Source organism: Chromohalobacter nigrandesensis (genome assembly GCF_023061285.1).
Lineage (GTDB): Bacteria > Pseudomonadota > Gammaproteobacteria > Pseudomonadales > Halomonadaceae > Chromohalobacter > Chromohalobacter nigrandesensis.
In genome coordinates, this window is sequence record NZ_JAKGAM010000014.1 from 1 (window position 1) to 57671 (window position 57671).

Annotated in this window: 52 protein-coding genes and 3 pseudogenes (1 of these 55 running past the window's edge); 27 read left to right on the plus strand and 28 right to left on the minus strand. The window is 59.5% G+C overall.

The window, feature by feature from the left end:
• Positions 1-528: 528 nt before the first annotated feature.
• Complete coding sequence (locus L1073_RS14415) at positions 529-1038, minus strand: zinc ribbon-containing protein (RefSeq protein WP_246900365.1); 510 nt, start codon at positions 1036-1038, stop codon at positions 529-531.
• A 178-nt stretch (positions 1039-1216) separates the two neighbouring features.
• On the opposite strand from L1073_RS14415, the gene leuS reads away from it, so the two are divergent.
• The 14 genes from leuS (at position 1217) to L1073_RS14485 (ending at position 19295) form a co-directional block, all read left to right on the plus strand.
• Positions 1217-3799, plus strand: a complete 2583-nt coding sequence (gene leuS / locus L1073_RS14420) for a leucine--tRNA ligase (protein WP_246900366.1) — start codon at positions 1217-1219, stop codon at positions 3797-3799.
• A 56-nt stretch (positions 3800-3855) separates the two neighbouring features.
• Entirely contained in the window at positions 3856-4350 is a 495-nt protein-coding gene (locus L1073_RS14425; protein ID WP_246900367.1) for an LPS-assembly lipoprotein LptE, read from the plus strand.
• Positions 4347-5405 (plus strand): DNA polymerase III subunit delta, encoded by a 1059-nt coding sequence (gene holA / locus L1073_RS14430; protein ID WP_246900368.1) that lies wholly within the window; start codon positions 4347-4349, stop codon positions 5403-5405. The genes L1073_RS14425 and holA overlap by 4 nt, the downstream gene beginning before the upstream one ends.
• A gap of 54 nt (positions 5406-5459) precedes the next feature.
• Positions 5460-5942, plus strand: a complete 483-nt coding sequence (locus L1073_RS14435) for a DUF488 domain-containing protein (protein WP_246900369.1) — start codon at positions 5460-5462, stop codon at positions 5940-5942.
• Positions 5943-6101: 159 nt separating this feature from the next.
• On the plus strand, positions 6102-7001 hold the full coding sequence (locus tag L1073_RS14440) for a glycine betaine ABC transporter substrate-binding protein (RefSeq protein WP_246900370.1): 900 nt from the start codon (positions 6102-6104) through the stop codon (positions 6999-7001).
• A 77-nt stretch (positions 7002-7078) separates the two neighbouring features.
• The gene (locus tag L1073_RS14445; protein ID WP_246900371.1) at positions 7079-9118 is read left to right on the plus strand and encodes a CocE/NonD family hydrolase; all 2040 of its coding nucleotides are present in this window, start codon (positions 7079-7081) and stop codon (positions 9116-9118) included.
• A 336-nt stretch (positions 9119-9454) separates the two neighbouring features.
• A complete protein-coding gene (gene codB / locus L1073_RS14450; protein ID WP_246900372.1) occupies positions 9455-10711 on the plus strand; it encodes a cytosine permease in 1257 nt (418 codons plus the stop codon).
• Between the two features lies 1 nt (position 10712).
• Entirely contained in the window at positions 10713-11966 is a 1254-nt protein-coding gene (locus L1073_RS14455; protein ID WP_246900373.1) for a PucR family transcriptional regulator, read from the plus strand.
• Between the two features lie 10 nt (positions 11967-11976).
• Positions 11977-13227, plus strand: coding sequence for a cytosine deaminase (codA, locus tag L1073_RS14460; protein WP_246900374.1), 1251 nt, complete (start codon positions 11977-11979; stop codon positions 13225-13227).
• 350 nt (positions 13228-13577) lie between these two features.
• Positions 13578-14618 (plus strand): isopenicillin N synthase family dioxygenase, encoded by a 1041-nt coding sequence (locus L1073_RS14465; protein ID WP_246900375.1) that lies wholly within the window; start codon positions 13578-13580, stop codon positions 14616-14618.
• A gap of 45 nt (positions 14619-14663) precedes the next feature.
• Positions 14664-15764: a BMP family ABC transporter substrate-binding protein gene (locus L1073_RS14470; RefSeq protein WP_246900377.1), complete on the plus strand. Its 1101-nt coding sequence runs from the start codon at positions 14664-14666 to the stop codon at positions 15762-15764.
• The gene (locus L1073_RS14475; protein ID WP_246900378.1) at positions 15761-17281 is read left to right on the plus strand and encodes an ABC transporter ATP-binding protein; all 1521 of its coding nucleotides are present in this window, start codon (positions 15761-15763) and stop codon (positions 17279-17281) included. The genes L1073_RS14470 and L1073_RS14475 overlap by 4 nt, the downstream gene beginning before the upstream one ends.
• A complete protein-coding gene (locus L1073_RS14480; protein WP_246900380.1) occupies positions 17274-18353 on the plus strand; it encodes an ABC transporter permease in 1080 nt (359 codons plus the stop codon). Before L1073_RS14475 ends, L1073_RS14480 begins: the two co-directional genes overlap by 8 nt.
• Positions 18354-18368: 15 nt before the next feature.
• Positions 18369-19295, plus strand: coding sequence for an ABC transporter permease (locus L1073_RS14485; RefSeq protein ID WP_246900381.1), 927 nt, complete (start codon positions 18369-18371; stop codon positions 19293-19295).
• A gap of 104 nt (positions 19296-19399) precedes the next feature.
• On the opposite strand, the gene L1073_RS14490 is transcribed toward L1073_RS14485, so the two are convergent.
• Positions 19400-20260, minus strand: a complete 861-nt coding sequence (locus L1073_RS14490; protein ID WP_246900383.1) for a nitrilase-related carbon-nitrogen hydrolase — start codon at positions 20258-20260, stop codon at positions 19400-19402.
• Between the two features lie 258 nt (positions 20261-20518).
• Between L1073_RS14490 and L1073_RS14495 the strand changes: the two genes are divergently transcribed.
• From L1073_RS14495 to L1073_RS14520, 6 genes are all read left to right on the plus strand, one after another.
• Positions 20519-21184 (plus strand): ABC transporter permease, encoded by a 666-nt coding sequence (locus tag L1073_RS14495; protein ID WP_246900385.1) that lies wholly within the window; start codon positions 20519-20521, stop codon positions 21182-21184.
• Positions 21185-21246: 62 nt separating this feature from the next.
• On the plus strand, positions 21247-22428 hold the full coding sequence (locus tag L1073_RS14500) for an ABC transporter ATP-binding protein (RefSeq protein WP_246900386.1): 1182 nt from the start codon (positions 21247-21249) through the stop codon (positions 22426-22428).
• Positions 22429-22431: 3 nt separating this feature from the next.
• Entirely contained in the window at positions 22432-23163 is a 732-nt protein-coding gene (locus L1073_RS14505) for an ABC transporter permease (RefSeq protein ID WP_246900387.1), read from the plus strand.
• Positions 23164-23223: 60 nt separating this feature from the next.
• Entirely contained in the window at positions 23224-24108 is an 885-nt protein-coding gene (locus L1073_RS14510) for a glycine betaine ABC transporter substrate-binding protein (protein WP_246900389.1), read from the plus strand.
• Positions 24109-24223: 115 nt separating this feature from the next.
• Positions 24224-25543, plus strand: coding sequence for an MmgE/PrpD family protein (locus tag L1073_RS14515; protein WP_246900390.1), 1320 nt, complete (start codon positions 24224-24226; stop codon positions 25541-25543).
• Between the two features lie 12 nt (positions 25544-25555).
• A complete protein-coding gene (locus L1073_RS14520) occupies positions 25556-26398 on the plus strand; it encodes a nitrilase-related carbon-nitrogen hydrolase (RefSeq protein WP_246900391.1) in 843 nt (280 codons plus the stop codon).
• Between the two features lie 84 nt (positions 26399-26482).
• Here the strand turns inward: L1073_RS14520 and L1073_RS14525 are convergent, their stop codons facing one another.
• Positions 26483-26959 carry a YbhB/YbcL family Raf kinase inhibitor-like protein gene (locus tag L1073_RS14525; RefSeq protein ID WP_246900393.1) on the minus strand — a complete coding sequence of 159 codons (477 nt, stop codon included), beginning with the start codon at positions 26957-26959 and terminating at the stop codon, positions 26483-26485.
• A 122-nt stretch (positions 26960-27081) separates the two neighbouring features.
• Positions 27082-27981, minus strand: coding sequence for a LysR family transcriptional regulator (locus L1073_RS14530; protein WP_246900394.1), 900 nt, complete (start codon positions 27979-27981; stop codon positions 27082-27084).
• Positions 27982-28212: 231 nt separating this feature from the next.
• Here L1073_RS14530 and L1073_RS14535 point away from each other — a divergent pair, with 231 nt between their 5' ends.
• Positions 28213-29133 (plus strand): DMT family transporter, encoded by a 921-nt coding sequence (locus L1073_RS14535; RefSeq protein WP_246900395.1) that lies wholly within the window; start codon positions 28213-28215, stop codon positions 29131-29133.
• Between the two features lie 13 nt (positions 29134-29146).
• On the opposite strand, the gene L1073_RS14540 is transcribed toward L1073_RS14535, so the two are convergent.
• The 15 genes and pseudogenes from L1073_RS14540 to L1073_RS14610 all read right to left on the minus strand — a co-directional run bounded on the left by L1073_RS14540 (position 29147) and on the right by L1073_RS14610 (position 41984).
• Positions 29147-29374, minus strand: a complete 228-nt coding sequence (locus tag L1073_RS14540) for a YbhB/YbcL family Raf kinase inhibitor-like protein (RefSeq protein WP_246900397.1) — start codon at positions 29372-29374, stop codon at positions 29147-29149.
• Positions 29375-29655: 281 nt separating this feature from the next.
• Positions 29656-30036: a VOC family protein gene (locus tag L1073_RS14545; RefSeq protein ID WP_246900398.1), complete on the minus strand. Its 381-nt coding sequence runs from the start codon at positions 30034-30036 to the stop codon at positions 29656-29658.
• Positions 30037-30217: 181 nt separating this feature from the next.
• Positions 30218-30337: pseudogene (locus L1073_RS14550) on the minus strand (transposase); the annotation flags it as partial.
• Positions 30338-30476: 139 nt separating this feature from the next.
• Positions 30477-30800, minus strand: coding sequence for a hypothetical protein (locus L1073_RS14555; RefSeq protein WP_246900401.1), 324 nt, complete (start codon positions 30798-30800; stop codon positions 30477-30479).
• 488 nt (positions 30801-31288) lie between these two features.
• The gene (locus L1073_RS14560; protein ID WP_246900402.1) at positions 31289-32314 is read right to left on the minus strand and encodes a hypothetical protein; all 1026 of its coding nucleotides are present in this window, start codon (positions 32312-32314) and stop codon (positions 31289-31291) included.
• An 86-nt stretch (positions 32315-32400) separates the two neighbouring features.
• On the minus strand, positions 32401-33258 hold the full coding sequence (locus tag L1073_RS14565; protein ID WP_246900404.1) for a hypothetical protein: 858 nt from the start codon (positions 33256-33258) through the stop codon (positions 32401-32403).
• Between the two features lie 294 nt (positions 33259-33552).
• A pseudogene (locus L1073_RS14570) lies at positions 33553-34406 on the minus strand (IS5 family transposase).
• A gap of 276 nt (positions 34407-34682) precedes the next feature.
• On the minus strand, positions 34683-35555 hold the full coding sequence (locus tag L1073_RS14575) for a Shedu anti-phage system protein SduA domain-containing protein (RefSeq protein ID WP_246900405.1): 873 nt from the start codon (positions 35553-35555) through the stop codon (positions 34683-34685).
• A 446-nt stretch (positions 35556-36001) separates the two neighbouring features.
• A pseudogene (locus L1073_RS14580) lies at positions 36002-36247 on the minus strand (aldehyde dehydrogenase family protein); the annotation flags it as partial.
• 201 nt (positions 36248-36448) lie between these two features.
• The gene (locus tag L1073_RS14585) at positions 36449-36778 is read right to left on the minus strand and encodes a hypothetical protein (RefSeq protein WP_246900406.1); all 330 of its coding nucleotides are present in this window, start codon (positions 36776-36778) and stop codon (positions 36449-36451) included.
• A gap of 84 nt (positions 36779-36862) precedes the next feature.
• Positions 36863-37114: a WYL domain-containing protein gene (locus L1073_RS14590; RefSeq protein ID WP_246900408.1), complete on the minus strand. Its 252-nt coding sequence runs from the start codon at positions 37112-37114 to the stop codon at positions 36863-36865.
• A gap of 76 nt (positions 37115-37190) precedes the next feature.
• On the minus strand, positions 37191-37730 hold the full coding sequence (locus L1073_RS14595; protein ID WP_246900409.1) for a hypothetical protein: 540 nt from the start codon (positions 37728-37730) through the stop codon (positions 37191-37193).
• 454 nt (positions 37731-38184) lie between these two features.
• Positions 38185-39672: a CoA-acylating methylmalonate-semialdehyde dehydrogenase gene (locus tag L1073_RS14600; protein WP_246900410.1), complete on the minus strand. Its 1488-nt coding sequence runs from the start codon at positions 39670-39672 to the stop codon at positions 38185-38187.
• Positions 39673-39727: 55 nt separating this feature from the next.
• Positions 39728-41011, minus strand: coding sequence for a M24 family metallopeptidase (locus tag L1073_RS14605; protein WP_246900412.1), 1284 nt, complete (start codon positions 41009-41011; stop codon positions 39728-39730).
• Positions 41012-41102: 91 nt separating this feature from the next.
• On the minus strand, positions 41103-41984 hold the full coding sequence (locus L1073_RS14610) for a HalD/BesD family halogenase (RefSeq protein WP_246900414.1): 882 nt from the start codon (positions 41982-41984) through the stop codon (positions 41103-41105).
• A gap of 108 nt (positions 41985-42092) precedes the next feature.
• Here L1073_RS14610 and L1073_RS14615 point away from each other — a divergent pair, with 108 nt between their 5' ends.
• Positions 42093-42977: a LysR family transcriptional regulator gene (locus L1073_RS14615; protein ID WP_246900415.1), complete on the plus strand. Its 885-nt coding sequence runs from the start codon at positions 42093-42095 to the stop codon at positions 42975-42977.
• Positions 42978-43015: 38 nt separating this feature from the next.
• On the opposite strand, the gene madM is transcribed toward L1073_RS14615, so the two are convergent.
• The 4 genes from madM to L1073_RS14635 form a co-directional block, all read right to left on the minus strand.
• A complete protein-coding gene (gene madM, locus L1073_RS14620) occupies positions 43016-43777 on the minus strand; it encodes a malonate transporter subunit MadM (RefSeq protein WP_246900417.1) in 762 nt (253 codons plus the stop codon).
• Between the two features lie 12 nt (positions 43778-43789).
• Complete coding sequence (madL, locus tag L1073_RS14625) at positions 43790-44212, minus strand: malonate transporter subunit MadL (RefSeq protein ID WP_246900418.1); 423 nt, start codon at positions 44210-44212, stop codon at positions 43790-43792.
• 117 nt (positions 44213-44329) lie between these two features.
• The gene (locus L1073_RS14630; RefSeq protein ID WP_246900419.1) at positions 44330-45877 is read right to left on the minus strand and encodes a malonate--CoA ligase; all 1548 of its coding nucleotides are present in this window, start codon (positions 45875-45877) and stop codon (positions 44330-44332) included.
• 28 nt (positions 45878-45905) lie between these two features.
• Complete coding sequence (locus tag L1073_RS14635) at positions 45906-47273, minus strand: malonyl-CoA decarboxylase (RefSeq protein WP_246900455.1); 1368 nt, start codon at positions 47271-47273, stop codon at positions 45906-45908.
• 135 nt (positions 47274-47408) lie between these two features.
• On the opposite strand from L1073_RS14635, the gene L1073_RS14640 reads away from it, so the two are divergent.
• Positions 47409-48080, plus strand: a complete 672-nt coding sequence (locus tag L1073_RS14640; protein WP_246900421.1) for a GntR family transcriptional regulator — start codon at positions 47409-47411, stop codon at positions 48078-48080.
• A gap of 64 nt (positions 48081-48144) precedes the next feature.
• Here the strand turns inward: L1073_RS14640 and L1073_RS14645 are convergent, their stop codons facing one another.
• The 3 genes from L1073_RS14645 to fadB form a co-directional block, all read right to left on the minus strand.
• On the minus strand, positions 48145-48747 hold the full coding sequence (locus L1073_RS14645; protein WP_246900422.1) for a Yip1 family protein: 603 nt from the start codon (positions 48745-48747) through the stop codon (positions 48145-48147).
• Between the two features lie 209 nt (positions 48748-48956).
• On the minus strand, positions 48957-50135 hold the full coding sequence (gene fadA / locus L1073_RS14650; RefSeq protein WP_246900424.1) for an acetyl-CoA C-acyltransferase FadA: 1179 nt from the start codon (positions 50133-50135) through the stop codon (positions 48957-48959).
• A gap of 26 nt (positions 50136-50161) precedes the next feature.
• Positions 50162-52345: a fatty acid oxidation complex subunit alpha FadB gene (fadB, locus tag L1073_RS14655; RefSeq protein ID WP_246900426.1), complete on the minus strand. Its 2184-nt coding sequence runs from the start codon at positions 52343-52345 to the stop codon at positions 50162-50164.
• A gap of 338 nt (positions 52346-52683) precedes the next feature.
• Between fadB and L1073_RS14660 the strand changes: the two genes are divergently transcribed.
• Positions 52684-53814, plus strand: coding sequence for a DUF5924 family protein (locus L1073_RS14660; RefSeq protein ID WP_246900428.1), 1131 nt, complete (start codon positions 52684-52686; stop codon positions 53812-53814).
• 80 nt (positions 53815-53894) lie between these two features.
• Entirely contained in the window at positions 53895-54341 is a 447-nt protein-coding gene (gene slyA / locus L1073_RS14665; RefSeq protein ID WP_246900430.1) for a transcriptional regulator SlyA, read from the plus strand.
• An 81-nt stretch (positions 54342-54422) separates the two neighbouring features.
• Here slyA and L1073_RS14670 read toward each other — a convergent pair whose 3' ends face one another.
• Positions 54423-54959 (minus strand): preprotein translocase subunit YajC, encoded by a 537-nt coding sequence (locus L1073_RS14670; protein WP_246900431.1) that lies wholly within the window; start codon positions 54957-54959, stop codon positions 54423-54425.
• A gap of 61 nt (positions 54960-55020) precedes the next feature.
• Between L1073_RS14670 and L1073_RS14675 the strand changes: the two genes are divergently transcribed.
• Complete coding sequence (locus tag L1073_RS14675; protein ID WP_246900433.1) at positions 55021-55476, plus strand: universal stress protein; 456 nt, start codon at positions 55021-55023, stop codon at positions 55474-55476.
• A 50-nt stretch (positions 55477-55526) separates the two neighbouring features.
• Here L1073_RS14675 and L1073_RS14680 read toward each other — a convergent pair whose 3' ends face one another.
• A complete protein-coding gene (locus tag L1073_RS14680; RefSeq protein ID WP_246900435.1) occupies positions 55527-57476 on the minus strand; it encodes an ATP-binding cassette domain-containing protein in 1950 nt (649 codons plus the stop codon).
• 120 nt (positions 57477-57596) lie between these two features.
• On the opposite strand from L1073_RS14680, the gene L1073_RS14685 reads away from it, so the two are divergent.
• Positions 57597-57671 carry the 5' portion of a TatD family hydrolase gene (locus L1073_RS14685; RefSeq protein ID WP_246900436.1) on the plus strand. 774 nt of this gene lie beyond the right edge of the window, so 75 of the gene's 849 nt are visible here — the first part of the coding sequence; the start codon lies at positions 57597-57599; the stop codon falls past the right edge of the window.

Sequence of the window (57671 nt, forward strand, 5' to 3'; positions counted from 1 at the left end):
GAGCGTATAGCTGAAGGGGTCACTGACCCGCTCCTCGCCCACCAGCCGATGCGGCAGCAGCGACGCCCCGGCAATGTCCAGTGTCAGCAGCCGCTGCGACGGCGACAGATCGATATCGAAGGTGTCGAAGAGCGCATCAGACATGGCATCGTCCTGAAGGTCATGCATGGCACGAACGCGCATTCAAACGATCGTCGCTTGCCAGACGCGTGCCACGCTTATGTGGAAGAGACCTAATTTAACATGGATAAAAGTGAAACGTACCCCAGCGACACTGCCGTTCTGTGAGGATTTGTTTCTGGCGAAGGGATAGACTTCGAGTGACCGCTGGAAACACGCTGGCGAATGCCAGGCTGGGGTTTATGGCACTGCGATGCCAATAGGTACACATGCGGCTACATTACCCGCATTAAACCAATCGATTGGAAGAAGGTGACGCCGTCATTGCTAAGGCTTGCTGATGCAGCACACCTTTTTTCAATACGGCGTCTTGTCTATTCCTCGATTGTTTAGGCTACTGATCCAGGTTTATCCACTGGTCCGCGCGAAGTAACGATGCCCGCACTGATGGCAGGGTTCGAGTAGGGTGATCGATTCGAGCACCACTTCTGTGTCGCAGTGCACGCAACGCATGCGCCCGGGCACGGCCATTTCGCCTTCGACATAATCGGCGCGTGCGGCTTCGAGATCGTCCTCGAAGCGGACCTGATCGACGGTGGTGCGATCAGCGATGGAGAACAGCGCTTCGGTGACGCGCCGCGAGATGATCCCCAGATCGATTCCCAGCCAGGTGGCGATGCCCTCGCCGCCTCGGGCCAGAAACCCCCGCAAGTCGCGCATGTCACGCTCGACCCAGGCACGCAGCAAGGACAACTCATCCTTGGTGTAATTCTCGAACTCCGCTTCGAACTCGATAGCGTCGTCCATTTCGCGCTGCAATGATTCCCACGACAGGTCACCAGCGCCTTTTTCGAGACGTTCGAGAACCCGCTCATAGGCACGGCTCAGGCGATGCTCTTGATCGTGACGTTCGCTCATAACGTTTCTCCTGCCTGTCGTCGAGGTCATGCCCCTACCTGTAGGCGCACGACTGGGGTATCCTGACGGCCTGTCATAACATACGGACAACGTCCCGCCCAGCTCCGTTCTACCACATCGCGAGGCCGGGCGTTATCCGCTTCAAGCCAAGCCTAACGCAAGGTGCCAGATCAAACCGATGGACGCACAGTACACGCCGCACGCAATCGAATCCGCCGCCCAGACTTTCTGGGACACCAACCAGTGCTTCAAGGCCGTCGAGGACGCGACCCGGGAGAAGTTCTACTGCCTGTCGATGTTCCCCTATCCCAGCGGCAAACTGCACATGGGGCACGTGCGCAACTACACCATCGGTGATGTGGTCTCGCGTTTTCAGCGCATGCAGGGCAAGAACGTCCTTCAGCCCATGGGCTGGGACGCCTTCGGCATGCCTGCCGAAAACGCCGCGATCAAGAACCGCGTCCCGCCCGGTGCCTGGACCTACGACAACATCGACGCCATGCGCCGTCAGCTCAAGGCGTTGGGATTCGCCTACGACTGGAACCGTGAATTCGCCACCTGCGACGTCGACTATTACCGCTGGGAACAGTGGTTCTTCACCAAGCTGGTCGAAAAAGGCCTGGTGTACAAGAAGATGTCGACCGTCAACTGGGACCCGGTGGACCAGACGGTGCTCGCCAACGAGCAAGTCATCGAAGGCTGCGGCTGGCGCAGCGGCGCGCCGGTCGAGCGCAAGGAAATCCCGCTGTGGTTCCTCAAGATCACCGACTACGCCGAGGAACTGCTCGCCGATCTGGACGAGGTCGACTGGCCCGAACAGGTCAAGACCATGCAGCGCAACTGGATCGGCAAGTCCACCGGCGTCGAACTGACCTTCGATGTCGCCGGCCAGGCCGACCCGCTCGTGGTCTACACCACGCGTCCCGACACGCTTTATGGCGCCACCTACATGGCGCTGGCCGCCGGCCATCCGTTGGCCAAGCAGGCGGCCGCCGACAATCCGGCACTCGCCGATTTCCTGGTGGAATGCCAGCAGGGCGGCAACTCCGAAGCCGAGCTGGCGACCATGGAAAAGAAAGGCATGGACACCGGCTACAAGGCGCTGCATCCGCTGACGGGGCGCGAAGTACCGATCTTCGTGGCCAACTTCGTGCTCATGGAATACGGCACCGGTGCGGTCATGGCCGTCCCCGCCCATGATCAGCGCGACTGGGAATTCGCCACCAAGTACGACATCGCCATCGAACCGGTGATCGCCGATGCCGAGGGCAACGTGCCGGATGTGTCCCAAGGCGCACATGCCGAGCATGGTCCGCTGATCAACTCCGGTGAGTACGACGGGCTCGACTTCGAAGCGGCCTTCGACGCTATTGCCGCCAAGCTAGAAGCCAACGGACAAGGTACGCGGAAAACCAACTTCCGCCTGCGCGACTGGGGCGTGGCACGCCAGCGTTACTGGGGTGCGCCGATCCCGGTCAAATATGGCCCCGAAGGCCAGACCGTGCCGCTCACCGATGACGAATTGCCGGTCGCCCTGCCAATGGAAGTCGAAGTCGACGCCTCCGGCTCGCCGCTCAAGAAGATGCCGGATTTCTATGACCTCGGCGAGGGCTGGACGCGTGAGACCGATACCTTCGATACCTTCATGGAATCCTCCTGGTACTACGCGCGCTTCGCCAGTGCCGACAACATGGAGGCGATGCTCGACGAACGCGCCAATTACTGGCTGCCGGTGGATCTCTACATCGGCGGGATCGAGCATGCGATTCTGCACCTGCTCTACGCACGCTTCTTCCACAAGCTGATGCGCGACTTCGGCCTGGTCGAAAGCGACGAGCCCTTCCAGCGCCTGCTCACCCAAGGCATGGTCATCGCCGAGACCTTCTATCGCGTGAACGCCGACGGCGGCAAGGACTGGTTCAACCCCGCCGATGTCGACGTCAAACGCGACGACAAGAGCCGCCCCATCAGCGCTGTGCTGCGCGAGGACGGCCAGCCGGTGGAAATGGGCGGCATCGAGAAGATGTCCAAGTCCAAGAACAACGGCGTCGATCCGCAGTCAATGATCGACCGTTTCGGCGCCGATACCGTGCGCCTGTTCATGATGTTCGCCGCACCGCCGGAGCAGTCGCTGGAATGGTCGGATTCCGGTGTCGAGGGCGCGCACCGCTTCTTGAAGCGGCTCTGGAAACTCGTCGCCGATCACGTCAACGCCAGCACGCCCGCCACGCTGGATGCCGACGCGCTCGACGACGAGCAGAAAACGCTGCGCCGCAAGACCCACGAAACCATTGCCAAGGCCAGCGACGATATCGGGCGCCGTACGACGTTCAATACCGCCATCGCTGCCGTCATGGAACTGGTCAACGCCCTGGGTCGCTTCCAGAACGAGGACGACGCCAACACGCCACAAGGCCTGGCGGTCACGCGCGAAGCGCTGGAAGCCTGCGTGTTGATCCTGGCGCCGATCGTGCCGCATGCCTGCCATGCGCTGTGGGAAGCTCTGGGGCATGAGACCCCGGTCATCGACGCCGACTGGCCAAGCGCCGACGAAGCGGCCATGGTCAAGGACAGCATCGAACTCGCCGTGCAGGTCAACGGCAAGTTGCGGGCCCGTCTCGAGGTCCCGGCAGCGGCCGACAAAGCTGCTGTCGAAGCCCAGGCGCTCGAAGCGGAAAACGTGCGCCGCCATACCGAGGGCAAGACCGTGCGCAAGGTCATTGTCGTGCCCGGCAAGCTGGTCAATATCGTCGCCAACTGACTCGGCCCATACGCCCGCTCCCCGAGGAGCGGGTCCCAGCCCGCAAGGAGGCCTGCGTGAAGCGCCGTTCGCTCATCATCCAATCTCTGCTCCTGCTGACCCTGACGACGCTGCTCGCCGGGTGCGGCTTTCAACTGCGTGGACTCGACGCCACCGCGCTCGATGTTCCCTCACTGACGCTGTCGTCCCCCGATGGACGCTTCGAAGATGCCGTGGAACAAGCGCTGAAAGGCACTGGCACCACGCTCGAAGACGACGCTCCGTTACGCGTCAACCTGAGCGAGGAGCAAATCCGCGAGACACGCCTGACGCAGGGTGCCGGTGGCAATCAGGAACGCCGCCTGACCCTCAGCGTGCCGTTCTCGGTGCAGCGCAGCGAGGACAATGCCTACCTGCTCGACCAGCAGACCCTCGAGGCCAGCACCACGCTGAGCGTCGACAATAACAACCTGCTGTCGCAAGACGAACTGCGCGACGAAGCGCTCGATTCATTGCGTCAGCAGGCGGCACGTCAACTCGTCGACCGTCTGCGCGCCCTCGAGACGCCATGAAGGTTTTTCCTGACAAACTCGACGAGGCGCTCGGTAAGCGCCTCCAGCCGGTCTACATCGTCGCCGGCGACGAGCCGTTGATCCATATGGAGGCTTGCGACGCCATCCGCGCCGCGGCACGCCAGCGAGGCGTCGAGGAACGCGAAGTACTCCACGTGGAAAATGGCTTTCAGTGGGGACGGCTCACGGAGTCGGCAGCGAGCATGTCGCTGTTTGCCTCGAGCAAGCTCATCGAGCTACGCCTGGGCGGTCAGTCGCCGGGCCAGGAAGGCGCCAAGGCACTCGATGCCTACGCCCGCCAGGCCAAGGACAGCGACGACATTCTCCTGATCAGCAGCGCGCGCCTCGACCGGCGCGCGCAGTCCAGCGCCTGGTTCAAGGCGCTGGACAAGATCGGCGTGTTCGTTCCGGTGTGGCCGGTGGATCACCAGCGCCTGCACTTCTGGGTGCGGGATCGCGCGTCGCGCCATGGCCTGTCACTGGACATGGACGCCGCCCGCCTGCTCGGCGAGCGCACCGAGGGCAACCTGCTGGCCGCCGACCAGGAACTGCAGAAGCTGGCGCTGATCAATCCACCCAACGCGCGGCTCGACACCCAGGCCATTGCCGGCGGCGTGGAGGACAATGCACGTTATGATGTCTTCACGCTGATCGACGCCTGTCTGCGCGGCGACCGCGTGCGCGTCTCGCGCATCGTCAGTGGATTGCGCGGCGAAGGCATCGAAGCCCCGGTGGTGCTGTGGGCATTGACGCGTGAGCTGCGCATCTTCCTGTCGCTGGCGCAGCACCTCGATCAGGGGCAAAGCCTCGATCACGCCTGCAAGGCACAGCGTCCGCCGATTCCCGACAAGCGTCGTCCGCTCTATCAGCAGGCCTTGAAGCGGATGCCGCTCAAGCGGTTACACAAGCTATTATTGTTCGCACAGCGCTTGGACCTGGCCATCAAGGGCGCTGCGGCATTGCCCGTCTGGGAAGGGCTTCACGATCTCTCGCTCACCCTGGCCGGCGGGCGCGGTCCTCTGGCCGAGATGGCATATTCCTATCGTATCGCCTAGCCCGAGAGAGCGAGACACTTGCGACATGACAAGTGACTGGCGGAGGAGAACCGGATGTCTTATACGATCGCACTCAAACGTATCTATCAGGCCGCCGAAGAAGGCGATGGTGCACGCGTTCTCGTCGACCGCCTATGGCCGCGCGGCAAGCGCCGCGAGTCGCTGCAACTGACCGACTGGTACCGCGACGCCTCGCCCTCCAACGCCTTGCGCCGTGGCTGGCATCAGGGCGAGTTCAACGACACCGTGTTCAGCCATCGCTACCGCTGGGAGGTCGAGGACGATCCCGACGTCTTGCTGCCCCTCATGCGCTGGGCGCGCGAAGGCACGCTCACCTTGCTGACCGCCTCCCGGGAGCCACAGCGCTCGCACTTGCCGTATTTACGCGACATGCTGCTCAAGGCCTTGGAAGACGAAGACCGCGAGACAGGCGATCAAACACCCGCCTCCTCGCCGTGCTATGCCGATCAGGTCAAGCAGCCCGACGCAGACGACGCGTCTTCGACGGATCCCCCTTCCCCTTCCCCTCACCACTGACCATTGCCCAGCCATGGCGCTTGCTTTGTCATCTGTTGGCGTCCGAAATCGCAGGCATTATGGATTCTCATCAATCCCGGCAGCGGGGTGCGTTACTCTGGGTAACGACGAAAGTCGCAACCCGATAACGCTCTATAACAACAGAGGTATGTCGCTGCCATGAAACACCCCATCACGACACTACTAGCCACCCTGGGACTGAGCCTTTCCGCGGCGGCCACCACGGCCCACGCACAAGATGACGATCCCATCGTCGTCGGCGGTCTCAACTACACCGAGCACCTGATTCTCACCTCGGCTACCTTCCAATTGCTGAAAGCCAACGGCTACAACGTCGACAAGCGCGACGGCCTGGGCACCTCGGTGCTACGTCAGGCGCAGGAGAACGGCCAGGTCGACCTCTATTGGGAATACACCGGCAACTCGGTGATCCTGTTCAATGACCAGCCGCAACCCGACAACGCCGCCGAGACCTACGCCACCGCCAAGCGCCTGGATGCCGAGAAAGGACTGATCTGGCTGGATCCCTCGGACACCAACAATACCTATGCACTCGCCATGCGCGAGGCCGACGCCGAGAAACGCGACATCCACACCCTTTCGGATCTAGCCACGGCGATGAACGATGGCGCCGATCTGACGCTCGCCTCCAATGCCGAGTTCTATGCCCGCGACGACGGCCTGCGACCACTGCAAGAGGCCTATGGATTCGAGTTCCCGCGCTCGCGCGTCAAGCGCATGGATACGGGGCTGACCTACAATGCGCTACGTGAAGATGAAGTCGACGTGGCACTGGTCTTCGCTACCGATGGCCGCAACGGCGCCTTCGACTTCCAAGTGCTCGACGACGACCAGCAATTCTTTCCGGTTTACCAACTCGCACCGGTGGTACGCGAGGAAACCCTCGATGCGCATCCCGACCTCGAGCCCCTGCTCAACGACATGTCCGCCGCGTTGAACGACGAGACATTGATCGATCTCAACCGCCGTGTGGATATCGACGATCAGAACATCGAAAAGGTCGCGAAGGACTTCCTGACCGAAAACGACCTGCTCTAACGCCTCGCTCACTTCTTTTCCTTTCTTCCTTCCCTGGGGCGATGCCGACATCGCCCCTGCTGACGACAGGACGCCCCATGTTTCCGAGTGGAAGCCAACCCGATGCCCGGGAAGTGCGTGACTTCCCGCACCCGATCGTCGAGGAACCGGCAGTGTTCATTCCGCTGCCCGACGGTAGCCGACTCGCGGCACGAATGTGGCGACCGGCAGATGCCGAGCCCCATCCCGTGCCCACGATCATCGAGTGCATCCCGTATCGCAAGCGAGATGCCACCAGTGCCGACGATGAACGTATGCATCCCTACTTCGCTGGCCACGGCTATGCCGCGCTGCGTATCGATCTGCGCGGCAGCGGCGACTCGGACGGCGTGCTTGAGGACGAATACCTGGCCAGCGAGCAGGACGATATCGTCGCGGCGATCGCCTGGATTGCTGAGCAACCCTGGTGCAGCGGTCGCGTGGGCATGATGGGCATTTCCTGGGGCGGCTTCAATTCACTGCAGGTGGCCTCGCGCCAACCGCCGGCACTCGGCGCAATCATCGCCGTCGGCGCCACCGTCGACCGCTATCACGACGACGTCCACTACAAGGGCGGCTGCGTGCTCAACGAGAATTTCGGTTGGGCGGCCTCGTCGCTTTCCTTCATGTCGCGGCCACCTGATCCCGTCTTGCGCGACGACTGGCGCGAACTCTGGCGGCATCGGCTCGCCCAGCAACCCTTCGTCGCCGAGAACTGGTTCGATCACCAGACGCGCGATGCCTACTGGCGCCATGGCTCGGTGTGCGAGGACTATGCGCGCCTGACGACGCCGACGCTGGCCGTCACCGGCTGGGCCGATGCCTATGTCAATTTCGTCGCCGAGATTCTCGAGCACGCGCCTTGCCCGCGGCGCGGCATCATCGGCCCCTGGCCGCACGCCTATCCGCACCTGGCGATGCCGGGGCCGACCATCGGCTTTCTTCAGGAAGCGCTACGCTGGTGGGATTACTGGCTGAAGGATCGCGACACCGGCATCATGGAAGAACCGCTGTATCGCGTGTTCTGTCCGTCCTTTTCCGAGGCCGATCCGCACCGGCTCGAGGTTCCCGGCGAATGGCTCGCCGAAACCCAGTGGCCAAGTCCGCACATATCTTCACGGGTCTTGGCACTCGGCAACGGCGAACTACACGCCCCGAACGACGGCGCCGCCCGCCCCGGCGTGGTCAAACTGCGTGCGCCCGCCGACAACGGCCTGCAATGCGGCGAGTACATCCCCCACAGCAGCGGCCCCGAGATCGCCGGCGACCAGCGTGGCGACGACGCCCACTCGCTGACCTACGACACCGATCCGCTGGATGCCGACACGCTGATTCTGGGACGCCCCACGCTAGCGCTGCGGGTCAGCGTCGACCAGCCGCGCGCCAATCTGATCGTTCGCGTGTGTGACGTCTCGCCCGAGGGCGTCTCGCAACGCGTCTCCTACGGTGTGCTCAACCTCTGCCACCGCGAAAGCCACGTCACGCCGTCCGACGTACCATGCGATACACCGCTCGACGTGACCGTGTCACTGAACCAGACCTGCTATCGCTTCATTGCCGGGCATCGGTTGCGCGTCTCGGTGACCACCGCCTACTGGCCGCTGGTCTGGCCGAGCCCTTATCCGGTCACGCTGACCCTGCACGAAGCTGACTCGCGGCTCACCCTGCCCCAACGCACCTCGCACGAGGCGCCGCCGGTGGCGTTCGAGCCGGCGGTCTTTTCCGGCCCCATGCAGCATCGGATCAAACGTGCGGGCACGCAGTCCCGAGATGTCACCCACTCGCTGACTGATGGCTGGACGCGGCATGCCATCATCGACGACTTCGGCGAGATCGCCTACGACCATGGCCTGACCAACATTGCCTGGGCTGACGAGCGTTATGCTATCCATCCCGATGCGCCAGCCACCGCGACCATGAGCAAGAGCTGGCACCAGACCTTCCAGCGCGGCGATTGGCAGGTGCATACCGAGACCTGGGCAGAACTGAGCTGCGACGCCGAATGGTTCTATCTCGAAGCGCGCCTGCAAGCCTTCGAGAACGGCGAACGCTTCATCGACCGGCACTGGAAAACGCGCCGCCAGCGACGCTGGGTGTAATACCACTGGGATGCCCACTCTCTGAAACAGGATGCCACCTGTTGGCTTCAGAATGCCCGAGGCAACGCCTCGGGCATTTTTGTACCATGCGTTAGCCCATGATGCGCCCTTCATGAACCATGGTGGTGCAAGGATCACGCGTTACGACAGCCCGCGGCCGCGTATCAAGGATCTTATTGTGCACATTGCACAGCTTACTGACTCTCCGGTAAGCGAAAATCGACAACTCCCCCACCGTCGTTGCCATCTCTCCCAATAGTGGAACACCTCTTGCTTCATGAGTGGTATAGAAAGACCACCTGCCGCTATTCATGCGAACTCCCTGCGGAGCATACGATGGAAAACTCGGACTACCCATTGAGCGAGGTGCCCAACAGCGAACGTAAAGGGCTGCTCTCCACCTCGGTTGTACTGCTCGGTTTTACCTTTTTTACCGCCACCATGTGGGCGGGCGGATCACTCGGTGTCGCCTTCCCGTTCGGCGAGCTGTTGGGGGTGATTCTTATCGGCAATTTGCTGCTGGGCGCCTACGCAGCGGCCCTGGCTTATATTGCCTGTAAAAGCGGCCTCAACTCCGTGCTGATGGGACGTTTCTGCTTTGGCGAGGTGGGCAGCAAACTGTCTGACTTCGTGCTCGGCTTTACCCAGATCGGCTGGTACGCCTGGGGCACCGCCACTATCGCCGTGGTGCTGGTAAAGACCACCGGCCTGCCGGCATCGCTCGAGACCCCGCTGATGGTACTGTTCGGCCTTGCCTTCTGCGTCACCGCGATGATCGGCTTTCGCGGACTGGATCTGCTTTCCCGCTTTGCCGTACCGGCGATGATGCTATTCATTCTGATCAGCCTCTACACCGGCATGGTGGATGTTGGAGGGCTTTCCGGCCTTGCAGGCCAGACGCCCTCCGAGAGCATGAGCCTTGCCGCCGCCATCACCGTGGTGATCGGGACCTTCATCAGCGGCGGCACTCAAGCCACCAACTGGAGCCGTTTCGCCCGCACACCTAAGATCGCCGTGATCGCGACGCTGGCCGCCTTCTTCATCGGTAACGGCCTGATGGTGCTAACCGGCGCGCTGGGGGCAATGATCTACCAGCAGGCGGACATCGTCGATGTGATGCTGGCTCAGGGCTTCGTGGTGCTTGCCGTACTGATGCTGTTCCTCAACATCTGGACCACCCAGGACAACACCATCTACAACTTTGCAGTAGCCGGCTGCAACCTGTTGCGCACCGATAAGCGCAAGGTGGTCACCGTGGCCGGTGCCGCCATCGGAACAGTGCTGGCCGTAGGAGGTATGTACAATCTGCTGATTCCGTTCCTGGTGCTGCTCGGCACCTTCATCCCACCGATCGGCGGCGTGATCATGGCGGACTTTTGGCTCAACCATAAGGGCCGGTATCCGAAGTTGGCCGACGTCAATCTACCTGCCTTCAACTGGATCGGTCTGGCCTCCTATGCGATCGCCTCCGGAGTGGCTTACTTCTCCCCGGTACTCCCGCCGCTGGTGGGCGTCATCGCCGCAGCCTTGTGCTACGCCATCCTGCTGAAACTGTCGATTCCCCGCCCAGCGATGGACCCGACCAAGGACTGACATGGCGATAACCTGCGCCGAGATACCGCGGCTGCCCGGCCTGGAGGAAATCCGTTTCCGAGCCGGCCTGCAGGGCGGCAACCGCCCCGTTCGCTGGCCCTATGTAGCGGAGAACGACACCATCGCCCCTTGGGTGCGCGGCGGCGAGCTGGTGTTCGTCACCGGTATCAACCTGCATCGCAGCGAAGCCAACCTGAAGCAACTGGTGCACGAGGCAGTGGAAAATCAGGTTGCGGGACTGGTGATACTCACCGGCCCCGAGTATATCCATGAGATCCCCTCCGGTGTTCTGGAGCTGGCCAACTCACTGAGTTTTCCAATCCTCGAGCAGCCCTACTCGTTGAAGATGGTGCTGGTCACCGAGGTGATCAGTAACGCCATCGTTCAGGACAATCTGCTCGGTCAGTCCATCAGACTGTTCCTGACCCGACTGATCAACGGCTTTGCCGACGCACCTGAACTCATCCATCTGCGCGCCGCCGAGCTGGGCCTGAACGATGACCGCCCTTATGCGGTAGTGGCTGTACGCCTTCCTCCCTTTCATGAGCGTCTATTCAGCGAGGATCTCGACCAGCACTGGCAACTGGTCCACCAGCGCAACCAACTGGAACAACAGTTCGGCGAGCTACTAAAGCGACGCGGCATCGACTGGCCCGTACTGGTGCTGGAGCGCGACCTGATCGCCATCTGGCCCGCAGACAAGGACCACGCCAGCGCATTGTCCGACGATCTTGACGCTGCGCTGAGCCAGCTGCAGAGCCGGATGCCGGAGCTGACGCTCTACGCCGGTGCCAGCGACCTGCAACCCGGACTCAGCCAGCTCTGCTCGGCCGTGGAGCAAGCCCGGCAGGCGGTACAGTTCGCCGTACAGCACGGTGGCCAACGGCTGTTTTTCTACGACCAGTTGGGCATTGCCCGTCTGTTTTCGGCAATCCCTCAACGCAACCTGCTGGCCCAGTTCTGCCAGCAGCAGCTAGGCAGTCTCTGCTTCGCCCGGGATGACCAGTCACTGCAGCTAAAAAACACACTGACCCAGTACCTGAATCTGTTCGGCAACCAGCAGCAGACTGCCGAAAGCCTGGGCATTCACCGCAACACGCTACGACATCGCCTGAAACGGATCGAGCAACTGATCGGCCATCGCCTCGGTGACGCTTTCGTGCGGCTCAACCTGCAGAACGCCCTGCTGATCGAGCAGATTCTATTTCAGCACCACAATATCGATAGCCAGCTTCCCGCGTCGGAAGATCTGTGAAGAGGTCCCTATGCACATAGTCAATGCCCGTCTGCGAAACACCCCCAAGCTCCACACCCTGGAGATCAGTGCTGGGCGGTTCAGCCGGATCAGCGAACAAGACGGCGTGATCGCTTGCCCCGCCGGCGCCATCGATGCCGGCGGCAAACTGCTGTGCGCACCGCTGGTGGAGCCACACATTCACCTGGATGCGGCACTGACCGCCGGTGAACCCCACTGGAACCAGAGCGGCACTCTGTTTGAAGGCATAGAGCGCTGGAGCGAGCGCAAGCCGATGCTGGACGAGGCCGATATCCGCCGCCGAGTGCTGGACACCATCGAGCTTCTGGTGCAGAACGGCGTGCAGCATATTCGCACCCACGCGGATATATCCGACCCCAGCCTGGTGGGCCTGAAAACCCTCTGCACCCTGCGTGACGAGCTGAAAGAGAAGATCGATCTGCAGGTGGTCGCCTTCCCCCAGAACGGTCTGCTCTCTTTCCCCAACGGCCTGCATCTGATGGAAGAAGCACTGGAGTTCGGCGCCGATGTGGTCGGCGGCATTCCGCACTTCGAGTACACCCGCGAACTAGGCGTGGAGTCGATGAAGACGGTCATCGCGCTGGCGAAGAAGTACCACCGTCTGGTGGATGTACACTGTGACGAGATCGACGACCCCAACTCCCGCTTTCTCGAAGTCTTGGCTTGCGAGGCGCTATTCAACGAGCTGGGCCCGCGCGTCACCGCCAGCCACACCACGGCGATGCACTCCTACGATAACGCTTATTGCGCCAAGTTGTTCCGCCTGCTAAAGAACTCCGGCATCAACTTCATTTCCTGCCCTACGGAGAGCATCCACCTACAGGGCAGGTTCGATACCTACCCAAAACGTCGCGGCCTGACGCGAGTCAAAGAGCTGCGCGAAGCCGGTATCAACGTCTGCTTCGCGGAGGATTCGATCTTCGACCCCTGGTACTCTCTCGGCAACGGCAAACTGCTGCGCAGCCTGGATTTCGGCCTGCATATCTGCCAGATGATGGGCTATCACGACTTCGCCAGTGCACTCGATCTGATCACCACAAACAGCGCCCAGACCCTGAACATTCAGGACCGCTACGGCATCGAGACCGGCAAGCCCGGCAATTTCATCCTGCTCGACGGAGAAGACGACTACAGCGTACTGCGCAAGCAAGGCGACGTACTGCTCTCGGTTCGTCAAGGTGACGTCATCATGCAGCGTGAGCCGTCTCGGGTAACCAGCGAACGCTATGTCTCGGCTTGACTCACACCGGGCCGGACGCACGATGTCGGCCCATTCTTGACACCCAACGCCCCGATCTCGTGCACCCACTTCTCATCGAGCATGACCGTGCTTTCCAAGCCGAGACGCGACCCGACCGAACCGGCCGAATTCTGCATGCTGCCAAGCTCTTATTGGGCAACGTGCACAATCCTACCAGTGGCTGACTGTTCAATTCCCACTATCGACTTTTTCATTCCAGGCCTTCCCTCAATTGGCATACGCCTTGCTAAGACTTGCTAAGAGAAGTTGACAGTAATCCGACAGGCCGGACTCCAGACGAACAACGTGCACAGTCATTGGACCGACCGGAACCAAAGCAGGAATCCATAATGACTACAGTGATCACCGGCAACGGCCCACGCGCCGTCAACAGCAACGACCTCGACAGCCTCGTCGTCCCGTTCTCCTCCATACCGGTCATCGATTTTTCCGCCATGCACACCGATGACGTGGACGCTCGTCGGGCTGTCGGCGAAGCGGTGCGCAAGGCGTGCACCGAGGTAGGCTTTTTCTACGCCAAGGGCCACGGTGTCCCGCAGCAGGTGATCGACCGAACATTCAGCGCCGCACACCAGTTTTTCGATCTGCCGCTGGAGGAGAAACTGAAGGTCGATATTTCCAAGTCTCCCAACCTCCGCGGCTATACCGGACTACTGGAAGAAAACACCAATGTCGAAGGCCTGGGCGATCTTCACGAGGGCTTCGATATCGCGCTGGACCTCCCGGAAGACGATCCCGACGTCATGGCCGGCAAGTTCGGTTACGGCCCTAACCAGTGGCCGAATGCTCTGCCCGGTTTCAAGGAGGCGTTGCTGGATTATCAGAGCGCAGTACTGGATTTCGGCCAGAATATCTTTTCCGCCTTCGCGTTGGCGCTGGATCTGGAAGAGGAGTTCTTCGCGCCGCTGAGCACCAAACCGATGGCGCAGATGCGGGTACTATCTTACCCGAACCAGGACGGCCCCATCGATGAGCACCAGATCGGCATCGGCCCACACTCCGATTACGAATGTTTCACCATCCTGTGTACCGATGACATCCCCTCACTGCAGGTACTGAACTGTGCCGGCGAGTGGATTCAGGCACCACCGATCCCCGGCGCATTCATCGTCAACGTGGGTGATCTGATGGCGCGCTGGACCAACGGCTACTTCGCCTCCACCCTGCACCGCGCCATCAATAGATCCGGCAAGCAGCGCTACTCCATCCCATTTTTCTACGGCCCCAACTCCGACGCCATGATCGAGGTCCTGCCCTCGTGCCAGAACGAGGACTGGCCCGCGCAGTTCGAACCGATCAAGGCCAGCGACTACATCCAGTCGCGCTTTAACGAAACCTATGCCCACCGCAGCGCGGACCAGCAGCCCTGAAGAACTACTGCCGTCGAGTCCGCCCCCTACCCGGAGACCCCACCGATGCGTAACCCCATCTCGACCTCTGTCCTCTCCCTTGCCGCTATCGCCGGCAGCCTGCTGCTTGCCAACCCGACCCGGGCCGCGCCTTTCCAGTTGGAAGGCGACCCCAAGATCGCCTTCATCTATGCCACCACCGCCCGCGATGGCGGCTGGAACGAGGCGATAGACAATGCCCGCCAAGAGGTTGCCGATGAGCTGGGTTACCCGGTTGCCGTGGCGGAAAGTATTCCTGAAGACGCCAGCGCCCTGAAAAACGCCATCGATCTGTATGTACAGCGCGGCTTCAACATCATTGTCGGCACCACCTATGGCTATTCCGACGGCATTGCCGACGCGGCCGAGAAATACCCGAATGTGGCCTTCGTGAACGCTTCCGGCACGACCAATTCCGATAACCTGGAAAGCTTCTACGCCCGCACTTACGAGGGCTGGTATCTGGCGGGCATCGCGGCCGGCGCCGTGGCCGACAACGACAAGCTGGGCATGCTGGCAGGTTTTCCGGTCAGCGTGGTCAACTGGGATATCAACGGCTTCGCTCGTGGCGTACAGGTAAGCAACCCGGATGCAAACGTCTCGGTGCTATACACCAACTCCTGGTGGGACCCGGTGAAGGAGGGTCAGGCCACCAAGTCGCTGCTCGAGCAGGACACGTCAGTCATTGCCAACAACCTGTCCTCCGCATCCCCCTTCACCGAAGCGGAGAAAGCGGATGCCTACAGCGTCGGTTTCCAGCTCGACATGAGCGCGCAGGCTCCCAAGCGGCATCTCACCTCCGTAGTGTTTCACTGGGATAAGTACCTGATCCCCACCATCAAGGCAATCGCCGCAGGCACCTGGGAACCCAACCGCAACGGCGCCTTCCCCGGCATCGCTCAGGGTGTCGTGGATATCACCCCGCTGCCGGACAGCGTACCCGCCGAGGTCAAACAGATCATCGCCGACAAACGCGCCGCCATCATTGCCGGAGAGCTGACCCCGTTCGATGGGCCGCTCATCGCCCAGGACGACACCGAGAAACTCCCCAGCGGCGAATCCCTCAGCGATGAGCAGCTCTGGGCGATGGATTACCTGATTCAGGGAACGGTCGGGGGCGGCCAATGAGTCAGGGTTCCGCCCTGCTGACACTGAGCGCCATCGACAAGAGCTTCGATGTTCACAGGGTTCTCGACTCGGTCTCCTTCGAACTTGCCAACGGCGAGGTTCACGCCCTACTCGGTGAAAACGGAGCAGGCAAGTCGACCCTGATGAATATCCTCATCGGCGTGTACAGTGCCGATGCCGGTACACTGAAACTGGAAGGCAAACTGCTGAAAATCGCCAAGCCCTCCGACAGTGCGCGCCATGGCATCGGCATGGTCCATCAGCATTTCCGCCTCGTGAACCGTTTGACGTTGACGGAAAACCTGCTGCTCGCCGCCGATGGTCACCCGTCTCTAAAAAGTCGCTCCACCGCCCGCGACACACTGCTGGCTACCGCCAGGGAGATTGGCTTTACGCTCGATCCCGATTGCCCGGTGGGCGAGCTATCCGTGGCGGAGAAGCAACGCGCCGAGATTTGCAAGGTCCTGGCACTGGGCGCACGCATCCTGATCCTGGATGAGCCCACCGCCGTGCTGACCGACTCCGAAGCCTCCTCCATGCTCGGCGCTATCCGCCGCATGGCGGAATCGGGTCGCAGTATCATTCTGATCACCCACAAGTTGCGCGAGGTGGTCGGCTTCAGCCATCGCGTGACGATCATGCGTCGTGGTGAAACCGTGGCTGCCGGGCTGGATACCGGCGACCTGTCCATCGAGAAGATCTCCAGCCTCATGATGGGCGCCTCCACTTCCAGCGTCAGTTCGGACAAGCCCCCTGGCAGTGTTCGGCCCCATGGGCCGGATCTTCTCGCCATCTCCCATCTGCATGCGCAACGGGATGACGGCGCCCCCGCGCTAACCGATGTGAGCCTGCGCGTGCGCGCCGGTGAAATTCTGGGTCTGGCCGGTGTGGGCGGTAACGGCCAGCATGAACTGGTGGAAACACTCTGCGGCATCCGCTCGGCCAGCGCTGGCAGTGTCATGGTCGACGGCGCCGATGCGCTGGGGCTGTCGCCCCGACAGCGACGCAAGCAGGGCCTGCGTGTCATCCCCGCCGACCGCATGGCGGCAGCGCTGGTCTCGGAGCTCGATATCGCCTCCAACCTGGCGCTGACCTCGGTAGTCAGCGGCCGCTTCGGGTGGCTCTGGCTCAACCGTCGCCGCATGGAGCGCGACGCCAACGCCAGTATCGAACAGCACGAGATCGCCGGTGCCCGGCCTCAGGGGCGAATGGGGCTGCTTTCCGGCGGTAACGCACAGAAAGTCTTGCTAGCCCGGGAGATCGACAGCGGCATGAAACTGCTACTGGCTCACTCACCGACACGCGGGCTGGACATACGCGCAGCCGCAGCCGTCCATCAGCGTCTGCGCGAGGCCGCCGCCGGCGGTGCCGCCTGCCTGCTGGTAAGCGAAGACGTGGAAGAAATCATGGCGCTGTCCGACCGCATCTGTGTCATCAGCGCCGGTAGAATCACCGGCGAATTGCCCGGGGATGCCAATGCCGCTGATATCGGGAGGCTGATACTAGGCCATGAGTAACGTCAGATTGACTCTCGAGCGGCGCCAGCGAATCAGCACGCTGCGCTCGACCACCACCTATACCCTTGGTCTGCTTATTGGCCTGGCCTGCGGCCTGCTGGTACTACTTGCTGCCGGTGCGCCCGCATCGACCCTCCTGAACGACCTGGTGATCCAGGTCTTTTTCAGCGCGATGGGACTGGCACAGACCTTGACGCTGGCGGTGCCACTGATCCTGGTGGGGCTGTCCGCCACCGCCGCCATGCGCCTGCGCTTCTGGAACGTGGGGATCGAAGGACAGCTTTGGCTCGGTGCCATCGGCGCAACGCTGGTAGCCATCAATGATGTCGGCAGCGATTCCCTGCGTCTGCCCACCATGCTGATCATGTCCGCCATCGCGGGAGCGGCGTGGATCGCCGTACCACTGATATTGAAGCTGAAAGCCGGCGTGAACGAACTGGTGGTCACCCTGCTTCTATCCAACGTGGCCTACCTGCTGTTGCAGCATCTTCTCTTCGGCGCCTGGAAGGATCCGGTGAACAGCTTTCCGGTCTCGCCCCGTTACGGCGACAACGAGCAACTCGCCAGCCTAGGGTTCGGCAACCTCCATTCGGGCATCTATATCGCCCTGGGTATCACGCTGCTGATGGCGATTCTGGTGCAGAAGAGCCGAACCGGTTTCTACATCGATGTCATCGGCCACAACCGCCCCACGGCGCTGGCCACCGGCATCCCGGTGACCGCCACCATCACGCTGATGATCCTCCTCTCCGGCGCGCTGGCCGGACTGGCGGGCGGGTTGATCGTGACCGGCGTCGAACATCGCCTGACCCAGACCATCGGCATCAATACCACCTTCAGCGGCATCGTGATCGCCTTCATCGCGCGCTTCAATCCGCTGGCGGTATTGCCCACGGCCATCGTGCTGGCGGGCATCTACAACGCCGGGGGCACGCTGAAGGTGTTCTACGGCATCCCGGACGCCATCGTGGTGCTGATCCAGGGCATCGTGCTACTGACACTGCTGATGATTCAGTTCTTCCGCAGCTACCGCGTCTCACTGCTGCGTCCGTCAATAAAACAGCCCACTTGAGAGCACCGAGGTCATATGGAACAGTTCATCACGAGTTGGCTGGGCAGCACACCGGCATTCGCCATCCCCCTCGCGCTGGCGAGCATGGGCCTGGTGCTCTGTGAGCGCGCCGGTGTCCTCAACATGGGCGCCGAGGGCTATATGGCGTTGGGCGCCATGACCGCCGCAGTATTGACACTGACACTGGGCAACCCGGCCATCGGCATCATCTGCGCCGTACTGGCCGGCGCGGCACTGGCCTTGTTATTCGGCTTTGCCGTGGTGATCATGCGCTGCGAACAGATATTGGCCGGCCTGGCCACCATGGCCGTGGGACTAGGGATCGCCGGCGTGGTCGGGCGGCCTTACGTGCACAAGAGTTTCGCAGGGCTGCAGCCGCTGGATCTACCGGTACTGGATCGGATTCCATTGATCGGCCGGCTGGTGTTCAACCAGGACATCCTGGTCTATCTCACGGTTCTGATAGGCGTCGCACTCTGGTTGCTGCTGGAGAGAACTCGTGCCGGCCTGAAAATCCGCGCCGTGGGCGAAGACCCCGCCAGTGCCGACGTGGCAGGCGTCCAGGTGCAGGTTCAGCAGTTGGTGGCGATCACTGCCAGCGGCGCGCTATGCGGCCTGGCCGGCGCTTACCTGTCGGTGGCAAGCAGCAGCATCTGGGTGGAAAACATGGTCGCCGGGCGCGGCTGGATCGCGCTCGCACTGGTGGTATTTGCTCGATGGGATCCCCTCAAGGCCCTGGCCGGCGCTTTCCTGTTCGGCGCCATCGAGGCCCTGTTGCCACGCCTTCAGGCGATCGGCGTGCCCGCTCCGACCTACCTGATGAACATGCTGCCCTACCTGTTCACCATCGCCGTGCTGCTGGTAGCCGCCTGGTCCGGTTCGAAAAAAGGCATGGCCCCCGCCGCACTCGGCAAACCTTATGTGCGCCAGGACCGGCATTGACGGGAAGATCAGATGCCGCTGGCCCTGTTCCAGCAGCTCGCTGCTCACCGCAGCAGACGCGCCAACGGCTACCCCATCACCGACGGCATCAACGTGGGCCGGACTCAACCGCGCCGCTCGCGCTCGACCCGCTGCGCCATCAGCGAGGCCACCAATGGCGTATCGGCGTCGCGGTGGGTGGGCATCGCGAAACGCGCGGCGGCAATCTCGTCGGTGTCGATCTCGGCGCTGACGAGCGTCTCGCCGTCCTCGGCCCGTGCCAGCACCTTGCCATCGACGCCGACGATGCAACTGCCGCCCCAGAACCAGGCGTCGCCTTCGGCGCCGTAACGATGCGCCATGACCATCGGCGTGGCGTACATCATGGCGTAGAACTTCAGGCAGATCAGCCAATTGCCTTCGTCATCGAAATCGCCGTCGACCATTCCCGTCGCTGCATTGACCGGGGCCAGCATCACGTCAGGCCGCTCCAGCATGGCCGCGTGGGCGAGGCCCGGATTCCAGAGATCGGCGCAGATCATCACACCACAGGTGAGGCCGTCGGCATCGGCGACGGTGAGTGCCTGCCCTTTACCGAAATGCTTGCCTTCCTCGTGCCCGCCGTAGGTGCAGAGATTGACCTTGCGATGCACGGCGACGATGCGGCCCTCGCACAGGCACGCCATGGCGTTGGCATATTCGCCGCGACCGCAGCGCTCGACGAAGCCCACCACGGTGAGCATGTCACCGGCGGCATCCGCCAGTTGGAGCAGGCGCGGGTCGTCGCGGTCCATCGCGACCTCGGGGACGCGCGTTCCCAGGTCGTAACCCGTCAGGGAAAGTTCAGGGAAAACCAGCACATCGACCTCCCGATGACGGGCTTCCTCGATGACACGATGATGCGTCTCGAAATTGCACGCGACATCCGCCAAGGCGCATTGAATCTGGGCGGCGGCTAGTCGGTAATGCGTCTTGCGAGTGCTCAAAATGCAGGCCTCCTGCAAGGAAAAACAAAACACTGGATTATCGCCAATGAGCATACGGCGAAGTCGATGAGTTTCCTACCGAATACCCATTGCCACTGAAAATGAATCATATGACACATCCTAATGCCCAAAACGGCGGGCACTCGCGAAGAGCGTGTTATGCTCTTTACATAATACGAACTTATAAAACTCCTTACATATAAGAAATTTCTAAGCGCTCAAACAAAACACTCGTTCGCGAATGCGAGGTCCGTGCCCGTGGAATTACTGCAATACTTTCTCGATAATCTCGAGTTGCTGGGGACCCTTACCCTCGAACACATCAGTCTGGTGGGTGTTGCGGTGGGTATCGCCACACTAACCGGCGTCCCCATCGGCATTGCCATCACCAAGAACGAGCGCGTCGCCAAGAGCGTGCTGTATATCGCCTCGATCATCGTGACGATTCCCTCCATCGCGCTGTTCGGGATCATGATTCCGATCCTCTCGATCATTGGCCAAGGCATCGGTTACCTGCCGGCGGTCATCGCGGTCTTGCTCTACTCGCAGTTGCCGATCATCCGCAACACCTACACCGCCATCAACAATGTCGACCCGGCCCTGCGCGAGGCCGCGCGCGGCGTCGGCATGAGCCAGAATCAGCGCCTGCGCATGGTCGAGATTCCGCTCGCCGTGCCGGTGATCATGGCCGGTGTACGTACCGCCGTGGTGCTCAACATCGGCGTCATGGCGATCGCCGCCTATATCGGCGCCGGCGGGCTCGGCACGCTCATCAGCCGCGGTATCTCCCAGTCCGATCCGCGTCAACTGATCCTCGGCGCCGTGGCCGTCAGTGTGCTGGCGATCATCGTCGACTATGCGCTGCTGGCCCTGCAGAAACGCCTGACCCCCAAGGGCATGGAACGCGAAGCCGCTGCGACCTGAGCCGTTACCCACGGCATTCTCTGTCGACTTGCAAAGGCTGCCGACCCGACAAGGATAACTTCATGATTCGACTCGACAACTTGACCAAGGTCTTCGATACGCCCAAGGGCGCAGTGACCGCCGCCGACCACATCAGCATGGAAGTCCCCAGCGGCGAGATCTGCATCCTGCTCGGCCCCTCGGGCTGCGGCAAGACCACCACGCTGAAGATGATCAACCGCATCGTCCGGCCGACCTCGGGCAAGGTATTCATCAATGGCGAGGACACCTCCAGCCTCGACACTCAGGATCTACGCCGCAACATCGGCTACGTGATCCAGCAGATCGGTCTGTTCCCCAACATGACCATCGAGGAAAACATCACCGTGGTGCCCAAACTCCTGGGCTGGGACAAGGCCAAGTACCGCGAGCGTGCCCGGGAAATGATGCGCATGATCGCCATGGAGCCGGATGCCTTTCTCAAGCGCTATCCCAGCGAGCTCTCCGGCGGACAGCAACAGCGCATCGGCGTGGCGCGGGCACTGGCCGCCGACCCACCGGTGATGTTGATGGACGAGCCCTTCGGTGCCATCGACCCGATCAACCGCGCGGTGATTCAGGACGAGTTCCTGAAAATGCAGCAGGAACTGAACAAGACCATCATGTTCGTCAGTCACGACATCGACGAGGCGATCAAAATGGGCGACCGCATCGCCATCTTTCGTGAGGGCAAGCTGGTCCAGTATTCGGAACCCGATGAGCTGCTCGCCGCGCCCAAGAACGACTTCGTCGAGTCTTTCCTCGGCGAGGACCGCGCACTGAAGCGCCTCAATCTGGTCAAGATCCGCGATCTGGCCAGCGAAGAAATCGGCCTGGTCCGCCCGGACGACACGCTGGCCACCGCCCTCCAGCGCATCGAGTCTTACGGCTACGTGAACAGCATCGTGATGGTCAACGACAAGCGCCAGCCGGTGGGTATCATCAACGCCGCCGTAGCCCGCACCACCCATGGGCACTGCCGCGACCATTACCAAAGCGTGCCGGTGGTGGTCACCCTCGACGACGACCTGCGCAAGGTCGCCTCGCTGATGTTCGCCCATGACATGACGTGGGTGCCCTGCGTCGACGACGACGGGCGAATCGTCGGTCAGATCACCCAGCGGGCGATCACCCATCATCTGGGCTCGCGCTATCGTGCCCACTCCAAGGGCGAGGATAACGCCAAAGCCGCCGAGGCTTCTCCCTCACCGGCCATCAAGGAGTAAACCATGCCGACGCTGAACCTCGCTGGCGCCGGTCGTTTGCTGGTGCTGGTGGCCGTCTTTCTAGCCGGCATCTGGAGCCAGTCCAGCGGCATGATCGACGACTTCATCTTTTATCTGCCCGACGTCCACTATCTCGTCGTGCAGCACCTGTGGCTAACGCTAATGTCCGGGGGCCTGGCGATTGTCGTCGCCATTCCACTGGGAATTCTATTGTCGCGCCCCAGCATGGCGCGCGTCGCCGAATCCATGATGCAGGTGCTCAACGTCGGCACCACCATTCCCACGCTGGCCGTGCTGGCGCTGTCGATGAGCTTTCTCGGCATCGGCACCGTGCCGGCGGTGTTCGGGCTGTTCGTCGCCACACTGCTGCCCATTGCCCGCAATACCTACACGGGACTCAAGGGCGTCAACCCGGCGCTGAAGGAAGCGGCAGCGGGTATCGGCATGTCACCCACTCAGCGGCTATTGCGCGTCGAACTGCCCAACGCCCTGTACGTGATCTTCGCCGGCATCCGCACCGCGCTGGCGATCAATATCGGCACCGTGCCGCTGGCCTTTCTGATCGGCGCAGGCGGCTTGGGCGAACTGATATTCACCGGCATCGACCTCTACGACCCGGTGATGATGCTCTCCGGCGCCATTCCCACAGCCTTGCTGGCGGTCGTGGTCGATATGCTCATCGCCATCACCGCTTTTCTGCTGGTACCGCGCGGGGTCAACCCATCCCGCGCCTGACGACGCAGCAACATTCAGAACACACGACAAGATCCTTCACAACAAATCAGGAGTGACGCTATGAAAACCTTGATGACCCTACTCACCGGCGCGGCACTGGCCGGCAGCCTGGCCACTGCCCAAGCCGAGGAGATCGTGGTCGGCGGCAAGAACTTCACCGAGCAACAGATCCTTTCCAGCATGACCACTCAGTACCTGGAAGGACTCGGCTATGACGTCGAAAAACGCGCCGGGATGGGCTCCGCCGTACTGCGCCAGGCGCAGGAAAACGGCCAGATCGACCTCTACTGGGAGTACACCGGAACCTCGCTGATCAACTACAACGACGAATCCGCCCAAGGATTGACCATCGACGAGACCTACCAGAAGGTCAAAGAGCTGGACGCCGAAAAAGGCTTGGTATGGCTCGAGCCCTCCGACGCCAACAACACCTACTCCTTGGCCATGCGGGAGGAAAGCGTCGAGAAGACCGGCATCACCTCGCTCAGCGACTTGGCCGAAGCGGTCAACGACGAGCAAGGGCTGACCTTCGCCATGAATGCCGAATTCTATGCCCGCGAGGATGGCTGGCGCCCGCTGCAACAGGCTTATGACTTCCGTGCCAGCCGTGGCGACGTCAAGCGCATGGATTCCGGCCTCGTCTATCAGGCACTGCGCGACGAGCAGGTCGACGTGGGGCTGGTGTTCGCCACCGATGGCCGCATCCCCGCTTTCGACTTCCAGGTTCTCGAGGACGATCAGAACTTCTTCCCGGCCTACGCGCTAACCCCCGTCGTTCGCGAAGACACCCTGGAAGCCAACCCGAAGTTGGACGACCAGATGAACAAGCTCTCCGCGCTACTCGATAACGACACCATGTCTACCCTCAACGCCCAAGTCGATGTCGACAAGACGTCCATCGAGCGGGTCGCCGAAAACTTCCTCAAGGAACACGACCTGCTGTGATCGGCGCCTGAGAGGCCACGCCCCACCGTGCTAGATCACCACGAAGGCCGCTCCGCGCGGCCTTCTTTTACGCCCCTCGTGTCTTCATCAACCATCTGCCTTTGAGGCCACCGCCATGCACGACCACACTCCCCTCGACTGGATGCATGGGTTCGATCTTTCGAGCCTCGACGATGAAGCGCTTCATCAGGCCAAGCGCTGCCTGCTGGATTTGTTGGGCGTGGCGGCCGGCGCCACCCGCACGCCGCTTGCCGACAAAGCCGCGCGTTTCGCGATCTCCCAACACGGAGGTGAGTGCCCGTTGCTGTTCGCCGCCGGCCAGGCCTCGCCCACCGGCGTCGCCCTGCACGGGGCCTGGCTGATCGATGCGCTCGACGCCCACGACGGCCAGGTGCTGACCAAGGGGCATGCCGGCGTGGCCCTGCTGCCCGGCTTGCTGGCGCTGCCCGAGGTCAACGGACTTTCAGGGCGCGACTTCCTTGCCCTGCTCGCTTATGGCTACGAAATCGCCACCCGCGCGGGGATCGCCGTGCACGCTACCAGCCCGGATTATCACACCTCCGGCGCCTGGAACGCCCTGGGCGTCGCCGCCGTGGCCGCGCGCCTGCGCGGGGCGGATGTCGAGACGCTGCATCATGCCCTCGGCATCGCCGAATTCTACGGCCCACGCAGCCAGATGATGCGCTGCATCGATCATCCCACGATGCTCAAGGACGGCTCCGGCTGGGGCGCGATGACCGGTATCTCGGCGGCGCTGCTGGCCGAAGACGGCTTCACCGGCGCCCCGGCGTTGACTGTCACCGCCCCGAACGTAGCCGCTATCTGGCAGGACCTGGGCCAGCGCTGGTATCTCCACGAGCAGTACTTCAAGGCCTACCCGGTCTGCCGCTGGGCCCAGCCCGCGGTGGAAGCCGTGCTGTCACTGCCCGCCGAGAAACGCGACCCTGCTGCCATCGCGCGCATCGAGATCGTCACCTTCCACGAAGGCAAACGCCTGCACGTGACGCACCCGACGACCACCGAGCAGGCCCAGTACAGCCTGCCCTGGCCCGTCGCCTGCGCCCTGGGCCGAGGCACCGTGGATGTCGCGGGCGTCAGCGATGAACTCGACGCCCCGGACCTCAAGGCCCTGGCCAGCAAGGTGGAAATCCACGAGGATGACACCTTCAATGCGCGCTTTCCCGCCGAGCGCTGGGCGCGCGCCCGGCTTCATCTCGACAGCGGCGAGATCATCGAAAGTGTCGACTTCGAGGCGCGCGGCAACCCCGATCGCCCGCTTTCGGACGCCGAGATATTCGCCAAGTACTGGGCGCTGGCCGAGCCCGTATTGGGCGAGCGCGCGGCCCGGCTGCACGACGTGGTGATGAGCCTCGAGACACGCCCCGCGAGCGATCTTCTCGCCCTACTCGGCGCCCCCACATTTTCCAGACAATAGCGAGACGCCACCATGCACTACCAGGATCACCTTCGCGTCGGCGCCGCGCAGATCAACGCCACCCTCGGCGATGTCGACGCCAACCTTGAGCGCCACCGCGAACGGATCGCCGAGGCCCACCAACGCGGGCTCGAGCTGCTGGCCTTTCCCGAGCTTTCGCTGAGCGGCTACGGCCTAGGCAACCGGGTGATCGACGTGGCCTGCCCCGCCCATGACCCGCGCCTGGCCGACCTCGCCCAAGAAGCCGGTGAGATGCAAGTGGTGGTCGGTTTCGTCGAGGAAGCGAGCCCCGGCGAGTACTACAACGCCCTGGCGATTCTCCAGCACGGCAAGCTCCAGGCCGTGCACCGCAAGCTCAACCTGCCCACCTACGGCGGCCTGGAAGAAGGCAAGCTGTTCACGCATGGCAACAAGCTGACGCACCTCGCGGTGCGCCCCGGCTGGTCGGCGACCTCGCTGATCTGCGCCGACCTGTGGAACCCCGGGCTGGTACACGCCGCCCTGCTGGACCGGCCCACGGTGCTGTGCGCGCCGATCAACTCGGCCTCGGGCATCGTCAGCGACGACTTCTCCAACGAGCGCAACTGGCCCCTCAACCTGCAGTTCTACGCCATGACCTACGGCACGCCCGTGATCATGGCCAACCGCTTCGGCCCCGAAGACGACAGCCACTTCTGGGGCGGCTCGCGCATTCTCGGCCCACAAGGCGACACCCTAGCCGTGGCCGACGATCGCGAGACGCTGATCGACGCGACCCTGTCACGCAATGACATCGCCCGCGCCCGCTTCGAACTGCCCACCCACCGCAACGCCGACACGCCGCTGGTGCGCGAATTGATGGAAGGCTACCGCTGAACCAGGCCCCAAACGACACTCGGCGCCTCCCAAGGGAAGGCGCCGAGTTCAGAGTGCAGCAATTTTCAATCTGTCGAGAGCTGCTTAGTCGCGGCGATACGTCCCCACCAACCGGCTCATGCCGAGAATATGCGGCTCCAGCTCGTTGAGAAGCTCCGGCTGCGTCAGCCCCTCAGGCAACTCGGTGAGGGTATCCAGCGCCAGCACCCAGAAATAATACTGATGCGGCCCGTGGCCCTGCGGCGGCATGGGGCCACCGTAACCGACGGCGCCGCCATCGTTTAGACCGGCGGAGCCCACCCTCGTGCTCTCTTCCAGCGACGTGACATCCGCCGGCAGGTTGTAAAGCAGCCAATGGACGTAACCATAGCTGCCATCCTTGACCAACGGCGCATCCGGATCGTGGCAGATCACCGCAAAGCCTTTGGTCCCCTCCGGCGCATCCTTCCAGCTCAAGGCCGGCGAGACATCATCACCCTCCGCCGAATGCCGCGTGGGAATCGCGCCATTCGGCGTAAAGGCGGGGCTTTCGACGTGCATGCTGGACGGTGCAAAAGGCATGGAGGCCTCCCTGAAAGCGAGATGAATCAATAAACGGACCGGCGCCGTAACGACGCCGACTACCTAGAAGGTGATGGCGACAGTGGAGGATTCAACCCTCCGCGTGACTGGTTGCCAAGGCATTACGCCTGCGACTCGCCCAGATGAAATCCGCTATTAGCCACTGCCAGCTTGGCTATCCGCTCGACCGATGGAGAGAAAGCAGGAGATAGATAGGTAGCGACGAAAGGCAGAGAAGCAAATGCTGGCGAAACTTCCAATGCCTGTAACTGACTGTCGCCAGAAAACAGATCCGGAGGTAGCAATGCAACACCGGCGCCTTCACATGCCAACCTCGCCGTGACACTCATCGTATTGCAGTAGGTTAGGCGGTCTGGACGAATGTTCTGCATATCAAGCCAGCGAAATTGGTCGGCATACAAACGCGATCCGGGTGAAAGGCTCAGGATCGACCGCCGAATTAAATTCATGGTTTCCAATGTCGACATTCGTTGCACCAATTCGGAAGATCCCATCCAGGCAATAGACGCATGGCCAAGGCTGTGCTTAATAACCCGTTCTTGAAGTTGATCATCGGGGACCAAAGCCAGATCTATTGTGCCGTTGCACAACTTATCCCAAGTCTTCTCTGTAATATCGACATCAATATCAAGCTCAATATTCGGCATGGCGCGTTGCACATCTAACGTAAAATCAGCGAGCCACCAGAGCGCTATAGTCTCAGTACATCCTACTCGAATTCGGCCGGTGGCCTCTTCACCACCCTCGAAAAACAATGACAGTTCGTCGCGCAAGGCGAGAATACGCTCTGCGTATCCGATCAGTTCGCGACCAGCAGCAGTAAGAGTAACCGGTCGCTTTCCGCGCTGGAACACAACGCTGCCAATACGTTCCTCCATGTCGGCGATACGCATGGAAATATTGGGTTGTGTCGTATTGAGCCTTTCCGCAGCTGCACCGTAAGAACCAAGCCTATAGATCCAATAGGCCGTCTCAAGATGCCGGAATTCGAGTCGCATCATTATCACTTATCTCCGCGTATCAAAAAGCCTGATTTCCATATGCTCCAACGAGAGTATATAATTAGATATAATTAATACGATGATAGCAATATACATATCTCAGTTAAAGCTGATGCCGTGATCGTAAAAACTGGATTCGAGCGACCTGAACGCGGGATTCACTTGCCCACCGCTCCGCAGCGATCATTTCGAGCCTGATAGAGTAACTAAAGGACCAGAAAGGAATAAATGATGAATCATCGTAAACTGCTAGCGAGCTCATTTTATCGCTTGATTGGTCGTGGGACTGGTTTCATCTTCGCAGGAGTTATCATCGGAGGTGGACTATCGTGGCCACTCATGAAAATAGCCCTTGAAAACACCTCCCCTCAAGTGTTTTTGATATGGCGTCTCGTCTTTGCCACTATCAGTGCTTTCGTATTGGTAATAATGACTCGTCAGTTTCGTATCCCCGGACGCGAGGTCTGGTTTTCAATCATTTCGGTGGCCTGTCTGCAAATGGGGGCATTCCTCTGGTTGATCACAATCGGCGTCACCATGGTTCCGGCCGGACGCGCAGCACTGCTGGCTTATACCAGTCCGATTTGGATGATACCTCTGGCAGTTGTATGGCTGGATGAAAAACTTGATCGTTCCGTCATTGCAAGTCTAGTTTTCGGGCTTGCCGGTTTGGCGTTTCTTTTTCTCCCGTCCACTCATGTTTTATCTAATACACAAGCCCTAGTTGGTAACGGCCTACTGTTGCTTGCGGCCGTTGTTTGGGCCTTCCAAATAGCACTTCTGCGACGCTACCCTTCCGGGTGGTCGACATTACAGCTTCTACCATGGCAACTCTTGGTTGCGACCCTCGGACTGTCATCACTGACAATCGCTTTCAGTGACGTCTCTTTGCTGCAAGGTCTAGATATTCGAAGCCTGTTGGTGACAACCTACGTCGGTATCGTTTCCACGACCTTCGTCTTTTGGGGTATGTTGCATATTGCCCGAACCATGCCCGCAATTTCTAGTACAATCAGCTTTCTCGGAATACCGGTGGTTGGCCTATTAAGCTCCGTGTTGCTGTTGTCGGAGAGGCTGGATGTCGGGCTTGTGGTCGGATTTTTACTGATTGCCGTAGCCGTTCTCATGCAGTCCAAGAGTTCGCGACTTTGATTCCCTTTGCGGCTTATAGCGACGGCGTCGACAAATGCATGTAACCGTAGCAGCCATCCTTCACCGGCTGCATATCCGGATCGTGGCAGATCACCACGAAGCCCTTGGCCTTCGCCGACGCATCCTTCCAGCTCAGGGCCGGGGATACATCATCACCTTCCGCCGAATGACGCTTCGGAATCGCCCCATTCGGCGTGAAGGCGGTGCTTTCGACTTGCATGCTGGGCGGTGCAAAAGGCATGAAGGCCTCCCTGAAAGCGAGATGGATCAAAAACGGACCGGCGCCGCAACGACGCCGCCTACCTAAAAGGTGATGGCACCGTGGAGGACTCAACCCTCCTCAATATTGATAGCGACAGAATTTGACTCTTTTATCCAGCAGAGAAAGCGACTATCCCCACCCCATCGATCAACTCAGGCTCGGCACTTTTCCAGCCTTGTATTGCTCAACTGACTTATTCAGCTGTTCGGCATTGGCAGGGAAACGCAGCAGAAAGACCGTTTCCATCAGGCCATCTACTTTTACCAAATATTAGCCTTTTCATCGAAATCAGGGCGCTGCACTGGAACGACACAGAAACGATGGCCGCTAGGTGCTTCCAGTATAGAAAAATCACGTACTTGCCCTACCTTCTTCGCGCCTAATCGCTCTAACCGCGCCACCTCTGCGTCAATGTCATCGGTTTCTATATCGAGATGGACACGACTGGGGTGACTCACCTTCTGAACGAGCATTAACGGTTGTGACGGGTCGACCTCGAGTCCCCGATAGTTTTCGTCCTCCGGCTCCGCATTGTAGCTGAAGACCTTGCAGCCCAGTGCCGCACCCCAGAATGCCGCATCACCGTCTAACTGATCAGCCTCACAATCTATTACAAGTGCCTGCAATCTACTCTTATGCATAAAAAACTCCTCTAGACTCTTAACGAACCCGTAGAAATCCCAACTACGAGTTACCTCTACTGCATCTCGCCTTAATTTTACCAACCATCAAACCTGATCGTTTTTCGTTATATCGTCGCTCACCAACTCAAGCCCCTTGACGCCGATTAAAGGCGGTACTTAAAATAAAAGATCGACAGGCCAGCTTGTGCTCAATCAGGTAATGCACGGCGTGCTCAAAGGTGCCAGGCTGCAGTTGGTCCTGATAGTTGATCACCACCATGGCGTTCTGATCATGGTTGTAGGGCTTGAAGCGAAGCATGCCGACCACTCCTCATCTGTTTACCCGATCCTACCAAAACCAAGGTGTCAGCGGAGTTTTCCTATAGCCTCAACGCTGGGCACAGCGGCGCCACGACAGTGGCGTCCGGCGGCCGAAGGCCGCGTATTGATGCACCTGGTTATGTGCCTTTTTCGTTGATTTCATGCATAGCCTTGGAATAAGCAATCAAACCACCGACAAAAAAACCGGTTGCCACAGCTGGCAGAAGCTCAGTAATGAAAGCTACAGCATACACATCTCTCTCCGGCAATCCTTTCAAGTATGGGACCGGTATCAGAAGCACGAACCCCATCTTAATGAGGTATTGATTGAACGACCCTATTGTTAGCCAAGCCTGCCTAATTTTCGGAGAAGACTGCTTTAACTTAAACAATGCCCAGGAAAAATAGGTCACAGGGATTGCTAGAAAAAGTGTGATAACACCGATTTTAACCAACGACATAGATTGGACGATTCCTCTCTTTTACACATAACGCCAGCCATCAGCCGTGCGACGTCAGGAGCATCGCCTGGATGGCCTTGTTAGATGGCAAACTTACCGGTCGCCACAGGGGAAGTTATACTGATTCCTGATCTCTTGTTCAATCTGTACTCGTCCAGCGGACTGGAGATGCGGTATGTAGTAAACCGTGACCATCAACGTGCCGCTACAATTCCGTTTCCAACAATCGGCTCGATCATGATCCGCAACTCGCGATTTAACGGTAGCCGACTCACCACAATCAACCGGCTGGAATTGATCGCCTGACGAACAAACAATCACGTAAACGCCAGACTTATCCTGAAGCTCATCGGTAGAGCCATAAGGCCCATCAAACTCGTAGTTTGCAACATTTAAGGACATAGTTCCTCCTTCATTTTGCCACCCAACGCCGCGCTCTGCGGCAAATTTGGAGCGCAGCGGAAAATTTGTCCGGCAGCAGCGCTTTGTTATGCATTACTGACCGTAACCAGCCTTACTTCTGTTTGCACTCTAAGATACTCATAAACCGCCCGAACCTTTTTTACAAAGTTCTCATCTCTTGATAATAATAAGTTACAGAATGAGGCCATTGATGCGTGACTATTATCACTCATAGCGGCAACAAATCGTCTTTCCTTATGTACTTTGGAGTCGGGGAAGTAGCCAAGAGTATTAAGCATGTTATACATACCGTTTACCTTCTGGTGTAGATGGTAAGGTCTGTCAGGGTAAATAGGGTTTATGCGGATCTGGAAAAAGTCTTCTAAGCTGTTGATGTGATCGTTTTTTGGAAGCTTAACTTTGAAAGCATCCCATATTTTTTCGATAACATTCGGTGACTCTATGTTATTTAATTCCTTTGGGCCTATACCCACTGACTCTCTGTAGGACTTTATTCCATTCCACTCCTTCGTATCAGGAATGTCTTTTGACATCGTATTTTCAAGCTCATGAAGCGTAGATTTATATTGCTCCATCATTAGTTCGGAATACTCTCTAATCTGCGCCCTCATTTCAACAGGAAGTTCATCAGAGTTTTCGAGCATACCGCCCATAAGCTGTGCAAAAGCAGCCAACTGTTCCTCATGAATATCGGAAATGCTATCACCCGATCTTCCGCCCGAAAACTTGAACAGCCACTGGTGCATTGAATTTTCAATGCTTCCATATTCATTATCATTGCTACAGTGTTCTTCGAATGCTTCAAATACGTCCCTGCTAGTGATAGTCGCTTTGTCAGTTACAATGAAGCCAGGCTGCTCAACAACGATTTTTAAATGATATGAATCAAGGTCTTTTAGAACATTAAGAAAGTCGTTTTCATAGCCAGCAGATCGTCTTATCTCTTTGAGAGTTTCGTCAGAATAAACAATCTGAAACTTGTCCATAAGCTCTCGCCCAAAACTACCCACGCTATTTTTAACGAAAAGATCGAGTATGTTTTGATCTAAGTATAGTGTCGGCTTTCCTGAATAATTCGGTGTAGAATCCATGCTCATCTCAGCTTGCATAACGCCTAGCTCACCGGGAAAGTGCGAGCGTAGCGAGTATTTTGTCCGGTGGAGCTACTTGTTAGCACTTAATCTATTAACTCCACGAAGATATCGATTGCTCTTTCAGGGTCTTCTTCGGCATCAACCAATTCATCGACTATAGAATCATACAACTTCCAAAGCCTGTGAGCATGACCGTCAAGGGAAAGCCCGGATTCATCAAAGTCCATGTAGCCTAAATCACTTAGATGACGAAATTCCTCACTGTGGTATTCCTCCGTTTTTCCAAGCTCCATTAATAGATCAGCCAGCGGCACCGAACATCCACCGTTTTTAATCATAATGTCTAGGACTTCACGAATAATATTCCATTCAACGGAATTAACTGTAGCCCTCATTTTCTGACACTTTTCTACGAGATCAGAGTAGTTTTCTTCGATGTACTCAACATCAATTACCGACTCTTCATGGGAAGCCTCCTCTTCGCCTTCATCCGAAACGCCAAAGTATTCGGAAAATTCATTCAACCAATAGTCTTGGATGTATTCGGCGAGGCGATCACCCGTCCAGTAGTCAATTCTTCGGTCATTTCCCTTTTGTCTAGCCTTGCCAATAAACGCTCTTGCCTTTTCGTTGATGTCACCGGTCGTAGCGACTACAAAACGTGAAATGAAATAAGTGGCATGATCCTTAATATCATGAATTTCCTTATCAAAAGCTTCTTCAGCTTGATTCTTAACCTCCTTTACGGAGTTCTTAGAGCCACCACTACTGTAGACCAAGCTTCCTTTTTTGAACTGAACCCCAACATAACTTTTAAGATTTTCTGGCTGAGTCAGCTCATAGTATTCGATATCGATGCCAACTTCGTCTGGCCCTCCCGTGAACTTCACCCCCTTGCATCCCATCTTCTTCAATACTGGCACAAAGATGTCTTTGGCCATCTTATGTTCATGCAAGCCATTGAGGAGTTCGAGTATCTGTTCCTTATTTAACATCCACACCCTCTCTCTGTAGTGCTAACTGTTAAGCATTTATTCGCCGTGCGCAGCATGGCGAATAAATGCCTGTTGGACTAAGCCGCCTCTCAGGCGGCTATACAAGCTTCTATAGGATATTGTATTGATCGACGTGCGGTCTGACGGCGTCAGGCCGCGTGCTGAGGGTCCTGTAGTGACACGTTCGGGCCATGGTGTGGACCATGATGACGCACTCTTCCGGACCTAGTTGCCCCCAACCTAGGTTTTGTACGAAAAGTCGGCGCGCAGACAGCGATTTATGCAAGCTAGGCATACCATGGCGCGAAAGCTACGGACCAACTTCTCGTAGCGTGTGGCGATTCGCCGGAGTTCCTTGAGCCAGCTAAAGCTACGTTTGACGGCATTGCGCTCCCGGTATCAGGGTTTGTCGAATCCCCGAGGCAGTCCAGGGCGCGGTTTTCGAAGCATCTTGCGCTGCGCAATGACCGGCTTCATCCGGTGCCGGTCGCAGTAGTGACGTAGCGCATCACTATCGTAGCCTTTGTCTGCCACGATATAGCGACAACGCTTGCGGGGCCGGCCCACGCGTCCTGGCAGATGGATGGTTTCCATCGTGGCCATAAAATGATGCGTGTCGGCGTCTTGACCCGGTGACAAGGTGAAAGTGAGTGGCCACCCATGTCGGTCGCAAACAAGATGGATCTTGGTGGTCAAACCGCCGCGACTTTGGCCCAGGGCATGGCCTATCGGTTCGTTCGAGCCCCTTTTTTACCGCCTCCCGAGGCAGCCCGCGTCGCACGAACGGCGGTGGAGTCGATCATCCAGGTATCCAGGTCCATCAAGCCATCTTCGCGAAGCTTGAGCTGGAGACGGGCCAGCACGGCCTCGAAAGTGCCGTCGTCACGCCACTGACGAAATCGGGCATACACCGTGCTCCAAGGGCCATAGCGTTCTGGCATGTCACGCCATTTGGCCCCAGAGCACAGCACCCAGAAGATGCCGTTCAATATCTGACGGTCATCCCGCCTTGGCCGGCCCATCGGCTGATGCGGTGAAACGATGTCCTTGATCAGCGACCAGCTGTGCTCGGAAAGCTCGTAGCGTCCTGTCATAACGCACCTATGCGGCTGCAACATGGGCAAAATTAACAGAACGGACTTTTCGTACAAACCCTAGGCCGACATCTCCATTCAGGTAGTGCTGCACCACTTACAGCTTAAACTGGTCGCTGTACTGGTTCTTCATAGAAACACCCCGAAGATTAGATTGGGTGTCCAACTTTCGGGGTGCAGTTCAGCACCCGAAGGGCGTGGAGGTATTTGTCGGGTTCACGTACTCGTTAGAGAAGAGCTGGACTATTATCCGTGCCATTGACTGAGTCCGTTACATTACGCCGAAAACCTGCCCAGAAGATCGGCCAACGGCCTAGTTTTACGACCACCCTGAGAGAGAGTAGAGCCCTGCTCCCAACTTTCAATATCAACGCCACTTTGAATCAAAAAAGATCTCTGCTCCGAAGTCAAGTTTATTTGCTCACTATTGTAAACGGAGAAGTCCCACTCGGGAAATACATTTAATCGCTTATACCTAATAACAGACCCATTGTATGAAATAACGTTCTTCCTATTAAGCGACTGCCTTTCCATCATGTTATTTATAGCAGTATCATACGACATGATATCAATATTCATACTCTTTGCCGTAGCTGCTATATTTAATTTCCTCTCCCTTGTTTTGTTTTTATCTTCTGAGCGCCCATAAATCAGCTCAAATGCAAATTCAGTTGGATTGTCCCGCATATTGATTGGCTGATACAGAAGCTCGAAAAATCGCAGAATCTCACCTTTATTTTCTTTGACATATATCTGCCACTGCTGCATCTGCTGAAGTGCATGATTAAACTTTGCCGTATAATCTAGGCTTCCAACTTTAAAGAACTTATCTTCGGGAAGCTCAAACTCACCAAAAACAACCCTCCATCCATCCGATTTCTTAGATAGGTAAGCATAGTCCGTCTTCAAGCTACCAATTGGGCACTTACTAAGGACCATGTTCTGGTGAAAAAAATTTTTGTACGTGTTGTGAACAGAGAAAAGCTCCGTATTTGCCTCAAAATACGATTGAATTCTTTGCTCTTTCTGGGAACCAGCCTCTTGCTTGCTATCGATAACAGCCAGAAGGCCATCTCTAATCCTATGCTTTTCCTCCACGGAGGGAGTGTATTCTCTCTTAAAAGTAATCATTGGTTCCTCTGTTGCCACTTAAACAACCTCCTCAAAACGATCAAATCGTCAACTCCAACTCTAACAGGTATTAGACAGCGCGCTCGTTTTCCCTCTTGAACGAGCAGGCGCGTTCAATAATCTTATCTAGCCCGACCTTTATTTTTTAACTCATTGATTTTAAATAAAACAAAGAACAACTCGGCGCGTTATGCAGAATTCGCGTGCCTGCTGCCTTTGCCGGCTCGGTCACCCTGGAACCGACACCAACCCTGCCTCGTTACCTCTTCACCCACGCTACCGCCAAGCAAAGCACTGAACGCTTCACCACCCGGTTCATTAGGTTGTATCGGCAACATCAAACAATACTTAACCTAGCGTAATTTAACGTCGATTAACATACCGCTACACGAAAGGCGTACACACAAAAACGCCCACGCCGGTGTGTGAGCGGCACGGGCGTGGGGTTCAGCGGTGCGTGTGGCTTAGGAGGGGAAGCTGAACTGGGCGGTTTCCTGGTCGCTGCGCTTCGGCCAGCGTTGGGAGATCGCCTTGCGGCGGGTGTAGAAGCGCACGGCGTCGGGGCCATAGGCGTGCAGGTCGCCAAACAGCGAGTCCTTCCAGCCGCCGAGGCTGTGGAAGGCGACCGGCAGCGGCAGTGGAACGTTGATGCCGAACATACCGACTTCGATGGCGTCGGCAAAGCGGCGCCTGTCTTCTCCGCTACGAGAGCTTTCTTATATAACATTTGAATTCAGGTATGACCGTTAGAGGCACTACTCAATTCTCGTAAGGCGGAGGCTTCCATCCTAATCTTTTTTCAGCCATCTTTATGATGATGCCTAACACACAAGTCAAGAATATTTTTAAAAATAGCGAGCAGCCCTTCTGCCTAATAATTTATTGTACCCGACGAGCGACACCATCAAGAATCAACTTCTCCAAAGTGCCATTTGAATAAGCTTGTTGCCATCGATACTGGCACGGAAACATTTGAGACCCATTGCCAGAAAGAAATTGCATTTTGAAGTTACTATTAACTGAATACGCGTTGTTTTTGAGCCATCTTTTGTAGCCAAAATATTAAAGTTAACCACTCTTTGCATGACCTGATTTTTCATGCCCATGACGCTTTCTCTAGCACCCTCATTCGCCCAGCGTGCCTCATAAGTCTCATCAGAGATAGCAATTATTCCACTATCTCGCTCAAGAGTAGTAATACTAAGATTTGATTCGGCTATCCCAGCAATTATTGCGGGCATCGGTTTTCTCCTCCGTGGGAGTTATCGATGCGTGTCCACTAAACCGGGGGAAGTCCACCACGTATTGATGCGCATTGTTAGAACCTACACCTCAACGTCCCATCGTGGTGTGAATGGCTTCTGCGTCTCTTCCACCGAAATTACCTTGTGTACGTGGAAATTCCTGGTACCGCCCTTGCCTATGTCGTAGCAGAAAAACTTTTCAGTCCCTGCGGTAATACGATAACTATATGGTTCCGCTTCACGTGTCTCAATACTGCCGTCATCTTCACGCGCAGTGATGATGACCGTATGTAGATTCCGACCAGCTGATGCGATTGTTTCTTTAATGCTCATGTGATCTCCTTCTTGTAAGTTCTAACGTCCCAACCATGGGCGCCGTGGACGTTACCTGATTTCACTTTTTTAGATTTTAGACTGGTTGCACTGTATGCGTACAATGTGGATGACTGGGGATTTTAACTTCTTTACTCCAGTTACCATCTCGGTACGCATTTGTTAAGCGATCCAACATGTCAGAAGCACTTTGCCTGCTACCTGCCAACAACTGTGAACAATTGGAGCCCGCACTTTCAGAAGAGCTATGGCCGATAAAGCACTCAGCGCCACCAGATTCAACAATTTCAGTTAGTACTGCTTGATTATAGAAACGGCTAATGCTTGTTCTGACAAGTCTTTCAGACCATCCTTGAGGGAACACTCTGTTATTATTTTTGTATGGACTGCCATGTCTAGGCAACCTACATTCCACATCAGTAATTGCTTGAGGGATACCGATTGTACCGTTGAAATATCTTGTTAGAATATCTTTTAGATTTTCAAGCCTGACCTCTCCCTCAGTTACTTTACCCGGAATCGGCTCATCTTTAATTAACTCAAGGACTCTGCTTTTAAGATTATCATTGTTATTTACACTTTGAGAAATTTCACTGAACTCAGTCGCATACAGCATGAGCGTCACCTCCCTTATAGTATTTAATTATACTGATTAAAACAAAATGCATTAAATTGCCTGCTCGTTCGTTTTCCGACCTAAACGATCAGTCGCGTTCAACAATCTTATCGAGCCAACCTTTTCGCTCTTAAGCTTTTAATTTAAAAGGTCCTAAGAAGAAGTCGGCGCGTCATGCAGAATTTGAGTGCCTGCTGCGTTTGCTGGCACGTCAGCTTTGAGTCGATATCAGCCTTCCCTCACACACTTCACTACCGCTTCGCCCACGCTACCGCCAAGCGAAGTACTGAACGCTCCACCACCCGGTTCATTAGGTTGTATCGGCAGCACCAAACAATACTTAACCTAGCGTAATTTAACGTCGATTAAAATGTCGCTACACGAAAGGCGTAGACACAAAAACGCCCGCGCCGGTGTGAGCGGCGCGGGCGTGGGGTTCAGCCGTGCGGGTGGCTTAGGAGGGGAAGCTGAACTGGGCGGTTTCCTGGTCGCTGCGCTTCGGCCAGCGTTGGGAGATGGCCTTGCGGCGGGTGTAGAAACGCACGGCGTCGGGGCCGTAGGCATGCAGGTCGCCGAACAGCGAGTCCTTCCAGCCGCCGAAGCTGTGGAAGGCGACTGGGACCGGTAGCGGGACGTTGATGCCGACCATGCCGACTTCGATGGCGTCGGCAAAGCGCCGCCCGGCTTCACCGTCACGGGTGAACACGCAGGTGCCGTTGCCGTACTGGTGAGCGTTGATCAGGGCGATGGCGTCCTCGAAGGTCTCGACGCGCACCACGCACAGCACCGGGCCGAAGATCTCGTCGCGGTAGATGCTCATCTCCGGCGTGACGCGGTCGAACAGCGTGGCGCCGAGGAAGTAGCCGGGCGAGCCTTCCACCAGCGGATGCTCGCGGCCGTCGACCACTAGCTCGGCGCCGGCGGTAGCGCCCTGCTCGATGTAGCCGGCAACCTTGTCGCGCTGCCCGGCGTTGATCAGCGCGCCCATATCGAGGCCCTTCTCGGTGCCGGGGCCGATCTTGAGTTCGCGGGCCTGGCTGGCCAATCGCTCGACCAGGGCATCGGCGGTGGCGTCACCCACGCACACGGCGACGGAGATCGCCATGCAGCGCTCGCCGGCACTGCCGAACGCAGCGCCGATCAGGGTACTGGCGGCGTTATCGAGGTCGGCGTCCGGGAGTACCACGGCGTGGTTCTTAGCGCCGCCGAGCGCCTGCACGCGCTTGCCCTGCTGGGTGCCGCCCTCGTAGATCTTGCGCGCCACGGGGGTGGAGCCAACGAAGGAAAGCGCCCTCACCTCGGGCGCCTCGATCAGCGCATCGACGGCCTCGCGGTCGCCATGAATCACGCTGAACAGCCCCTTGGGCAGCCCGGCTTCGTCGAGCAATTCGGCCATCTTCACGGCGGCCGAGGGCGTCTGTTCGGAGGGCTTCAAGATGAAGGCGTTACCGCAGGCCAGCGCCATGGGATACATCCACAGCGGCACCATGGCCGGGAAGTTGAACGGCGTGATACCGGCGACGACACCCAGCGGCTGATGGTTGGACCAGGTATCGATGCCCGGCCCGGCGTTGTGGGAATACTCGCCCTTCAGGAGCTCCGGCACGCCGCAGGCATATTCGACGTTCTCGATGCCGCGCTTGAGCTCGCCCATAGCGTCTTCCAGCACCTTGCCGTGTTCCTCGCTGATCAGCGCGCAGATCTCGTCGGCGTCTCGCTCGAGCAGGGTCTTGAAGCGGTACATCACCTGGGCGCGCTTGGCCGGCGGCATGTCGCGCCAGGCGGGCTGGGCCTCGCGAGCGGCGTCGATGGCGCGCTGCACGGTAGCGGCATCGGCCATCGCGAGGTGGCGTACCGGCGCGGCGGTCGCCGGGTTGACTACCTCGAGGGTACGCTCGCCGCCGACAGCGTCACCGGCGATATGATGATTCAGGGTATGCATCTAGGGATGACTCCAACCTTGGGTCGTGTTCGCGGTATCGGGGTGTCGCGCCGGATCAGAATTGGCGACCCAGCAAAGCCTCATCGAACGGATAGCGCGAGAGCTTTTCGATGCCGGTCTCGGTCACCAGCACTTCTTCCTCTAGCTTGACGCCGTCGGCAGCGTCGACCTCGCCGATGTAGCTTTCCACCGAGACGACCATGCCGGGCTCCAGGACGCCGTCCTTGGAGAAGCGGTCGAAATCCATGTGGTGGGCGACCAGTGGGGTCTCGCCGTGCATGCCCACGCCGTGGATGATCGACGGGTAGCGGCGGTCGAGGAAACGCTCGGGAATCTTCCAGGCGCTTTCGGCGATCTCGCGGTAGCTCATGCCCGGCTTGAGGATCGACATGTTGTGGTGCACCTGGTCATAGGCCATCTGGTAGAGGCTCTGCTGATAGGCGCTGGGACGGCCCGGCCCGACATGGAAGGTGCGCGAGAAGTCGGAGTAGTAGCCGTGGCAGCCGATGGTGTCGGTATCCAGCGCCACCAGTTCGCCGGGACGCACCACCCGGTTACTGGCTTCGTTGAACCAGGGGTTGGTACGCGGACCGGAGGAAAGCAGCCGCGTCTCGATGAACTCGCCACCCTGACGGATGACATCGCCGTACATGATGGCGAACAGCTCGTTCTCGGTGACGCCGGGCTTGATGGCGGCTTCCACGGCGGACACGGCGGCCTCGCTGCCGGCCATCGACTGGGCCAGGCAGGCGATCTCTTCCGGCGTCTTGATGCGCCGGCAATGCAGGGTGTCCTGCATGCAGTCATAGACATCCAGCCCCTGAGCTTCCAGCGAGCGCGCCAGGTTCAGCGCACAGCGGTCCATGCCGATCTTCTTGTTGCCCTTGCCGTGTTCTTCCATCAGCTCGGCGATTTCGATGCCGAAGGGGTCGGAGGACATGTTGTCGCGCTGGTTGACCGCCGACCACACCACCTTGGAGGTGCGCGCTTCGTCAATGGTCTCGAGCCAAGTGGAGACATGCGCGCTGCCCGGATACTCGAAGAGGATGACCGGGCCTTCGAGCGGCACGTAGATATAGCGCGTGGAGTTACGCAGGAAATAGCCGAACATGTTGCGCGAGCCGGTGGCGTAACGCTGGTTGTAGGGATCGAACAATACCAGTGCGGCGTAGCCCTGCTCGGCCATCATCGCGCGTAGACGCTTGAGGCGCCCACCGCGCAGTTGTACCGGGTCGAAGGCGGTGGGAATGCTGTCGCCGTTGGCCATGGGAGCGGAGGGCACGACCGGAATGGCGTTGGGTTCGTTGTCGGTCAGGTTTTCGAAGTCGACGATGCTCATGGTGTTTCCTTGGGAAAAACGGGGGGCATATGCGTAACGATGCGTCGCGAGCGCGGCCAGGCGGGTCGTGCTGCCTAGCCGTTCAAGCGCGTCAATCGGCGAGACTATCGCTGCGCTGCATGCCTTCTTCCAGCAAGCGCTCATGCACCGGCGCCATGCGTCCGAAGATGCGCTTGGCGCGCTCGGGGCGGCCGATGAAGCCCGGCTCCTTGGCATAGGCGAAGATCACAGTATGCCGCTCGCGGTCGCCTTCCACCGGTGTCACACGGTGCAGCGAGTAACGGCCGAAGAATATCTGCAGATCGCCCGGCTGGAGCTCCAGCGACTTGATTTGTGAGCGGTCGCCGTCGATGACCTTTTCCACCCCCTCGAAATTCTCGCCCTTGGGGCTACGGATGCCCGGCGCGTATTCGAAGCGGCCACCGCCCTGGGACTGACGCGTCATCATGGTGACGATGAACTCGTTGGTGTCGTAGTGCCACGGATGCTGACAGCCCTCGCGCAGCACGTTGACGACCAGGTCGGCCAACGGGTCGGCGTACTGATGGATCTCCTCCATGTCCACTACGCGGGCGATGAAGCGCTGGAAGCCGGCATGCGAGTAGACTTGGCGGATGATGGTGTCGGCGCCGATGCGATCCCCGGCGACGAAGCCGTTGGTGCGGTCACCGAAGCGGTTCTTGGGATGCGAGGCCGGCAGGCTGGGGTCGCCGTCGCTGTTGTAGGGATTGGTCTCGGTCTGGTTGTAATGCGCCTCCGGTGAGAGTCGCTCGGTCTCGCGCTCGAGCCGTGTCAGCGCCTCGTCGGGCACGAAGCCCTTGAGCACCACGCAGCCGTCCTCGCCGAGCTGTTCGCGGCATTGTTCGATGAGGGCGCGTCCGCGCTCGCCATCGAGTTGATCGATGGGATAGCGCTCGAGATCGATCAGGCCGTTAAGTGCGGTGTCGTCTGCCTGCATGGTGTTGGCTGACATGCGAATCTGCTCCTGACGTGTCCAATTACATATGGACAGGGTAGAGAGGCAGGTTCAATAATAGAAATGAATGGTTAAGATCAAAAAGATTGCAAGGGCTCATAGATCATGGATACCGACCTGCTTCGCGCCTTCGTCACGGTCGCCGAGTGCGAGGGTTTCAGCGCCGCCGGCAAGGTGCTGCATCGCACGCAATCGGCGGTCAGTCTGCAGATCAAGCGGCTCGAGGATCAGATGGGCGAGTCGCTGTTCGAGCGCACCAGCCGCAGCGTGATGCTGACCCCGGCGGGTGGCCGCTTGCTGCCCTATGCCCGACACATCCTCAAGCTTCAGGACGAGGCGCGCCGGGTCATGGGCGTGGATCGCCAGGGCGAGCTGATCCGCCTGGGTACCTCGGAAGAGCAAGCCAGCACCTACCTGCCCGAGCTGCTGCCGCGTTTCGCCGCTCGCTTTCCCGAGGTGCGCCTGGAAGTGAACTGCAACATCAGCGGCTCGCTGGTGCATGACTTTCAGGAGGGCTTGCTGGATGTCGCGCTGGTGGTGCGCCACGGCCCTACCCAGACCGGTCGACTGCTGGGCCGCGAGCCCATGGTGTGGGTGGTCGCCGAGAACCGCTCGATCACCGATTGGGAGATCCTGCCGTTGGCCTTGAACCCCGAGGGCTGCACCTTCCGCGCCCACGCGTTCGCCGCTCTGGGCCCCACGGACCGGCCCTGGGACGTACGCTATTCCAGCCAGTCGCCCACCGGCATCAATCTACCGGTGCAGGCGGGACTGGCGGCCACGGTCAAGACACCGCGCAGCGTCCCCGAAGGCTGCCGCATCGTCGGCGAGGACGAAGGCCTGCCGCCGCTGGGGCATGTCGAAATCGAAATGCATCGCACGCCGGGCCACTCCAGCGACGCCTTCACCGCCTTCTGCGACGAGTTGGAAAGCATCGTCACCGCCACCGAGTCCCTGCAATCGGTCGAGTACGTAAGCGGCGAGGCCTGAACGACCAACGGCGCCTCGAAAGGCGCCGTTGGCTAAGACTAGGCCAACCCGCGTACGGCGAGGAACAGAACCGTAGGTGCCAGCAGGATGCCGAGCCCTGTATAGAAAGTCGCGGTCATTGCGCCGTAGGGCACCAAGCGAGCATCGGTGGCGGCTAGCCCCGCCGCAACGCCGCTGGTGGTGCCGATCATGCCACCGAAGATCATCGCCGAGCGCGGATTGTCCAGCCCAATGAGTCGCGCCGTCATCGGTGTGGCGATCATAGTGAGGATCGATTTGACCAATCCGGCAGCGATCGATAACGCGACCACTTCGGAGCTCGCACCCAATGTCGCCCCAGTGACGGGACCGACGATGTAGGTCACCGCCCCGGCACCGATAGTGGTAATCGCCACCGGATCGGTATAGCCGAATCCGACCGCCACCAAACCTCCGGCGATGAAAGACACCACTACCCCCGCGAACAGCGCCACCACGCCACGCACGCCGGCCTCGCGCACCTCCTCGAAGCTCACGCCGTAAGCGGTGGCAATAATGGCCAAATCTCGCAGCATCCCTCCCCCCATCAGCCCCAGGCCGGAGAAAAGGGTGATATCGGCGAGACCATCGGCTCCCCCGGTGACCTTACCCCCCACATAGGCCAGCGCCAGGCCGAGCATGATAGCGATAGCCGAACCATGTAGCTTGCCCCGGGTAAAACGATCACTGATCCAGTAGGCGAAATACATGGTAAGGCCAATCACAGCGAAAGCCGCCACCAGATGATACTTGTCGACTAAGTCGTAAAGTGACTGAAGCATGGGGCACCCTCCTCAGCGGCCGGCAGTATGGGTTTTCAAGGACTCGGGGCGCGATTCATCGGCGTCCGTGGTAACGCTAGAGCTCGAACGTCGACCTGCGAACACCGGCACCATCGCCAGCCCCAGCACCACTGCCAGCGCGCCGCCAAACAACGCCACTAGCCCACCACCGAAGGCCGCAGCCACGTTCTGACTGGCGGCCATGGCCACTACGATAGGGATATACATGGCATTCCAGAAATTAATGCCGCTGACGGTAGCCTCAGGCAGTTTGCCGCGCACCTTGAGATACCCCGTCACGAAGATCAGTAGCAGCATGGCGATGCCCACACCGCCGAGATTGGCATTGATCCCCAGTAACTGACCCAGCAGGTCTCCGATTACCAGGCCTATCATCATGCAGCCGGCCAGTAAGGCCACTCCGTAGATCACCATGATCATTTCCTTCTTGTCGTTGTAATCGATCCTCGGGAGCTCCCGAGCATTAGCGTGCTCCTTGTCGTATCTCCGCACGACTAGGAAGCCCGGCCGCCAGCCAGGCCCTGGGCCGTATCACACGGCTGTTTCGTCCGCCTCCTTCACGGCATAGAGATCGGCATAAATGTTACGTAGTTCGTTCTTCTGCACCTTGCCCATCACGTTGCGTGGTAGCGCCTCGATCGTGAATATCCGCTTGGGCTGTTTGTAGCGCGCCAGACGATTGCTCAGAGCCGCCTGGACACTGGCCTCGTCCGGAGCCGTCTCACTTTCGCGAGCCACGATCACCGCGGTGACGCCTTCACCCAAGTCAGGATGCTTGACGCCGAACACCGCCGACTCGGAGACGCCCGGCAACTCGTCAATCAGTTGCTCGACCTCTTTCGGGTAAACGTTGTAGCCGCCCGAGATCACCAGGTCCTTGTCACGCCCCACGATATGCAGATAGCCGTCGTCGTCGATCAGCCCCAGGTCGCCGGTAATGAAAAAGCCGTCGTCGCGAAACTCGCTGCGGGTCTTCTCTGGCATCTGCCAGTAGCCCTGGAAGACGTTGTCGCCCCGTACCTCGACCAGTCCGGTCTCGCCCCGAGGCAACTCGGCGCCGCTTTCACGGTCGGTGATGCGCACTTCGCTACCCGGCAGCGGGAAACCGACCGTGCCGGGGCGTCGCTCACCCTCGTAGGGGTTGGACGTGTTCATGTTGGTTTCGGTCATGCCATAACGCTCGAGAATGACATGGCCCGTCCGCTCGCGGAATTGATCATGCGTCTCGGCCATTAGTGGCGCTGAGCCGGAGACGAACAGCCGCATGCTGGCCACGGCATCACGATCCAGCCGCGGGGACTGCAGCAGCCGGGTATAGAAAGTAGGTACTCCCATCAGCACCGTGGCTCGAGGCATCAGGTCGAGCAGCTGCTCGACGTCGAGCTTGGGCAGAAAGGTCATCGAGGCGCCCACTGTCAGCACAATATTGCAGGCCACGAACAACCCGTGCGTGTGGAAAATCGGCAGCGCGTGCAACAGGTGATCGTTGGCGGTGAAGCGCCAGGCCTCAGCCAGCGCCCGGCTGTTGGAGGCCAGATTTGCGTGGCTGAGCATGGCGCCCTTTGAGCGCCCGGTGGTGCCGGAAGTGTAGAGGATCGCCGCCAGATCGGAGGCTTCTAGGTAAGCGATATCGGTCATCGGCTCGGCGACGGCAGCGCGCTCCATCAGGCTGCCGTCTCCGGTCGTGCCCAGACTTTCCACGTGAACTACCAGCCCCTCTTGATAGAAGCGTTTGGCATCCGCTTCCCACTCCGTGGGGCACACATAGAGCTGTGGCGCGGCATCGCCGAGAAAGTACTCGATCTCGGCACCGGTGTAGCCGGTGTTGAGCGGCAGATAGACCGCCCCGGCTTGCAGGCAGGCTAGATAAAGCATGATTGCCTCGGGGCTCTTGTCGACCTGCACCGCCACTCGATCGCCGGGCTGGACATCGAGAGACTGCAGCACGCCGGCCAGACGCTGCGAGGTGGCCAACACCTCACCATAAGAATAGCGACGCCCCTCGGGAGTATCGATAAGCGTCTTGTCTGGCGTCGCACGGAAGTGGGTCTCGAACTGCAGTAACAGGTTATGATTCATATGGCGTCTCCTGGGAATCGTCGGAGTATCAGACGTCGACTGGGGTTTCCAGCAATGGCTGGGCTCGCTTTATCTGGCGCTGTATCTCGCCGCTGCAAATCACGCTGCCCTCGCGGCTGTAGGCCTCGTGGTTCTGCTCGATGCGGTCCGGCTCGTAGCGATAATTGACCATCAAGCCATGGGCCTGGCGGCAGCCCTTGGTGGAGATGTCAGCGGGCCAGTTGAGACGATGCAGGCTCGCCCCGTTGCCCAAGTGGAAGCGCGCCACAGGGTCGCGTGGCAAGCCGTGGCGCTGCTTGGCCTGGGTGAGATAGTGAGCTGCCAAAGGCAAGAGTTCCGACTCGAGCACCTCCCGGGCCTGCGAGTCGTCACGCCAGCGGGTCTCATCAAGGGCAGTGGCGGCGTCAGGCGACAGCCGGCACTCGCCAGCCTCGCGCCGCTCCGCCAGCCATTTAGCGAAGCCCGGCACCGGCGATAAGGTCACGAAGTTGTCGAGTTCGGGCAGCTCTCGGCGTAACTCATGCACTACCTGTTTGATTAGGAAGTTACCGAAGGAGATGCCTTTCAGCCCCGCCTGGCAATTGCTGATACTGTAGAAAACCGCAGTGTCGGCATCTTGGGGGGCCACTTCGTCGCCGCCAGCCAGTAGTTCCTGGATATTGCCGGGAATCCCGTGGCACAACGCCACCTCAACGAAGATCAGCGGCTCATCACCGATGGCCGGGTGGAAGAAGGCATAGCAACGCCGATCCTCCGGATCGAGGCGCCGTCGCAGGTCGTTCCAGTCTTGAATCTCGTGCACCGCTTCGTAACGGATCAGCTTCTCGAGCACCGCCGCCGGGGTGTTCCAGTCGATGCTCTTGAGTATCAGGAAGCCACGGTTGAACCAGGACGCGAACAGGTGTGCGAAATCTTTGTCGAGACCGTCCAGCTCTGGAGACTCGCCGAGATGTGCCTGTAGGTCGGTGCGCATCTTTACTAGCTCGTAGGTACCGCCCGGACAAAGGTTGAGACGGCGCAGCAATTCTTGACGCGGTGGTTCGCAGGCCTCGATCAGTGCCCGCAGCTCGGTTTCACTTTCACCCTTGTGATAGGCCGCGTAGGCGGCGTGGATCGCCTCGGGACTAGCGCTGTGGCGCTCGGCGAGCCTGATCAGGAAAGTACGACGCTCTTCGGCATCCAACCCGGTATAGCCAGCAAGCAACCGTTGGGCGACCAGTATCTGCGATGCCTCACCGCCACCACTGGTCAGGAGGACATCACACGCCGAGATAAGGCCATCGACGCCGGATGCCACGGTTTCTCTTCCACGATGAGAGGCCCGCTCGCTCCCTGGGCGCTGACGTGCCCGCCGAGCCACACTCGACAGCAGATTTTCCAAAAAATCCATGTTCATCTTCATGTTGCGCCCTCCAGAGGCCCGAGCCGTCTCTGACGATGACGTTGATTTGGGACATAGATATATGATATCGAGTTGTTATATATAACAACTAGGCGCAAAATATAGCCATGTCAAGCAAGAGGAAAGTCAATGAGCAAGGTTTCCCAGGCGCAGCGGCTGCGCGACCTGCTAGAAGACGCCATCATCAAGGGACATTACCCGCCCGGGGCACGCCTCGACCCGGAGGCGCTTGAGCGAGAGTACAACTGTTCGCGTACGCCAGTCCGAGAGGCGATCCAGCAGCTAGCGACGTCGGGGATGGTGAAAGTAGTACCGAAGCGCGGCACCTTCGTAACACAGCTCAGCGTGGCAGAGTTGGTAGAGCGCTTCGAAGTGATGGCCGAGCTAGAGGGGATGTGCGCTCGACTGGCGGCGCGGCGCATCCGCTCAGAAGAGCTGGAAGGGCTGCACAAGGCACACGAGGCGTGCCAGAGCATGGTCGAAGCTGGCGACGCCAATGGCTACTACTATGAAAATAGTATCTTCCATCAGCGCATCTACGAGGCCAGCCATAATGCCTTTCTGGCTCAGGAGGCAACGCGCCTGCATGCAGTGCTGCAACCCTACCGCCGCATGCAGCTGCATCTGCGACACCGACCGGAGCGTTCCCTAGCAGAACACGAAGCGGTGCTTGCCGCTATTGCTGCCGGCGACGAGCGACGCGCCGAGGCCGAGATTGAGGCTCACGTTCAGATCCAAGGCGAACGCTTCAACGACCTGGTCGCCTCGGTACAGCAACTTCAGCAGACCGGAAGCGACTGAGCCTGAACGACCAACGGCGCCTCAAGGGGCGCCGTTGGCCTTTGCTTCATTTTCATTGAAGAGACTACAAGTCGATGCCCAGCAGCTTGGCGCCGTAGCCCCACAGCAACACCGTTACGCCGAGAAGCACCTCGAGCACCAGCACGCCGATACCGAGCGTCGAACCGGTGACGATGAAGCCTTCTTCAGAGCTGATGTCGAGGAAGTTGGGAATCCCCAGATACAGTAGATAGGCGCTGTAACAGAGCCCGACGATGGTCGCCAGCATGCACAGCCAGACCAATGGGTAGAGCGCGACGACGCCACCGACGAACATCGGCGTAGCGACGTAGCCGGCGAAGATGATGCAGCGCCGACGACTCGGGGGCTTGGAATAACGCTGTGCCATCCAGTGGATCACCGTCCCCATGAAGCCCACCGCTATCAAAATCGCCACATAGAAGGCGACCCCGGCGAAGAAGGCATCCAGGTAATTGAGCTGTATAGTGTGCCCGCCACCGAAATCCCAACCGACCTGGGTGGTGCCGATGAAGGCACACACCACCGGGATCAACGCCATTTCCAGGACATGATGACTGTAGAGGTGGGTAATGGTCTCTCTTTCGTCGTGGATCTGCTTCCATTCACGGTTCGGGTGTACCAAGAGTCCCCAGACATGCGTGAGCATAGAAAACACCTCCTCCATCGCCGATAGTCGCATCACGTCGCGGCGCGCTTCAGGATTCGCTGCGCCCCGACGTTTTTATCAGTGTAGTCAGTATTTTGCTCAGCAATATCAGATTGACCGCTTGAAACGGCAGCCACGTAAAAAAAGCGACACCCTCGGCGGGTGTCGCTTTGCTATCGCTGTACTGCAAGCGAGAAGCGGGTAGCGCGTTACTTCAGCCGTTCGAACACCGTGGCGACGCCCTGCCCCATGCCGATGCACATGGTGGCTAGGCCCAGTTTGGTGTCCTGCTGGCGCATGACGTTGAGCAGCGTGGTGCAGATGCGTGCCCCGGAGCAGCCCAGCGGGTGGCCCAGGGCGATGGCGCCGCCGTTGAGATTGACGACCTCGTCCATGCGCTCGCGCAGGCCGAGATCCTTGAGCACGGGCAGCGATTGCGCGGCGAAGGCTTCGTTAAGCTCGACGGTCTGGATGTCGTCGATGCTAAGGCCCGCGCTCTTGAGCGCCTTCTGCGTTGCCGGCACCGGACCGTAGCCCATGATCGAGGCATCGCAGCCGGCGACACCGGTGGAGACCACCCGTGCCAGCGGCTCGAGCCCCAGCGCTTGCGCGCGTTCGTAGCTCATCACCGCCAGCGCCGAGGCGCCCACCGAGAGCGCCGAGGAAGTGCCCGCCGTGACCGTGCCACCCTTGGGATCGAAGACCGGCTTGAGCTTGCCCATGTCTTCCAGGTTGGCGTCGTGTCGCACCACCTCGTCGCGGTCGATCAGGCGCCGGAAGCCATTCGCGTCGTGCCCTTCGACGCCGACGATCTCGTTGTCGAAATAGCCGTTTTCGTTGGCGGCCACCGCGCGTTGATGCGAGCGCACGCCGAACGCGTCCTGTTCTTCACGGCCCACGCCGTGCATCTTGCCCAGCAGCTCGGCGGTCAGGCCCATCATCATCGCGGCCTTGGCGGCGTACTTGCTGGCCGCCGGGTTGACGTCGACGCCATGCTCCATCGGCACATGCTCCATGTGCTCAACGCCGCCGATGATGTAGAAATCGCCCATGCCAGCCTTGATGTTGGCCGTGGCGATATGCAGCGCGCTCATCGACGAGCCACACAGGCGATTGACCGTTTGCGCCGGCACGCTGCGCGGGATCCCGGTCATGATCGCGGCGTTGCGCGCGATGTTCATGGCTTGCTCGAGGGTCTGGTTGACGCACCCCCAGATCACGTCGTCGACCTCGGCGGGGTCCAGGTTGGCATTGCGCTCGAACAGCGCCTGCATCACCGAGGCGGACAAATTTTCGGCGCGCACGTTGCGGAAAGCCCCGTGCTTGGCCTTGGCCATGGCGGTCCGGACGGCATCGACCACCACGATATCTCTAGGATTCAAACTCATTTTCGCGCTCCTCGTTGCGTGGTGGCTCATTGATCGGATTCGGACGTATCGGGGTAGAAACGCTCGCCCTTGGCGGCCATGTCACGCAGCCGCTGGGTGGGGCGATAAAGCGGCCCGAGTTCCTCGGCCAGCGCTTCGGCCTGAGCGACGAACGCATCCACACCCAGCGCGTCGATATAACGCAGCGCTCCGCCCCGGAACGGCGGAAAACCGATACCGTAGATCAAGGCCATATCCGCCTCGGCCGGCGTCGCCACGATGCCGTCTTCCAGGCAGCGCACGGCTTCCATGCACAGCGGCACCATCATGCGCGCGACGATATCGTCGTCGCTGAACTCGCCACGCGTATCGACGGATTTCTCGACCAAGGCATGAGCCTGCTCGTCGGAGACCTTCTTGGGCTTGCCCTTCTTGTCTTCCTCGTAGCGGTAGAACCCCTTGCCGTTCTTCTGGCCTAGACGGTCCTCGTCATACATGCGTTGAATCGCCGTCTTGCCGCCGTTCTTGGCTTCCTGCTCCATGCGGTCGGGGAAGCCTTCCGCCATGACCTGCTGGGCATGCACGGCGGTGTCCATGCCCACCACGTCCAGAAGATACGCGGGGCCCATCGGCCAGCCGAACTTCTCCATGACCTTGTCGACGTGCTCGAAGTCGGCGCCCTGCTCGACCAGCAGGCTGAAGCCACCGAAATAGGGGAACAGCACACGGTTGACCAGAAAACCCGGGCAGTCGTTGACCACGATCGGCGTCTTGCCCATCTGGCGGGCATACGCCACAGTCGCGGCCACCGCAGTGTCGCTGGTTTTCTCGCCACGGATGACCTCGACCAGCGGCATGCGATGCACCGGGTTGAAGAAGTGCATGCCGCAGAAGTTTTCGGGGCGCTTGAGCGTCGCGGCGAGGCGGTCGATGGAGATCGTCGAGGTATTGGTGGTCAAGGTGGCGTTATCGGCGAGCAGCCCTTCGACCTCGGCCAGCACGGCCTCCTTGACCTTGGGGTTCTCGACCACGGCCTCGACCACCAGATCGACATCGGCGAAGTCCCCATAGGAGAGCGTGGGGCGAATGTTGGACAGCGCTTCGGCGACCTGATCGCTACTCAGACGGCCGCGCTCGAGCTGCTTGCCGAGCAGTTTGCGCGCTTCTTGCAGGCCCAGTTGCAGCGCCTCTTCCTTGATGTCTTTCATCAGGATCGGCGTGCCCTTGTAGGCGCTCTGATAGGCGATGCCGCCGCCCATGATGCCCGCGCCCAGCACCGCCGTCTTGTTCACGGCAGCAGCCTGATTAGCGTACTGCTTGCCCTTTTTCTTGACCAGTTGATCGCTCAGGAACAAGCCGACCAGGTGATAGCAGACATCGGTCTTGGCCAGCTTGGCAAACGCCTTGGCCTCGATGGCCTGCGCGCGCTCGCGGTCTTCACCGGCGCCCTTCTGGATAACCTTGATCGCCTCGATGGGTGCCGGATAATGCGGTCCCGCCTTGCCCGCCACGTAGCCCTTGGCGGTCTCGAAGACCATCATCTGCTCGATGGCGTTGAGCATCAGCGGGGATTGCTTGATTTGGCGGCGCGCCCGGTGGTCGAGCTCGCCGGCATTGGCGCGGGCGAGGATATCCAGGGCGGCGGCTTCCAGGGCATCCCCCGCGACAACGGCATCTACCGCGCCGACCTTCAAGGCGGCATCGGCACGATTTTCCGTGCCGCCGGAGATCCACTCGATGGCGTTGTCGGCACCGATCAAACGCGGCAGACGCACGCAACCACCCCAACCCGGTACGATGCCCAATTTGGTCTCGGGCAGGCCCAACTTGGCGCTGTCGCTCATCACCCGGAAATCGCACGCCAGGGTAATCTCGCAGCCGCCGCCGAGTGCCAGACCGTTGATCGCCGCCACGCTGGGAAACGGCAAATCTTCCAGCGTATTGAAGATGCGGTGCACGCGCGTGTTCATGTCGACCAGGAAGTCTTCGTCACGCTGGAACATGCCATGGAACTCGGTGATATCCGCGCCGACGATGAAGGCGTCCTTGGCGCTGGTGATGACCAGGCCTTTGACATTCGTCGCCTCGCCGAGCGCCGCCAGGGCCGCTTCGAACTCTTCGATCATCTTGCTCGAGAGCGTGTTGACGGACTCGCCTTGCGCATCGAAGGTCAACATGGCGATGCCGTCATCGCGCTGCACCACCGTGATGGCGTTACCTTGATAAATCATTCAGGGCTCTCCCTGCTGTTGGCCTGGACCTTACGATTCACGAAGGAGACAGGCGCCGGGCTCGGGCGTGGCGCTGTTCCTCGCACACTTTCATACAGTCGTTTGAATGCAAATCAGCTTGCGCCAGCCAAGCGGTGGCGTCAAGTCTCCCCCCATTAGCAGATAGTCGCGAACAGATAGTCGCGTTGAAACACGCTCTATCGAGACACATACCGATGAGACAACTCCCGGAGGCGATGGACTCCTGATAGGATAGGCGCCTTTGCGGTTTTCCAACCATCGCGTCTTAATACGCGCTGCCTCTTACTACTTGCTGCATCGGAACTTCCACACACCTCATGTCCTTACCCTCTAGCGCGACACTGCTCGCTCGCATCACGCCCCTCGTCGAACGCTTCAAGCACTATGCCTGGCTGTGGCCGCCCACCGCCTTTGTCATCGGTTTACTGGGGTTTTTCCTGGTCAACCGCCAGCAATGGCTCGGCGCCGTGCTGGCCTTGGGGCTGCTGGTCGCCTGGTGCCTGCTGTTGGCCGAAAGCTTGCTGACACGGTTGCTCAAATTTCGTGGGCAGCCCGGCCTGCCACGCATGGTGACGACCTTCATTGCGCAGCTCATTCATCAGGAAACATTATTCTTCACGCTGCCGTTCTTTCTTGCCACCACGGTATGGGCAAGCGGCCAGGCCGTCTTCACGTTGTTGCTGATCGGCTGCGGCTTGCTGGCGATTCTCGATCCCCTTTATTTCGGTCTCGCGCAACGCCATCGCTGGCTGTATTTCATGTTCCACGCGATGTGCGTATTCGTGGTGGTGCTGGTGACATTGCCGATCATGCTGCAGCTAACCACCGGTCAAAGCCTGATACTGGCGATCGTCGCCATGGCCATCTTCAGCGTGCCTAGCCTGATCAACCTGATACAGCCTCAAGGCGTCTGGCGGTGGCTGGCGATGATCGGGCTGATCGTGGTGTTGGCCTCGGCGGCCTGGATGGGTCGGGTATGGATTCCCCCGGCGACATTATGGATCTCCGGCAGCGCCCTCTCGCCAGGGTTCGATGTCGGGGACCGCGAGCCGCGCGGCGAAAGCGTGCTGACCCCATCGACACTCTCGGGGCAAGGCTTGTACGCTTACACCGCAATTCGCGCACCACGCGGTCTACGCGAGAAGATCTATCACGTGTGGCGGCACGATGGCGAAGTGGTCGATCGCATACCGTTGGTCATCCGCGGGGGACGCGAGCAGGGCTACCGCGCCTGGACGCACAAGCAAAACTTCCCCACGGGGTCGCAGGGACGTTGGCAGGTCGACGTCATGACTGCCGCCGGACAACGCATCGGGACATTGCGTTTTCGTGTCGACGAAGACGCCTCGAAGGCCACGCATGCCGATGGCGACATCCATTTACCCCCGGGTTTGCCTGGCTGGAACATCCGTCACTTGGTTGCCGGTTCGGCCCAGGACGATGAATGAAAGGTCGACGATAGTGTGACTTGCAATAGCACGTCACACTCGGGACAATCCCGTTAGGTTCCTAACCAAATACAAGGCCCATGCATCAGGATATCGGACTCAAACTGTCACGCGTACCACGCCTGTGGCGCGCCATCCTCGACGAACGCCTGGCTCCCCTGGAGCTGACGCAGACGCGTTGGGTAACGCTCTACCACCTGTCGAAAATGGGTGATGGTCAGCCGCAATGCGATCTGGCTCGCTCGATCGGCGTGGAAGCTCCGTCCTTGGTCAGGACGCTCGACCAACTAACCGAGCAAGGGCTCATCGAGCGCCGCCCGAGTGACGAGGATCGCCGCACCAAGCGCGTCTATCTCACCGACAAGGCGACGCCACTGCTCAAGAAAATCGAGACAGTCGTCGAACAGGCGCGTGTCGAAATGATCGAAGGGCTGAGCGATGCAGACGTCGATCAGTTGGACGCCATTCTGACGCGCATTGAGCAGAACGGACAACAGCTACTGTCACGCTCGCCGTGCGAGGAATGAGCGAGCGCTGTGTATCGCCATGAGCACCGCGTGAGCCATCACGCGGTGCTCATGTGCGACGCTGCTCATTTGCAACGATGCTTATTTACGATGGCGGCCACTTCCACCCAACTGGTCGACGAGAGCGACCAATGCACGCTGTGATGGCTCGAACGCCGCAGCCTCGGGGGATTCCTCCCACCACAGCGTCAAACCTTGCGGTCCCGACGCCACCACCAGCGCGTCTTCGGGCAAGGTGAGCAGCACCTCTTTCAAGCGGCGGTCATTGTCAGCGCTCAACGGCGGCAGTGGCGCCTGACGCCAACGCCATCCTGCCACGGCTTCTTGCAACCGATCGCTGGCATGGCCATCGCGCACCAGCGTGAAGTCACTCCCCGGCGCGGCTTGCGGATAACGCCAACGATACCCCACCAGACCCTCCACCGCCTGCAACGGCGGTTTGTCGACCCGTATTGCCGCGCCCGACTCGCGCGCCGCCATTCGCAACGCATCGCGGCGTTTCTCATGAAGCCCGGGCCTGAGCCACAAGGCTGGCGAGAGCACGAGAAACACCGCCAACCCCAAGAATAGAAAGATCTCCAAGCCTGCCTCCCATGGGCGCTGATTGATCTGAAGCATTGTCTCGTCGATTCGGCGAGCCTAAAGTGGAAGCGTTCATCGACAAGGTGGGAGATGCCCCATGAGTAACGAATACACGCACGTCTTAGTCGCCGTCGATCTGACCAAGGATTCCTATAAGGTCCTCGAGCGTGCGATTCCCATCGCCGAACGTAACCATGCCAAGCTGTCGATCATGCATACGCTCGAGCCACTGGGGTTCGCCTATGGTGGCGATATTCCCATGGACTTGACCAGCATCCAGGACCAGCTCGACGATCATGCCAAGCAGCGGCTCGCGGAAATCGCCGATCCCCATGGGGTATCACCGGAAAATCAACACGTTCTGGTCGGCATGCCGGATACCGAGATCCACCGTTTCTCCGCAGAGCACGATGTCGACCTGATCGTCGTAGGCTCGCACGGGCGCCACGGGTTTGCCTTGCTGCTCGGCTCGACGTCCACCGGCGTTTTGCATGGCGCACGCTGCGACGTGCTGGCGGTGCGCGTCGGTCAGGATGGCGACGTCGAGGAGTAACCTTTCCCTCGACGGGGCATGGCGGTTAGCGCCCTGCCCCGTCGTCGTCCTTATTCGCCTTCGGTCATCGCTTCCAGTTCCATCCAGCGCGACATCGCCGCATCCAGCTCGGCTTGTTTCGCCTCCAGCGCGTCCAAGCGCTGGGTGACGGTATCGTTGTCCTGCTGGTAGAACTCAGGAGCGCCCACTTCCGCCTCGAAGTCGGCGATTTCGGCTTCCAGCGTCTCGATGGTCGCCGGCAACTGATCCAGCTCGCGCTGTAATTTGTAGGAAAGCTTGACCCGCTTGGACGTCGCCGATGCCGCAGAACCCTTGGTCTTGGCGGTGTCAGGGCTGGCGGGCGCGGGCGTCGCAGGCTCGGCCTCACGGGCCGGCAGCACGTTCGCCGTAGTGCCGAACTCGCCCGGTGCCGGAGGCAACTTGCCGCCCTGACGCACCCAGTCGCTATACCCGCCGACATACTCCTGAACGCGCCCCTCGCCCTCGAAGGCCAGCACGCTCGTCACCACGTTGTCCATGAAGGCACGGTCGTGCGAGACCAACAGCAGGGTGCCGTCGAAATCCAGCAGCAACTCCTCGAGCAGCTCGAGGGTCTCGACGTCCAGATCGTTGGTCGGTTCGTCGAGCACCAGAACGTTGGCCGGCTGGGTGAACAGCTTGGCCAGCAGCAAGCGGTTGGATTCCCCGCCCGAGAGCGCCTTGACCGGCTGGCGCACGCGATCCGGCGAGAACAGGAAGTCTTGCAGGTAGCTCATGACATGCCTGTCCTTGCCTCCCACTTCCACGCGGTCGCTGCCCTGGGCCACGTTGTCGTAGACCGTCTTCTCGAGTTCGAGCCCGGCGCGCAGCTGATCGAAGTAGGCCACGCTGAGGTTGGTCCCCATCCGGACCTTCCCTTCGGTAGGCTCGAGCTCTCCCAGCAGGATCTTCAGCAACGTGGTCTTGCCGGCGCCGTTACGGCCGATGAAGCCGATACGGTCACCGCGCTGAATTTCCAGCGACAGGTCGCGCACCACCCAGTCGTCGCCGAAACGCTGGCTGACATCGGAGAGTTCGACGACGCGTTTACCGGTACGCTCACCGCTGTCGACGCTGAGCTGCGCACGGCCCACGCGCTCACGGCGCTCGGCACGCTCACCACGCATCTTCTCGAGCGCGCGCACGCGGCCTTCGTTGCGCGTGCGGCGTGCCTTGATGCCCTGGCGGATCCAGGCTTCTTCCCTGGCGAGCTTCTTGTCGAATTCGGCGCGCTCGCGCGCTTCGACCTCGAGCTCGTGCTGCTTTTGCTCCTGGTACGTCGTGTAGTTACCGGAATAACGCCCCAGCAAGCCCCGGTCGAGCTCGAGGATATTGGTCGCCAGCCGCGACAGGAAAGCCCTGTCGTGGGTGATGAACAGCACCGAGCCATTGAAGGCGAGCAACTGTTCTTCCAGCCAGCCGATGGTATCCAGATCGAGATGGTTGGTGGGCTCGTCGAGCAATAGCACATCGGGATCGGCCACCAGGGCACGCGCCAGTGCCACACGCCGCCGCCAGCCCCCGGAGAGGCTTGCCATCTCGGTGTCTTCCGGCAGCCCCAGACGCGAAAGAATGGTGTCGATGCGTTGATGAAACGACCAGCCATCCACCGATTCGAGCTGGGTCTGCAAGCGTGACAACTCATCCATGTCGGGCGCATCGCTCATCACCAGATGGTGATAAGCGCTCAGCAAGGCGCCCGCCTCGGGAAGGCCCTGGGCGACCACATCGAAAATGGTGTTACCGCTGGCATCCGGCAGTTCCTGTGCCAGCACGCCCACCTTCAATCCCGGCGCACGCCAGATGTGCCCTCCATCGGGCAACGTCTCACCGGAAATCAACTTGAGCAGCGTCGATTTGCCCGTGCCATTGCGCCCTACCAGCGCCAGGCGCTCCCCTTTTTCCAGCGTCAGCTCGGCGTTATCCAGTAGAACCTGGGTGCCGTAAGCCAATTGCAACTGTTCCAGACGTAACAGCGTCACGCGTCACCACCTCGTTGACAGACATTCGTAGTAAAGACACTAGTGTAACGCATGGTCGCCTCCTAGGTCCGGGGGTAGAATGGTGGGTTTTCGCGACTCATTGGGCTGGAGTGATATCCCGTGACACAAGACGACGCCAACCCACTACCTGACGCGCTGCGCCTGACGTCGCCCGCGCCCCTGGTCGACATCGGC

Coding starts and splice junctions, on each gene's coding strand:
- L1073_RS14535 (WP_246900395.1), top strand. CDS start 28,213: ATGAATCATCGTAAACTGCTAGCGAGCTCATTTTATCGCTTGATTGGT.
- holA (WP_246900368.1), top strand. CDS start 4,347: ATGAAGGTTTTTCCTGACAAACTCGACGAGGCGCTCGGTAAGCGCCTC.
- L1073_RS14485 (WP_246900381.1), top strand. CDS start 18,369: ATGGAACAGTTCATCACGAGTTGGCTGGGCAGCACACCGGCATTCGCC.
- L1073_RS14480 (WP_246900380.1), top strand. CDS start 17,274: ATGAGTAACGTCAGATTGACTCTCGAGCGGCGCCAGCGAATCAGCACG.
- L1073_RS14635 (WP_246900455.1), bottom strand. CDS start 47,273: ATGAACATGGATTTTTTGGAAAATCTGCTGTCGAGTGTGGCTCGGCGG.
- L1073_RS14415 (WP_246900365.1), bottom strand. CDS start 1,038: ATGAGCGAACGTCACGATCAAGAGCATCGCCTGAGCCGTGCCTATGAG.
- L1073_RS14475 (WP_246900378.1), top strand. CDS start 15,761: ATGAGTCAGGGTTCCGCCCTGCTGACACTGAGCGCCATCGACAAGAGC.
- L1073_RS14470 (WP_246900377.1), top strand. CDS start 14,664: ATGCGTAACCCCATCTCGACCTCTGTCCTCTCCCTTGCCGCTATCGCC.
- madM (WP_246900417.1), bottom strand. CDS start 43,777: ATGCTTCAGTCACTTTACGACTTAGTCGACAAGTATCATCTGGTGGCG.
- L1073_RS14520 (WP_246900391.1), top strand. CDS start 25,556: ATGCACTACCAGGATCACCTTCGCGTCGGCGCCGCGCAGATCAACGCC.
- leuS (WP_246900366.1), top strand. CDS start 1,217: ATGGACGCACAGTACACGCCGCACGCAATCGAATCCGCCGCCCAGACT.
- L1073_RS14675 (WP_246900433.1), top strand. CDS start 55,021: ATGAGTAACGAATACACGCACGTCTTAGTCGCCGTCGATCTGACCAAG.
- L1073_RS14670 (WP_246900431.1), bottom strand. CDS start 54,959: ATGCTTCAGATCAATCAGCGCCCATGGGAGGCAGGCTTGGAGATCTTT.
- L1073_RS14555 (WP_246900401.1), bottom strand. CDS start 30,800: ATGTCGTTGGTTAAAATCGGTGTTATCACACTTTTTCTAGCAATCCCT.
- L1073_RS14630 (WP_246900419.1), bottom strand. CDS start 45,877: ATGAATCATAACCTGTTACTGCAGTTCGAGACCCACTTCCGTGCGACG.
- L1073_RS14445 (WP_246900371.1), top strand. CDS start 7,079: ATGTTTCCGAGTGGAAGCCAACCCGATGCCCGGGAAGTGCGTGACTTC.
- L1073_RS14560 (WP_246900402.1), bottom strand. CDS start 32,314: ATGGATTCTACACCGAATTATTCAGGAAAGCCGACACTATACTTAGAT.
- L1073_RS14440 (WP_246900370.1), top strand. CDS start 6,102: ATGAAACACCCCATCACGACACTACTAGCCACCCTGGGACTGAGCCTT.
- L1073_RS14660 (WP_246900428.1), top strand. CDS start 52,684: ATGTCCTTACCCTCTAGCGCGACACTGCTCGCTCGCATCACGCCCCTC.
- L1073_RS14640 (WP_246900421.1), top strand. CDS start 47,409: ATGAGCAAGGTTTCCCAGGCGCAGCGGCTGCGCGACCTGCTAGAAGAC.
- L1073_RS14530 (WP_246900394.1), bottom strand. CDS start 27,981: ATGATGCGACTCGAATTCCGGCATCTTGAGACGGCCTATTGGATCTAT.
- L1073_RS14515 (WP_246900390.1), top strand. CDS start 24,224: ATGCACGACCACACTCCCCTCGACTGGATGCATGGGTTCGATCTTTCG.
- L1073_RS14435 (WP_246900369.1), top strand. CDS start 5,460: ATGTCTTATACGATCGCACTCAAACGTATCTATCAGGCCGCCGAAGAA.
- L1073_RS14590 (WP_246900408.1), bottom strand. CDS start 37,114: ATGAGCATTAAAGAAACAATCGCATCAGCTGGTCGGAATCTACATACG.
- L1073_RS14465 (WP_246900375.1), top strand. CDS start 13,578: ATGACTACAGTGATCACCGGCAACGGCCCACGCGCCGTCAACAGCAAC.
- L1073_RS14525 (WP_246900393.1), bottom strand. CDS start 26,959: ATGCCTTTTGCACCGTCCAGCATGCACGTCGAAAGCCCCGCCTTTACG.
- L1073_RS14645 (WP_246900422.1), bottom strand. CDS start 48,747: ATGCTCACGCATGTCTGGGGACTCTTGGTACACCCGAACCGTGAATGG.
- L1073_RS14455 (WP_246900373.1), top strand. CDS start 10,713: ATGGCGATAACCTGCGCCGAGATACCGCGGCTGCCCGGCCTGGAGGAA.
- L1073_RS14510 (WP_246900389.1), top strand. CDS start 23,224: ATGAAAACCTTGATGACCCTACTCACCGGCGCGGCACTGGCCGGCAGC.
- codA (WP_246900374.1), top strand. CDS start 11,977: ATGCACATAGTCAATGCCCGTCTGCGAAACACCCCCAAGCTCCACACC.
- L1073_RS14600 (WP_246900410.1), bottom strand. CDS start 39,672: ATGCATACCCTGAATCATCATATCGCCGGTGACGCTGTCGGCGGCGAG.
- codB (WP_246900372.1), top strand. CDS start 9,455: ATGGAAAACTCGGACTACCCATTGAGCGAGGTGCCCAACAGCGAACGT.
- L1073_RS14540 (WP_246900397.1), bottom strand. CDS start 29,374: ATGCCTTTTGCACCGCCCAGCATGCAAGTCGAAAGCACCGCCTTCACG.
- L1073_RS14595 (WP_246900409.1), bottom strand. CDS start 37,730: ATGCTGTATGCGACTGAGTTCAGTGAAATTTCTCAAAGTGTAAATAAC.
- L1073_RS14585 (WP_246900406.1), bottom strand. CDS start 36,778: ATGCCCGCAATAATTGCTGGGATAGCCGAATCAAATCTTAGTATTACT.
- L1073_RS14605 (WP_246900412.1), bottom strand. CDS start 41,011: ATGAGCATCGTCGACTTCGAAAACCTGACCGACAACGAACCCAACGCC.
- L1073_RS14545 (WP_246900398.1), bottom strand. CDS start 30,036: ATGCATAAGAGTAGATTGCAGGCACTTGTAATAGATTGTGAGGCTGAT.
- L1073_RS14610 (WP_246900414.1), bottom strand. CDS start 41,984: ATGTCAGCCAACACCATGCAGGCAGACGACACCGCACTTAACGGCCTG.
- L1073_RS14505 (WP_246900387.1), top strand. CDS start 22,432: ATGCCGACGCTGAACCTCGCTGGCGCCGGTCGTTTGCTGGTGCTGGTG.
- madL (WP_246900418.1), bottom strand. CDS start 44,212: ATGGTGATCTACGGAGTGGCCTTACTGGCCGGCTGCATGATGATAGGC.
- fadA (WP_246900424.1), bottom strand. CDS start 50,135: ATGAGTTTGAATCCTAGAGATATCGTGGTGGTCGATGCCGTCCGGACC.
- L1073_RS14500 (WP_246900386.1), top strand. CDS start 21,247: ATGATTCGACTCGACAACTTGACCAAGGTCTTCGATACGCCCAAGGGC.
- fadB (WP_246900426.1), bottom strand. CDS start 52,345: ATGATTTATCAAGGTAACGCCATCACGGTGGTGCAGCGCGATGACGGC.
- slyA (WP_246900430.1), top strand. CDS start 53,895: ATGCATCAGGATATCGGACTCAAACTGTCACGCGTACCACGCCTGTGG.
- L1073_RS14615 (WP_246900415.1), top strand. CDS start 42,093: ATGGATACCGACCTGCTTCGCGCCTTCGTCACGGTCGCCGAGTGCGAG.
- L1073_RS14565 (WP_246900404.1), bottom strand. CDS start 33,258: ATGGCCAAAGACATCTTTGTGCCAGTATTGAAGAAGATGGGATGCAAG.